At 68.4% G+C, this 43,424-nt stretch carries 40 protein-coding genes, 1 tRNA gene and 3 pseudogenes; 25 read left to right on the top strand and 19 right to left on the bottom strand.

Features of this window, described 5'->3' with window-relative positions; translation table 11 throughout:
* The 3 genes and pseudogenes from Taqua_RS13535 to Taqua_RS09210 all read left to right on the top strand — a co-directional run.
* Nucleotides 1–132 (top strand): annotated as a pseudogene (locus tag Taqua_RS13535) (IS481 family transposase); the annotation flags it as partial.
* A pseudogene (locus Taqua_RS09215) lies at nt 129–1,031 on the top strand (solute carrier family 23 protein); the annotation flags it as partial. The pseudogenes Taqua_RS13535 and Taqua_RS09215, both read left to right, overlap by 4 nt.
* A 75-nt stretch (nt 1,032–1,106) precedes the next feature.
* The gene (locus Taqua_RS09210; protein WP_144326387.1) at nt 1,107–1,406 is read left to right on the top strand and encodes a flagellar basal body protein; all 300 of its coding nucleotides are present in this window, start codon (nt 1,107–1,109) and stop codon (nt 1,404–1,406) included.
* A gap of 186 nt (nt 1,407–1,592) precedes the next feature.
* Here the strand turns inward: Taqua_RS09210 and Taqua_RS09205 are convergent, their stop codons facing one another.
* The 8 genes from Taqua_RS09205 to alr form a co-directional block, all read right to left on the bottom strand.
* The gene (locus Taqua_RS09205) at nt 1,593–3,269 is read right to left on the bottom strand and encodes a GMC family oxidoreductase (protein ID WP_144326386.1); all 1,677 of its coding nucleotides are present in this window, start codon (nt 3,267–3,269) and stop codon (nt 1,593–1,595) included.
* An 11-nt stretch (nt 3,270–3,280) separates the two neighbouring features.
* On the bottom strand, nt 3,281–3,607 hold the full coding sequence (locus Taqua_RS09200) for a hypothetical protein (RefSeq protein ID WP_144326385.1): 327 nt from the start codon (nt 3,605–3,607) through the stop codon (nt 3,281–3,283).
* 127 nt (nt 3,608–3,734) lie between these two features.
* Nucleotides 3,735–4,484: a sulfite exporter TauE/SafE family protein gene (locus tag Taqua_RS09195; RefSeq protein WP_144326384.1), complete on the bottom strand. Its 750-nt coding sequence runs from the start codon at nt 4,482–4,484 to the stop codon at nt 3,735–3,737.
* 66 nt (nt 4,485–4,550) lie between these two features.
* Complete coding sequence (locus Taqua_RS09190; protein WP_144326383.1) at nt 4,551–5,567, bottom strand: SLAC1 anion channel family protein; 1,017 nt, start codon at nt 5,565–5,567, stop codon at nt 4,551–4,553.
* 19 nt (nt 5,568–5,586) lie between these two features.
* Entirely contained in the window at nt 5,587–5,814 is a 228-nt protein-coding gene (locus Taqua_RS09185; RefSeq protein WP_068607687.1) for a YgaP family membrane protein, read from the bottom strand.
* Nucleotides 5,815–5,866: 52 nt separating this feature from the next.
* Nucleotides 5,867–9,160, bottom strand: coding sequence for an efflux RND transporter permease subunit (locus tag Taqua_RS09180; protein ID WP_144326382.1), 3,294 nt, complete (start codon nt 9,158–9,160; stop codon nt 5,867–5,869).
* A gap of 40 nt (nt 9,161–9,200) precedes the next feature.
* On the bottom strand, nt 9,201–10,304 hold the full coding sequence (locus Taqua_RS09175; RefSeq protein ID WP_144326381.1) for an efflux RND transporter periplasmic adaptor subunit: 1,104 nt from the start codon (nt 10,302–10,304) through the stop codon (nt 9,201–9,203).
* A 55-nt stretch (nt 10,305–10,359) separates the two neighbouring features.
* Entirely contained in the window at nt 10,360–11,526 is a 1,167-nt protein-coding gene (gene alr, locus Taqua_RS09170; protein WP_144326380.1) for an alanine racemase, read from the bottom strand.
* Between the two features lie 146 nt (nt 11,527–11,672).
* On the opposite strand from alr, the gene lplT reads away from it, so the two are divergent.
* Nucleotides 11,673–12,956, top strand: a complete 1,284-nt coding sequence (gene lplT, locus Taqua_RS09165; RefSeq protein WP_144326379.1) for a lysophospholipid transporter LplT — start codon at nt 11,673–11,675, stop codon at nt 12,954–12,956.
* Between the two features lie 30 nt (nt 12,957–12,986).
* Here lplT and Taqua_RS09160 read toward each other — a convergent pair whose 3' ends face one another.
* Nucleotides 12,987–14,366, bottom strand: a complete 1,380-nt coding sequence (locus Taqua_RS09160; protein ID WP_425472593.1) for an EAL domain-containing protein — start codon at nt 14,364–14,366, stop codon at nt 12,987–12,989.
* Between Taqua_RS09160 and Taqua_RS09155 the strand changes: the two genes are divergently transcribed.
* Complete coding sequence (locus Taqua_RS09155) at nt 14,248–14,814, top strand: OmpA family protein (protein ID WP_425472592.1); 567 nt, start codon at nt 14,248–14,250, stop codon at nt 14,812–14,814. The genes Taqua_RS09160 and Taqua_RS09155 overlap by 119 nt on opposite strands.
* A gap of 52 nt (nt 14,815–14,866) precedes the next feature.
* Here the strand turns inward: Taqua_RS09155 and lipA are convergent, their stop codons facing one another.
* From lipA to Taqua_RS09140, 3 genes are read right to left on the bottom strand one after another with little or no spacing between them, the layout of a single operon-like run.
* Nucleotides 14,867–15,835 (bottom strand): lipoyl synthase, encoded by a 969-nt coding sequence (lipA, locus tag Taqua_RS09150; RefSeq protein WP_246094672.1) that lies wholly within the window; start codon nt 15,833–15,835, stop codon nt 14,867–14,869.
* The gene (lipB, locus tag Taqua_RS09145) at nt 15,816–16,547 is read right to left on the bottom strand and encodes a lipoyl(octanoyl) transferase LipB (RefSeq protein WP_144326375.1); all 732 of its coding nucleotides are present in this window, start codon (nt 16,545–16,547) and stop codon (nt 15,816–15,818) included. The genes lipA and lipB overlap by 20 nt, the downstream gene beginning before the upstream one ends.
* Before the next feature lie 2 nt (nt 16,548–16,549).
* A complete protein-coding gene (locus tag Taqua_RS09140) occupies nt 16,550–16,816 on the bottom strand; it encodes a YbeD family protein (protein ID WP_144326374.1) in 267 nt (88 codons plus the stop codon).
* A 117-nt stretch (nt 16,817–16,933) separates the two neighbouring features.
* Here Taqua_RS09140 and Taqua_RS09135 point away from each other — a divergent pair, with 117 nt between their 5' ends.
* From Taqua_RS09135 to Taqua_RS09085, 11 genes are all read left to right on the top strand, one after another.
* On the top strand, nt 16,934–17,488 hold the full coding sequence (locus tag Taqua_RS09135; protein WP_144326373.1) for an ATP synthase subunit I: 555 nt from the start codon (nt 16,934–16,936) through the stop codon (nt 17,486–17,488).
* Nucleotides 17,489–17,524: 36 nt separating this feature from the next.
* Complete coding sequence (gene atpB, locus Taqua_RS09130) at nt 17,525–18,403, top strand: F0F1 ATP synthase subunit A (protein WP_144326372.1); 879 nt, start codon at nt 17,525–17,527, stop codon at nt 18,401–18,403.
* Between the two features lie 48 nt (nt 18,404–18,451).
* Entirely contained in the window at nt 18,452–18,697 is a 246-nt protein-coding gene (gene atpE / locus Taqua_RS09125; protein ID WP_132962276.1) for a F0F1 ATP synthase subunit C, read from the top strand.
* Nucleotides 18,698–18,813: 116 nt separating this feature from the next.
* Nucleotides 18,814–19,284, top strand: a complete 471-nt coding sequence (locus Taqua_RS09120; protein ID WP_144326371.1) for a F0F1 ATP synthase subunit B — start codon at nt 18,814–18,816, stop codon at nt 19,282–19,284.
* Nucleotides 19,285–19,322: 38 nt separating this feature from the next.
* Nucleotides 19,323–19,853, top strand: a complete 531-nt coding sequence (locus Taqua_RS09115) for a F0F1 ATP synthase subunit delta (RefSeq protein ID WP_144326370.1) — start codon at nt 19,323–19,325, stop codon at nt 19,851–19,853.
* A 48-nt stretch (nt 19,854–19,901) separates the two neighbouring features.
* Nucleotides 19,902–21,458 (top strand): F0F1 ATP synthase subunit alpha, encoded by a 1,557-nt coding sequence (gene atpA / locus Taqua_RS09110; RefSeq protein WP_144326369.1) that lies wholly within the window; start codon nt 19,902–19,904, stop codon nt 21,456–21,458.
* Between the two features lie 43 nt (nt 21,459–21,501).
* Nucleotides 21,502–22,371, top strand: a complete 870-nt coding sequence (atpG, locus tag Taqua_RS09105; RefSeq protein WP_144326368.1) for a F0F1 ATP synthase subunit gamma — start codon at nt 21,502–21,504, stop codon at nt 22,369–22,371.
* A gap of 47 nt (nt 22,372–22,418) precedes the next feature.
* Nucleotides 22,419–23,828 carry a F0F1 ATP synthase subunit beta gene (gene atpD, locus Taqua_RS09100; RefSeq protein ID WP_144326367.1) on the top strand — a complete coding sequence of 470 codons (1,410 nt, stop codon included), beginning with the start codon at nt 22,419–22,421 and terminating at the stop codon, nt 23,826–23,828.
* 93 nt (nt 23,829–23,921) lie between these two features.
* Complete coding sequence (locus tag Taqua_RS09095; protein ID WP_144326366.1) at nt 23,922–24,338, top strand: F0F1 ATP synthase subunit epsilon; 417 nt, start codon at nt 23,922–23,924, stop codon at nt 24,336–24,338.
* Between the two features lie 7 nt (nt 24,339–24,345).
* Nucleotides 24,346–25,371, top strand: a complete 1,026-nt coding sequence (locus Taqua_RS09090) for a YheT family hydrolase (protein WP_144326365.1) — start codon at nt 24,346–24,348, stop codon at nt 25,369–25,371.
* Between the two features lie 11 nt (nt 25,372–25,382).
* Complete coding sequence (locus tag Taqua_RS09085; protein WP_144326364.1) at nt 25,383–25,946, top strand: DUF2946 family protein; 564 nt, start codon at nt 25,383–25,385, stop codon at nt 25,944–25,946.
* Here the strand turns inward: Taqua_RS09085 and aroQ are convergent.
* The gene (gene aroQ / locus Taqua_RS09080; RefSeq protein WP_246094671.1) at nt 25,886–26,395 is read right to left on the bottom strand and encodes a type II 3-dehydroquinate dehydratase; all 510 of its coding nucleotides are present in this window, start codon (nt 26,393–26,395) and stop codon (nt 25,886–25,888) included. The two genes, Taqua_RS09085 and aroQ, sit on opposite strands and share 61 nt — an antisense overlap.
* A gap of 8 nt (nt 26,396–26,403) precedes the next feature.
* Nucleotides 26,404–26,913: a c-type cytochrome gene (locus Taqua_RS09075; protein WP_144326363.1), complete on the bottom strand. Its 510-nt coding sequence runs from the start codon at nt 26,911–26,913 to the stop codon at nt 26,404–26,406.
* Between the two features lie 222 nt (nt 26,914–27,135).
* On the opposite strand from Taqua_RS09075, the gene Taqua_RS09070 reads away from it, so the two are divergent.
* Nucleotides 27,136–27,211, top strand: a tRNA-Arg gene (locus tag Taqua_RS09070).
* Nucleotides 27,212–27,474: 263 nt separating this feature from the next.
* Here the strand turns inward: Taqua_RS09070 and Taqua_RS09065 are convergent.
* Complete coding sequence (locus Taqua_RS09065) at nt 27,475–27,696, bottom strand: helix-turn-helix domain-containing protein (RefSeq protein WP_144326362.1); 222 nt, start codon at nt 27,694–27,696, stop codon at nt 27,475–27,477.
* A gap of 157 nt (nt 27,697–27,853) precedes the next feature.
* On the opposite strand from Taqua_RS09065, the gene Taqua_RS09060 reads away from it, so the two are divergent.
* The 8 genes and pseudogenes from Taqua_RS09060 (at nt 27,854) to Taqua_RS09020 (ending at nt 38,868) form a co-directional block, all read left to right on the top strand.
* Complete coding sequence (locus Taqua_RS09060; RefSeq protein ID WP_144326361.1) at nt 27,854–28,090, top strand: hypothetical protein; 237 nt, start codon at nt 27,854–27,856, stop codon at nt 28,088–28,090.
* On the top strand, nt 28,083–29,384 hold the full coding sequence (locus Taqua_RS09055; RefSeq protein ID WP_144326360.1) for an Arm DNA-binding domain-containing protein: 1,302 nt from the start codon (nt 28,083–28,085) through the stop codon (nt 29,382–29,384). Before Taqua_RS09060 ends, Taqua_RS09055 begins: the two co-directional genes overlap by 8 nt.
* Nucleotides 29,371–30,360: an HD domain-containing protein gene (locus Taqua_RS09050; RefSeq protein WP_185969598.1), complete on the top strand. Its 990-nt coding sequence runs from the start codon at nt 29,371–29,373 to the stop codon at nt 30,358–30,360. The genes Taqua_RS09055 and Taqua_RS09050 overlap by 14 nt, the downstream gene beginning before the upstream one ends.
* A gap of 86 nt (nt 30,361–30,446) precedes the next feature.
* Nucleotides 30,447–31,076: a ParB N-terminal domain-containing protein gene (locus tag Taqua_RS13245; RefSeq protein ID WP_185969597.1), complete on the top strand. Its 630-nt coding sequence runs from the start codon at nt 30,447–30,449 to the stop codon at nt 31,074–31,076.
* Nucleotides 31,066–33,852: a hypothetical protein gene (locus Taqua_RS09035; protein ID WP_144326356.1), complete on the top strand. Its 2,787-nt coding sequence runs from the start codon at nt 31,066–31,068 to the stop codon at nt 33,850–33,852. The genes Taqua_RS13245 and Taqua_RS09035 overlap by 11 nt, the downstream gene beginning before the upstream one ends.
* Nucleotides 33,849–37,046, top strand: a complete 3,198-nt coding sequence (locus Taqua_RS09030; protein ID WP_144326355.1) for a site-specific integrase — start codon at nt 33,849–33,851, stop codon at nt 37,044–37,046. Before Taqua_RS09035 ends, Taqua_RS09030 begins: the two co-directional genes overlap by 4 nt.
* Nucleotides 37,047–37,447: 401 nt before the next feature.
* Nucleotides 37,448–37,567, top strand: a pseudogene (locus Taqua_RS09025) (integrase core domain-containing protein); the annotation flags it as partial.
* Between the two features lie 62 nt (nt 37,568–37,629).
* Entirely contained in the window at nt 37,630–38,868 is a 1,239-nt protein-coding gene (locus tag Taqua_RS09020; protein ID WP_144326354.1) for an IS256 family transposase, read from the top strand.
* Nucleotides 38,869–39,661: 793 nt separating this feature from the next.
* Here the strand turns inward: Taqua_RS09020 and Taqua_RS09010 are convergent.
* Genes Taqua_RS09010 through phnC form a run of 4 tightly spaced genes read right to left on the bottom strand, consistent with a single transcriptional unit; the run spans nt 39,662 to nt 43,168 of the window.
* Nucleotides 39,662–40,642 carry a phosphonate dehydrogenase gene (locus Taqua_RS09010; protein WP_144326353.1) on the bottom strand — a complete coding sequence of 327 codons (981 nt, stop codon included), beginning with the start codon at nt 40,640–40,642 and terminating at the stop codon, nt 39,662–39,664.
* A gap of 17 nt (nt 40,643–40,659) precedes the next feature.
* Nucleotides 40,660–41,460, bottom strand: coding sequence for a phosphonate ABC transporter, permease protein PhnE (phnE, locus tag Taqua_RS09005; protein WP_144326352.1), 801 nt, complete (start codon nt 41,458–41,460; stop codon nt 40,660–40,662).
* Entirely contained in the window at nt 41,457–42,335 is an 879-nt protein-coding gene (gene phnD, locus Taqua_RS09000) for a phosphate/phosphite/phosphonate ABC transporter substrate-binding protein (protein WP_144326351.1), read from the bottom strand. Before phnD ends, phnE begins: the two co-directional genes overlap by 4 nt.
* Nucleotides 42,329–43,168 (bottom strand): phosphonate ABC transporter ATP-binding protein, encoded by an 840-nt coding sequence (gene phnC / locus Taqua_RS08995; RefSeq protein ID WP_144326350.1) that lies wholly within the window; start codon nt 43,166–43,168, stop codon nt 42,329–42,331. The genes phnD and phnC overlap by 7 nt, the downstream gene beginning before the upstream one ends.
* Nucleotides 43,169–43,424 lie beyond the last annotated feature (256 nt).

Raw genomic sequence — 43,424 nt, 5'->3', positions numbered from 1 at the left:
CTGTACAATCACCACATCCCCCAGAAAGCCCTGGGACATGTCCCGCCCATCGAGGCCATGAAAAGATGGTACAAAGAAAAACCGGAACTTTTCATAAAAGTGCCACGCAATCGTCCGGGACCTGACAGCTAGGCACCGGTTGGATCGAGCGCCTGATGCCGCCGGTGGTGACCGGTTCGGTGGTGGCGGTCATCGGCTTGAACCTGGCGCACATCCCGGTCAAAAACATGGCGCCGACGCCGTTTGACGCCTGGATGCAGGTGGTGACCTTCGTCTGCGTGGGGCTGGTGGCGGTGTTCACGCGCGGCATGGTGCAGCGGCTGCTGATCCTGATGGGGCTGATCGTGGCCAGCGTCGTCTACGCGGTGCTGGCCAACGGCCTGGGGCTGGGCAAGCCGCTGGACCTGTCGGGCGTGGCGCAGGCGGCGTGGTTTGGCCTGCCGCAGTTCAGCGCCCCGGTGTTCAGCGCGCACGCGATGGTGCTCATCGCTCCGGTGGCCATCATCCTGGTGGCGGAAAACCTCGGACATATCAAGGCCGTGACGGCGATGACCGGGCGCGACCTGGACCGCTACATGGGCCGCGCCTTCATGGGCGATGGCGTGGCGACGATGGTGGCTGGCAGCGTCGGCGGCACCGGGGTGACGACCTACGCCGAAAATATCGGTGTCATGGCGGCCACCAAGATCTACTCGACGGCGATTTTCGTCGTCGCCGGGCTGATGGCCATCTTGCTGGGCTTCAGCCCCAAGTTTGGCGCGCTGATCCAGACCATCCCGCTGGCGGTGATGGGGGGTGTGTCGATTGTGGTGTTCGGGTTGATCGCCGTGGCCGGGGCCAAGATCTGGGTCGACAACCAGGTGGATTTTTCCGATAACAAAAACCTGCTGGTGGCCGCCATCACGCTGGTGCTGGGCACCGGCGACTTCACGCTGAAGTTTGGCGACTTTGCGCTGGGTGGCATCGGCACCGCGACGTTTGGCGCGATTGCGCTGTACGCGCTGCTGAACCGCGGCGCCGCGGCGCGCTGAAGCGTCAAGCGCGCGGGCGCCGCCGTTGGTCGGTTGGCGCCCGCGCGGGCGCGTGGCGCGCGCTACACTGGCCACGTGAACACCGTTGCCAACATCGCCGTGTCAGGCATGGCGGCCGCGCAGCTGCGGCTGGATGCCGCGGCGTCCAACATCGCCAACCTGCCCACCGAAGGTTACCGCCGCGTGCAGGCGCGCGCCGAGGCCGACGCCAGCGGTGGCGTGCGCGCCCGCACCGAGCGCGTGCCCGAGCCGGGCAGCGACGTCGCCGCCGACTTGGTCGAGCAACGCATGGCGGCTGGGGCGTTTGCGGCCAACCTGCAGGTGTTCAAAGCCGCCGACCGCATGCTGGGGCGGCTGTTGGATGCCGACGCGTGAGGGGCGGCCAGCGCCACGCCGCCCCAACGACCCCGCCACAAAAACAACGCCGACCACATGGGGCCGGCGCTGCAGATGTTTGTCTCCTCGGAGCCCTCGATGACCGGGCTTGGCCCGGGTCGAGTGATGCCATTCTAGGGGCGCCGTGCCACCGCCGGTCTCGGGATTTACCCTGATCGGCATCGGTCAGGTCTGCGTCAGGATCCAGCGGGCGGCTTTTTCCGCGATCATCAGCGTGGGACTGTTGGTGTTGCCGCTGGTGATCGTCGGCATGATGCCGGCGTCCACCACCCGCAGGCCTGCGATGCGCCCACCGCGTGCATCGCGCACGCGCAGCTGCGGGTCGGTCACGGCCATCGGGTCGCCGTCGGGCCCCATCGCGGTGGTGCCCACCGGGTGGAAGATGGTGGTGGCGATGTCGCCGGCCAGCCGCGCCAGCTCGTCGTCGGTCTGGTACTGCGGGCCGGGTTTGTACTCGTCCGGTTGGTACGGGGCCAGCGCGGGTTGCGCGACGATGCGTCGCGTCAGCCGCAGGCTGGCCGCGGCGACACGGCGGTCGTCCTCGGTCGAGAGGTAGTTGGGCGCGATGGCCGGCGCGTCCTCCCAGCGCGGCGAACGGATGCGCACCGTGCCGCGGCTGCTGGGGTTGAGGTTGCAGACGCTGGCGGTGAAGGCGTCGAAGCGGTGCAGCGGCTCGCCAAACGCATCCAGGCTGAGCGGCTGCACGTGGTACTCCAGGTTGGGCCAGCGCTGCTGCGCGTCGCTGCGCGTGAACGCGCCTAGCTGGCTGGGCGCCATGCTCATCGGCCCGCTGCGCGTCAGCAGGTACTGCAAGCCGATGCGCAGCTTGCCCCATGGGCTGTTGGCCAGCGTGTTGAGCGTGGTGGTGCCGCGCACGCGGTACACGGCACGGATTTGCAGATGGTCCTGCAGGTTGGCCCCGACACCTGGCAGGTCGGCCACGACCGGGATGCCCAGCGGCTGCAGCCACGCCGCCGGTCCGATGCCGGAGCGCTGCAGGATGGCCGGCGAGCCGATCGCGCCCGCCGCCAGGGTGACCTCGCGCGCCGCCTGCACGACGACGCGTTGCCCGCGCACGACCACGTCGACGCCGCAGCAGCGCAGCGGCGCGCCCGGGCCGCCCTCGAACACCAACCGCGTCACCTGGGCATCGGTCCACACGGTCAGGTTGGGTCGGCGGCGCACCGGATGCAAAAACGCCTTGGCGGCGTTCCAGCGCCAACCGGCACGCTGGTTGACCTCGAAGTAGCCAACCCCTTCGTTGTTGCCGCGGTTGAAGTCGTCGGTGGCCGGGATGCCGGCCTGTTGGGCGGCGCGCGCAAACGCGTCCAGTATGTCCCAGCGCAGCCGCTGGCGCTCGACGCGCCACTCGCCGGTGCTGCCGCTGCGGCGGTGCCCGTGCAGCGTGGCCAGCGTCGGGTCATCGTGGGCGTCCAGCCGCCAGTGATCCTCGTGCGCGACGAAGTCGGGCAGACACTGCGCCCAGCTCCACGCTGGCTCACCGGTGTGCGCGGCCCAGCCATCGTAGTCACGCGCCTGGCCGCGCATATAAATCATGCCGTTGATGCTGGAGCAGCCCCCCAGCACCTTGCCGCGCGGGTAACGCAGCCGGCGGCCATTCAAACCGGCGTCCGGCTCCGTCTGGTACAACCAATCGGTGCGTGGGTTGCCGATGCAGTACAGGTAGCCGACCGGGATGTGGATCCACAGGTAGTCGTCACGCCCGCCGGCTTCGAGCAGCAGCACGCGCCGCGCCGGGTCGGCGCTGAGGCGGTTGGCCAGCAGGCAGCCCGCCGTGCCTGCCCCGACGATGATGTGGTCGAAAGTCGCGGCGTCCGCCATGGAGACATCCATCACCAGTTTTTTGGCAGCTTCGCGGGGGGGTGGTAAGGTTGGGCGGGGCCGGCGACGCGGAAGTCATGGTCCCACGGCGTGAATTCGTGCCGCAAACGCTCGAGCTCGCCCAACTGCAGCATCAGGTCGTGCTTGATGGTCATCAGCGTCGACGCGGTGGTGAAATCGAAGCCGCGCCGCTGCCCGTCGCGGGTGTCGAGGAACAGCCCGTTGACGTAGTCAAGCATCGCCTGCGGCTGGTCGCGCAACTGCTCCAGTCGCTGGCGGATGTGGGGGTAGGCGATTTTGTCGAGCCGTCCTTCCAGGACATCGGGCATGCGTTGCATGGTGGTGAGGCTCCTCGCGAGGCGCAATTCACATGACGATAACACGGCAAACCCAGCGGGGGGAGGGTGGAAGCCCGTCCCCAATGCCAAATGGCGGCTTGGTGCGCATCGGTCAAGGTGCCGCCCGTCAGCCGCGCACGAAAAACAGCACCGACATCACCACCCCGGTGCCCACCACCACGGCGCGCACTGCGGTGGCGGGCAGGCGCCGTGCTGCCCGGGCGCCCAGCCAGCCGCCGGCGGTGGCCGCCACCATCATCAGCAGCGCGGGCGCCCACGCCACCACACCCGCCAGCACAAAGGTTGCCACCGACAGCAGCGACAGCAGCAGGGAGTTGATGTTTTTCAGCGCGTTGGCGCGCTGGATGTCGGTCTCGCCGGTGGCGGCGTACAGTGCCATCAGCACAATGCCCAGCCCGCCATTGAAATAGCCCCCGTACACCGCCACCAGCAGCAACCCCAGGGCGCGTGCCGCCGGGGGGGCTGGTCGGCCACGGCCCAGCCGGCGCACCAGCCATGGCCCGAACGCAAACACCAGTGTGGCCGCCAGCAGCAGCCAAGGCACGATGGCGCGAAAGGTGGCCGCCGGCGTGACCAGCAGCAGCAACGCCCCCAACACGCCACCGGCGGCGGCCAGCGCCCCCTCGCGCCACAGGCGCGCGCGTGGCAGCGCGGCCAGCTCGGCGCGGTAGCCCAGTGCGCTGCCCAGGTAGCCCGGGCTGACGGCCACGGCGCTGGTGGCGTTGGCCGCGATCGGCGGCACACCCACGAACACCAGCGCCGGAAAGGTGAGAAAGCTGCCGCCGCCCGCCACCGCGTTGAGGGCGCCAGCGGCCACGGCGGCGGTGGCCAGCAAGGCCGCGTCAACGATGTTCATGGCCGCGCATCGTAGCAGCGCGCCCGCGCGGGCCGCGTCGCCGCCGGGTCAGCGCGGGCAGGTGCTTCAAGGTACGGCCACCACCGGCGCCACCGGCTCCGGGGCCAGCAGCGTGCCGTTGCGCAGACCCTTGATCGTGGCCAGCGTCAGCGCGGCGATGATCACGGACACCAGCGCCAGCAGCCCCAGCGCCGCGAGTTGCAGCCCCGGGTGCGCCAGCGCCAACGCCAGCTTGAAGGTCAGACTGGTGAACGCCGCCAGCGGGAACGACACGGCCCAGAACGGCAGCGCGAACGGCTGCGCGAAGTAGCGCCGCGCCTGCGTGCCGACCCACAGCAGCATGAACAGGCCCACGCCCCAGACGGCGGCCGCCACGCCCGGCGGCCAGCCAAAGCGCAGCGCGCACAGCCCCACAACCGCCGCCGGCGCCAGCGAGATGAACCACGTTGGATGCAGTCGCGGCGGCATCGGCCCGTGCGCCAGCCGCCGCACCACCAGCAGCGTGAACACCACCGGCCAGAAGAACACCCCGATGCCGAAGTGCGCCGCCGACCACAGGGCGTGCTCGAAGCCGACGCCGGCCAGCGGCGCGACGACGTTGCCGACCACCGGGATGTAGAGCACCGGGGTGACGCCGTTCCACAGCGACTGCGCATCTGGGGCGTGCGCCACGGTGGGGGCCAGCCACCGCCCCAGCGCCCAGACAGTGACGCCGAGCTGGCCGATCGAGCCGATCCACCACAGCGCCTGCGCCAGCGGCCGCGCCAGGTCCACCGCCTGCAGCCAGGTCGCCAGCAGGAGCAGCGCCACCGGCATCGCGGCGACGAAGGCGTGGCGCACCGGATGGCGCAGATCCTCGGCGACGGCCTCGGGATGGCGCTGCCAGCGGCGCAGTGAACCCGCAAGCAACACCACGAACACCGTCGCGGCCAGCGCACCGATGACCAGCGCCGCCCCCTCGGCCCAGGGGCCGAGCACGGGGCCGGCGGCGTGCCAGGCCAGCGCCAGGCCGCTGAGGCCCATCACCAGCGTGAACCAGCCGGGATGCAGGAACTTCAGTGGGGTGGGATGGGCACCGTTCATCGCGGCCTCCGCCTCGGCCTCAGCAGGCCTTGCAGGGGATGGCGGCCTCGGGCACGCCCAGCTTCTTCAGGATGATGGCCAGCGGGCAGAAGTTGGTGAAGCCGAACTGGAACAGGTTCAGCCCGACGAAGGCCGTGAAGGCCAGGAACCACTCGCTGACGAACAGCGGGCTGGCGGGCGCGCCCAGCGCCACCGACAGGAACACGAACAGGCCCGCGATCACACGGATCCAGCGCTCGACGGTCATGATGCTCTCCTCACTGGCAAGGGTTGGGACAGGGTTGCAGGAAAAACGGGATTCAGGCGGGGCGCGGCGCGCCCGGTGCCTCGTGGCGGCGCCGGTACACGGCGTAGTACAGCACCGGGATGACCACCAGCGTCAGCAAGGTGGAGACGGCGATGCCGAAGATCAAGGACACGGCCAGGCCGTTGAAGATCGGGTCGTCCAGGATGAAGAACGCCCCGAGCATCGCCGCCAGCGCCGTCAGCGCGATGGGTTGCGCACGCACCGCGGCCGACTGCACCACCGCCTCATCAAACGGCATGCCTTTGGCCGTCTCCTGCTCGATGAAGTCCACCAGCAGGATCGAGTTGCGCACGATGATGCCGGCCAGCGCGATCATGCCGATCATGCTGGTGGCGGTGAACTGCGCGCCCAGCAGCGCGTGCCCTGGCATGATGCCGATCATCGTCAGCGGAATCGGCGCCATGATGATCAGCGGCGTCAGGTAGCTGCGGAACTGCGCCACCACCAGCAGGTAGATCAGCACCAGCCCGACCGCGTAGGCCGCGCCCATGTCGCGGAAGGTCTCGTAGGTGACCTGCCACTCGCCGTCCCACTTGATCGCGTACTCGCGCCACGGGTCGGCCGGCTGGCGGATCCAGTACTCGCCCAGGCCCCCGGTGTCGGGCAGCGCGGCCTCGGCCAGCCGGCCGCGGATCGCAAACATCCCGTACAGCGGCGAGTCGGTCTTGCCGGCCATGTCGCCCAGCACATAGACCACCGGCAGCAGGTCCTTGGTGAAGCGCGGCGGGTCGATGACGCCGCGCTCCACGCGCACCAGCTCCGACAGCGGCACCATGCGGCCGTCGGCGGCCTTGAGCGGCAGCGCCAGCAGCGCCTCCAGCCCGACCTGGCGCTCGCGCGGCAGCTGCAGCCGCACCGGCACCGCGAACTTGGCGTGGCCGTCGTGCAGGTAGGCCGCGTCGCTGCCCGACAGCGCCGTGTACACCGTCTGCGCGATCACCTGCGCCGGGATGCCCAGGCTCTCGGCCCGCGCGCGCTCGATGCGCAGGAAGACGCGCGGCGCTTCCTCCTTCAGCGTGGTGTCGATGCCGACGATGTCGGGCGTGTCGGCGAACGCTTTGGCCACGCGGCGGGCGAGTTCGGCGCGGCCGGCCTCGTCCGGGCCGTAGACCTCGGCGACGATCGGCGACAGCACCGGCGGCCCCGGCGGCACCTCCACCACCTTGATGCGCCCGCCGTGCGCTTGCGCGATGGTTTCCAGCCCCGGGCGCAGGCGCTGCGCGATGGCGTGGCTCTGTTCCTTGCGGTGCTTGGCGTCGATCAGGTTGACCTGCAGGTCGCCCTGCTCGGCGTCGGCACGCAGGTAATACTGCCGCACCAGTCCGTTGAAGGTGATGGGGCTGGCGGTGCCGGCGTAGCCCTGCACGTGCGTGACCTCCGGCTGCTGCGCCAGGAACGCCGTCATGTCCTGCAGCGCGGCGGCGGTGTCTTCCAGCGCCGTGCCGGCGGGCATTTCCAGCACCACCTGGAACTCGCTCTTGTTGTCGAACGGCAGCATCTTGAGGATCACCGCCTGCACCACCGCCAGCCCGACCGACAGGAACAGGCCCGCCAGCACGCCCAGCGCCAGCAGCCAGCGGTGGCGGGCGCTTGCCAGGAACGGCGTCAGCACGCGCGTAAACAGGGTCTGCAGTCCGCGCGTCAACTTGGACGGCCCGTGCGCCGCGTGGCCGGCGCCGTGTTTGCCCATCAGCTTGTGCGCCAGCCACGGCGTCACGGTGAAAGCGATGGCCAGCGAGATCGCCATGCCCATGCTGGCGTTGATCGGGATCGGGCTCATGTACGGGCCCATCAGGCCGGTGACGAAGGCCATCGGCAGCAGCGCCGCGATCACCGTCAGCGTCGCCAGGATGGTCGGCCCGCCGACCTCGTCCACCGCGCGCGGGATGATCTCCCGCAACGACGCCTCGGGCGTGAGCTGGCGGTGGCGGTGGATGTTTTCCACCACGACGATGGCGTCGTCGACCAGGATGCCGATCGAGAAGATCAGCGCGAACAGCGACACGCGGTTGAGCGTGAAGCCCCACGCCCACGAGGCGAACAGCGTGGCCGTCAGCGTCAGGATCACCGCCACGCCGACGATGACCGCCTCGCGCCGGCCCAGCGCCAGCCCGACCAGCACGATCACGCTGCCGGTGGCGAAGATCAGCTTGCTGATCAGCTTGTTGGCCTTGTCGGCGGCGGTGGCGCCGTAGTCGCGGCTGATCGTCACCTCCACGCCCTCGGGGATCAGCGTGTTGTGCAGGCGCTCCAGCTGCTGCGTCGCGGCGCGCGCCACGTCCACGGCGTTCTCGCCCGGCTTCTTGGTCACGATGACCGTGACGGCGGGGTAGGCCTGGCCGGGCTGCGCGCCCTGCGGCAGCGTCGCGGCCGGCCCCGGCGTGTGCCAGACGTAGCGGCGCGGCAGCTGCGCACCTTCCTCGATGCCCGCCACCTCGCGCAGGTACACCGGGCGGCCCTGGTGCACGCCGACCACGATGTCGCCGACGTCCTGCACGCTTTTCAGGAACTCGCCGGTTTCCACCGTCAGCAGGCCCGGCTCGCCGGGCTGCTGGCGCGGCTGCGCCACGGTGCCGGACGGCATGGCCTGGTTGGCGGCGGCGATCGCCTGGTGGATGGCCTGCAGCGGCACGCCGCGCGCGCGCAGCCGCTCCGGCTCGATCCAGACGTGGATGGCGCGCCCGGGGCCGCCGATGGTCTGCACCTCGCGCGTGCCGGGCACGCGCTTGAGCTCGGTCTCGATGGCGTGCGCGACGCGCTCGATTTCCCACGCGCTCGTGCCCGCGGGGCTCCAGAGCGTGGCGGCCAGCACCGGCACGTCGTCGATGCCCTTGGGCTTGACGATCGGCGGCAGCACGCCCAGGCCCTGCGGCAGCCAGTCCTGGTTGGCGTTGAGCACGTCGTACAGGCGCACCAGCGCCTCGGTGCGCGGCACGCCGACCTTGAACTGCACCGTCAGCACCGCCACGCCGGGGCGCGAGACGCTGTAGGTGTGCTCGATGCCTTGGATCTGCGACAGCACGTGCTCGGCGGGCTGCGCCACCATCTTTTCCACGTCCGCGGCGGAGGCGCCGGGGAATGGGATCAGCACGTTGGCCATCGTGACGTTGATCTGCGGCTCCTCCTCGCGCGGCGTGACCAGCACCGCAAAGAGGCCCAGCAGCAGCGCCACCAGCGCCAGCAGCGGCGTGATGGCGTTGGCCTGGAAGGCGCGCGCGATCACGCCGGAGATGCCCAGCCGTTCGGTCTGGGTACCGGTGGGGGTAGTTTGGGGTTCGGCGTTCATCGGCCGTTCTCCTGCGTGCGGGGAGGGGGACGATGGCCGATCACTGCGCCGGCTGCGCACCGCGCAGCCCCGCGCGCACCGGATCGAGCGCCACGCGCTCGCCCGGCTGCAGGCCCGACAGGATCTCGACCCCGGCCTCGCCGTGGTCGGCACCGGTGCGCACCGCACGCAGCACGAAGCCCGCGGGCGCCCCGGCCGGTGCCGCCACATAGGCTGCGGTCAGCTCGCCCCGGCGCAGCAGGGCGCTGGCCGGCACCACCAGCCGCTCGTCGCTGCCGGCGGCAAAACGCACCTTGACCGCCTGACCGGGCAGCACACCCTGTGCATCGGCGGCCGCGAGCGGCAGGCGCCACTCCACTGTCTGCGCCACGGGATCGGCGGCCGGCAGGCGGCTGCGGCCGCTGGGCTGCACCCAGCGCCCATCGGGCAGGCGCACCTCGACGCGCTGGGCGCGCTCCGCCAGCGCCGACTGCGACGCCGGCACATACACGGTGGCGCGCAGTGGCTGCGGCGCGTAGACCGTCAGCACCGGGCGGCCCGGCGCGGCCAGGTCGCCGGCCTCGGCATGCGTGGCCAGCACGAAGCCGTCGAACGGCGCGGTCAACCGCGTGAAGCCCTGCGCCAGCGTGGCCTGCGACTGCGCGGCCTTGGCCTGCTGCAGCGCGGCGCGTGCGGCGGCGGCCTGGGCCTCGGCGGTGTCCAGCGCCGCCTGTGACACGAAGCCTTGCGCGCGCAGCTCGCGCGTGCGCTTGGCGTGGGCCTCGGCGTTGCGCAGCTCGGCTTCGACCTGTGCCACCGCGCCGCCGGCGCGCTGCACGCCGGCCGTGGTCTCGCGGTCGTCGATCACCGCCAGCACCTGCCCGGCGCGCACGCGGTCACCGGCCTTGACGTGCAGCTGCACGATGCGGCCGCTGGCCTGGGCCGCCAGCGTGGCCTGCTGTTGCGCTTCGATGGTGGCGTCCAGCAACAGCGCCTGGCCGACCGGGCGGCGGGTGGCTTCGGCCACCGGCACGCGTGGGCCGGCCGTCTCGGGCTGGGCCCAGGTCAGGGGGGGCAGCGCGCCGCCGAGCAGCGCGGTGGCAACGGCCGCGCCGAGCCAGCGCCGGCGGGCCAGCAGGGGGAGGGGCGTCGTGCGTCGATCCATGGCTTGATCCTCCATTGGACGCGAGTATAGCGCCATACCCCCAGGAGTACAAGGGCTACGGCGTGTCGGCCTCGTCGACGGCGAACGGCACGCGCGCCGCCACCGCGCACAGCAGCTCGTAGGCGATGGTGCCGGCGGCCTGCGCCACCTCGTCCACCGGCAGCACCGCGCCGCTGCCGCTGCGGCCCCACAGCACCACTTCGTCGCCGAGGTGGCACGGGCCGCCGGCGGCCTCCACCGGGGTCAGGTCCACCGCCAACATATCCATACTGACGCGCCCGACCAAGTGGGTGCGCACGCCGCGCACCAGCACCGGCGCGCCGGGGGCTTGCGACAGGCTGGCGTGGCGCGGGTAGCCGTCGGCGTAGCCGCAGGCGACGATGCCGACGCGCAGGTCGCGCGGTGCGGTGAAGGCGGAGCCATAGCCGACCGTCTCGCCGGCGGCCACCGGCTGGATGGCGATCAGCCGGCTGGCCAGCGTCATCGTCGGCTGCAGGTCCAAGTCGGCGGCGGCGTGCGCCGGGTGGTCCGGCGCGCTGCCGTAGAGGGCGATGCCGGCGCGCACCCAGTCCGCGGCCAGCGCCCCGCCGCCGTCGCCCAGGCGCAGCCGCAGCGCGTGGCGCAGCGTGGCGGCGCTGTTGCACAGGCTGCGCTCGCCGGGCAGGTCGCGCGTGGCGCGCACGAACGCCTCCACCTGGTGCAGCACGCCCTCGCGGCCACGGCGCAGACCGTCGGCATCGGAAAAGTGGGTCATCAAGCTCACTTCGGCCACCTGCGGCAAGGCGTGCAGCCGCGTCCAGGCGGCCCGAAACGCCGCCGGCCGAAAGCCGAGCCGGTTCATGCCGGAATTCATTTTGAGAAACACCCGGTGCGGCTGGTGCGTTTTGTGCTGGCTGAGCCAGTCGATCTGCTCGTCGCAGTGCACCACGTGCCACAGGTTCAGGCGCGAGCACAGCTCCAGGTCGCGCGGCTCGAAGCACCCTTCCAGCAGCAGGATCGGGCCGCGCCAGCCCAGCGCACGCAGCCGCTCGGCTTCGGCCAGGTCCAGCAGCGCAAAGCCATCGGCGCCGCGCAGCGCGGGGTAGGCCCGCTCGATGCCGTGGCCGTAGGCATTGGCTTTGACCACCGCCCACACACGCGCGTCGCCGGCGGCGGCGCGGCAGCGTTGCAGGTTGTGGCGCAGGGCGTCGAGGTGGATCGTGGCTTGGATCGGACGTGGCATGGCGGCAGGGTAGGTTCGACGGACAGCGGCGCGGAAGGGGTGGGCGACGTGCTATAAACCGCGCACCCCGCGCCACGGGGAACTTTCGCACAAAGCGGGCCGCTGCGGTGGTCCACGACGACCCCAGGACACGAAGTTTTGCCACCATGAAGCGCGGCTTCTACACCATCATGGCAGCGCAGTTTTGCAGCTCGTTGGCCGACAACGCGCTGTTTGTCGTGGCGGTGGAGCTGCTGCGCAGCCGCGCTGCCCCCGAGTGGCAGGCGGCGGCGTTGGTGCCGATGTTCGCCCTTTTTTATGTGTTGCTGGCGCCGTGGGTGGGGGCGTTTGCCGACTCCCGTCCCAAAGGGCAGGTCATGTTCATCAGCAACGCCATCAAGGTGGTGGGCTGCTTGCTGATGCTGACACCGGTGCACCCGCTGCTGGCGTACAGCCTGGTGGGCCTGGGCGCGGCAGCGTACTCTCCGGCCAAGTACGGCATCCTGACCGAGCTGCTGCCGCCGTCGCAGCTGGTCAAGGCCAACGGCTGGATCGAGGGGCTGACGATCGCGTCGATCATCCTCGGCGTCGTGCTGGGCGGCCAGCTCGTGTCGCCACGGGTCGCGGCGTGGCTCGGTGGCCACGAGGCGGCTTGGCTGGGCGCGCTGCTGCCCGGCGCGGCCGAGGTGGCCATCGTTGGCCTGGTGGGCGTGTACGCGCTGGCGGCGGCGTTCAACCTGCGTATCCCGCGCACCACCGCGCCGCTGCGCCACCTGCCGTCCAACCCGTTGGCGCTGCTGCCCGATTTTTGGCGTTGCAACCTGCGGCTGTGGCGCGACCATCTGGGCCAAATCTCGCTGGCCACGACGACGCTGTTTTGGGGCGTCAGCGGCAACCTGCGCTACATCGTGCTGGCCTGGGCCGCCGCGGCCTTGGGCTACAACACCACGCAGGCGTCCAGCCTGGTCGGGGTGGTGGCGGTCGGCACCGCGGCTGGCGCCATCGTGGCGTCGGTGCGCATGCGCATCGACCAGGCCCCCCGCGTGATGCCGCTGGGCATCGCGATGGGGCTGCTGGTGGTCGGCATGGTCGCCATCCGCGACGTGTGGGTGGCTGCCCCGTTTTTGGTGCTGCTGGGGGCGCTGGGCGGCTTTCTGGTGGTGCCGATGAACGCGTTGCTGCAGCACCGCGGCCACAACCTGATGGGGGCGGGCCGCTCGATCGCGGTGCAGAACTTCAACGAGCAAGCCTGCATCCTGGGCCTGGGCTTTATGTACAGCGCCGCCACCGGGGCGGGCTTGTCGGCGTTTGGCGCCATCACCGCGTTCGGGTTGCTGGTGGCGGTGGTGATGGCGCTGATCCAGCGCTGGCACGCCCGCAACCTGCGCCGCTACCCGCACGAGCTGCGGCGTCTGTTCGAAATCGCCCGGCGCGACGATTTGCACGGGTGAGCACCACCCGGCGGCGCAGGCGCCGCGGTGTCAGATGCCGGGGCCAGTGGCACCGTCGAAGCCCAGCTGCGCCAGCAACGGCAGGTCGTCGCGGCTTTCGACGCCCAACGCAATGACCGTGATGCCCAGCGCGTGCGCCATGCTGCACAACCCCCGCAGCAGCTCCTGGTTGCCGGGGTTGTTGCGCAGGCCGCGCACCAAGCTGGGGTGAACCTTGAGGTAGTCCAGCCCCAGCGTGGCCAGCTGCTCGCTGTTGGCAAAGCGCTGCCCGAAGTGTTCGATGCCCACGCGGCAGCCCAGCGCCTTGAGGCTGCGCACCAGGTCGCGGAACGCGTCGAACTGGCGGTACACCCCGTACTCCGGGACTTCGAACAGCAGCCGCCGGCACAGGTCGGGGTACTGCTGCAGCAGCTGCACCAACTGGTTGCGAAAACCGAAATCGGCGATCGTTTCGGCCGACAGGTTCACCGCCACATCGCCTTCGACCTGGCGCAGGTGCTCGATGGCCAGCCGCACCACACCGAGGTCGATCGGCGCGGTCAGGTTGAGGTTGGCGGCCATCGGCATGAAGTCCCCGGCGCTGAGCATCGACCCCGTGGCGTCCATGCGCAGGCGGATGACGCCTTCCTGGTGCAACGGGCGCTGCGCGTCGTTGCGCACCACCGGGTAAAACGCCAGGCTCAAGCGCCCGCCTTGCACCGCTTCGGTCAGCAGCGTGCGCCAGCGCTCGGCCGGCAACGTCAGCGCGGGTGAGGCGGCTTGGTCCGTCGCGTACCAGTGGTTGGGGCCACGCGCCTGGGCCTGGGCCAGCGCTTGGTCCGCGCGCGCCAGCACGTCGCCCGGCGGTTCGTGGCGGGTGTAATTCACCGCCGCCAGATGGAACAGATCCGGCACCTCGGCCAGCCACGAAGGCGCCCACTCGCGCATCAGGCGTTCGTGCACGGCACGGGCGCGCGCGTCGGCGTTGGCCTCGCCCGGGCACAGCAGCCCGAACTCGCCGCCCTTGAGGCGGCCGACGCGCTGCTCGGTATCGCCGCTGTCGCAACAGGCCGCCAACGTCTTGGCCAGCCCCTGCAGAAGCGCGTCCGCGCGCTGACGGCCCAGGCGCGCGTTGAGCTCGTTGAGGTAAGTTAGCCGCACCACCACCAGCGTGCCGTGCGAGCCGTATTCTTCGCTCGACAGCACCTCGCGCAGCTGCGCCATGAAGTGGTCGCGGTTGGCGGCGCCGGTGATGGGATCGTGGTTGACGCGCTGGCGCAGCGCCTCGAGCCGCTGCGCTTCCTCGGCGAACATGGTCTGCAGCCGGCGCACCATGTCGTTCATCGCCCGCGCCACGGCTTGCAACTCCGGTGTGCGTGGCTCGTCCACCGTGATGAAGCGCCGTTGCGCGATGGCCTGCGCCTGCGCCACCACGTCGTGCAAGGGGCGCAGAATCAACCGCAGGGCCAACGTGCCCAGCGCCCCCACGACGACGGCGCCGCCGGCCCCGGCAGCGCCGCAAAAGTTCACGTTCCAATCGGATGCGCTGTTCGACTTCGACCAAGCGGTGTTGCGCGCCGATGGCAAGGCCAAGCTCGACGAGCTGGTGACCAAGATCAAAGCCACCAACCTCGAGGTGGCGATTGCGGTGGGCCATACCGACAGCGTTGGCTCCGAGGCGTACAACGAGCGCTTGTCGCTGCGCCGCGCCGAGGCCGTCAAGGCTTACCTGGTCAGCAAAGGCATTCCCGCCGACAAGGTGCGCACCGAGGGGCGAGGCGAGCGTGAACCAGTGGCGGACAACGCCACGCCCGAGGGGCGCGCCAAGAACCGCCGCGTCGAGGTCACCATCATCGAGACGCGCCCGCGCACGCCGTGACCCGGGGTCCGGTCGGTCGCGGCGCTTGCGCGGCCGCGGGCCTGGCCGGCGTTCAGCCGGCCACCCCAGCGGCGTGGGCCTGCAGGTCCGCGTGGTAGCTGCTGCGCACCAGCGGCCCCACCGCCGCGTGGGTGAAGCCCATGGCGTAGGCCTCGCGCTCGAACATCGCGAAGGTGGCCGGCTCCACATAGCGGCGCACCGGCAGGTGGTGTTGGCTGGGCGCTAGGTACTGGCCGATCGTCAGCATGTCCACGCCGTGCGCGCGCAGGTCGCGCATCACCTGCAGGATTTCGTCGTCCGTCTCGCCCAGGCCCACCATCAGCCCGCTCTTGGTGGGGATGTTGGGAAAGCGCTGCTTGAACTTGCGCAACAGGTTCAGGCTGAAGGCGTAGTCCGAGCCGGGGCGGGCCTGTTTGTACAGGCGTGGCACCGTCTCCAGGTTGTGGTTCATCACATCGGGCGGCGCAGCGCTGAGGATGTCCAACGCGCGGTCGTCGCGGCCACGGAAGTCCGGCGTCAGGATCTCGATGCGCGTGCCAGGCGAGCGCTGCCGGATGCGCTCGATGCAGGCGACAAAGTGGGCCGCGCCACCGTCGCGCAGGTCGTCGCGGTCCACGCTGGTGATGACCACGTATTTCAGCTTGAGCGCGGCGATCGTGTTGGCCAGGTTGTCCGGCTCGTCGGGGTCCAGCGGGTCGGGGCGGCCGTGGCCGACGTCGCAAAACGGGCAGCGCCGCGTGCATTTGTCGCCCATGATCATGAAGGTGGCCGTGCCCTTGCCAAAACACTCACCGATGTTGGGGCAGGAAGCTTCCTCGCAGACCGTGACCAGCTTGTTGGCACGCAGGATGTCTTTGATTTCGTAAAAGCGTGAGCTGGGACTGCCGGCCTTGACGCGGATCCATTCGGGCTTGCGCAGCAGCGGTGCGGGTTCGACCTTGATCGGGATGCGCGCGGTCTTGGTGGCGCTCTTTTGCTTGATGGTCGGGTCGTAGACGGTGTCAGCGGCGTTCGGGTTCATCGGCATTCCTGGGGGGCGGCGCCCGGTTGGGGCGCGGCGGGTCGCACGGCGCGAGCAGCGCACACAGGTGGGTGGCCAGCGCCTCGCGCACTGCGGCCGGGTCGGCGGCCACGCCGATGGTAGCAAGGTCCACGGTGCGCAGCCCCGCGTAACCGCAAGGGTTGATGCGCGCGAAGGGGCTCAGGTCCATCGCCACGTTGAGCGCCACGCCGTGGTAGGTGCAGTGGCGGTGCACCTTGATGCCCAGCGCGGCGATCTTGCCCAGCCCAGCAAACGGGTCGCCGCCGGGCCGTGGTCCGCTCAGTGCCGCGTGGTCGTGTGGCGCGTCCAGCCGCACGTAGATGCCGGGGGCGCCCGCCACCCGGTGGCCGGTGACCCCCCAGTCGGCCAGCGTGCGCAGCACGGCCTCCTCTAGCCGGTGCACGTAGGTTTTAACGTACAGGCCGGCGCGGCGCAGATCCAGCAGCGGGTAGGCGATCACCTGCCCGGGGCCGTGGTAGGTGACCTGCCCGCCGCGGTTGGTGGCCACCACGGGGATGTCGCCCGGCGCCAGCACGTGCTCGGGGCGGCCGGCCAACCCCTGGGTGTACACCGGCGGGTGCTCGCACAGCCACAGCTCGTCTGGCGTGGTGTCGATGCGCGCCTCCGTGAAGGCGCGCATCGCCTCGTAGGTGGGCAGGTACGGCACCCGCCCCAAGCGTTCGATGCGCATCGTCACAGCACCACGCTGACCATTGGGTGGGTGGTCAGGGTGCGGTACAGCTCGTCGAGCTGCTCGCGTGAGTGCACCTGCACCGTCAGCGTCAGACCCACATAGCGTCCCGCACGGCTGGTGCGCACCTCGATGCTGGCGGTGTCGAAGCCGGGGTCGAAGGCGCGCGCGACGTGCGCCATCGCGTCGATGAACCCGTCGGCGTGCGCGCCCATCACCTTGATGGGGAAGCGGCAAGGAAAGGTCAGCAGCTCAGCGGCGGTGGTCATGGGGGCTTTTCCGGTACTGGGGTTTGTCCGTATAATAAAGAGCTTTTGTCAGCGTGGCGTCGCCGGTGGCGATCGCACCTCAAAGCAGTCAGGCGTATGTCAACGGAGCACGCGACAATGGCTTCCCAGTCCGCCGTCGCCTGTGCGTCGGCTTCTTCGGCGCCCAAGGCAACGCGTTGGCGCGCATGGGATGACGATGCAGATGAGGGCGACGCTGCCGATTTCAAGTCGCTGAGTCGCGCCGAGGCCGAGCGCTGGCGCCAGCGCCACGCGACGCCGCTGGTGCGGCGGGCGCTCATGTGGCAGCTGGGCTTGTGGGGGCTGGTGGCGCTGCTGGCGGCGCTGGCGCAGTGGCTGTGGTGGCCGCAGCACACCGGCTTGGCGCTGTCGGCGGCGTACGGCGGCTTGTGTGTCGTGTTGCCCGCGGCGCTGATGGCGTGGGGCATGGCCGGTGGGTTGCGTGCGCGCTGGCGTGCGCCGCGCGTGCGGCCGCCGCGTCAGGCCTTGGGTGCCTGGCTGGTGTGGGAAGGCGTCAAGTTGTTGCTGGCGCTGGCCCTGCTGGTGGCGGCGCCGCGACTGGTGCCGGATGTGAACTGGCTGGCCCTGCTGGTGGGGCTGGTGGTGGTGCTCAAAGGCTATGCGCTGGCCTTGTGGTCGGCGGGTGGCCGCTAAAACGATCGACGTCAATTTGGATTTGGATGGACGCAAATGGCAGCAGAAGGACACGGACCGACCGCCGGTGAGTACATCCGGCATCACCTGACGCACCTGACCAACCACAAGCAGGACTTCATCGTCGACTTTTCGGTCATCAACATCGACTCGGTGATCTTTTCGGTGGCGATGGGGCTGCTGGGGGTGTTTTTGCTGTGGCTGGGCGCGCGCCGTGCCACGGCCGGCGTGCCGGGTCGCTTCCAGGCGGCGGTCGAAATCCTGGTCGAGCTGGTGGAAACCCAGGCCAAGGGTGTGATCCACAACGCGCAAAGCCGCAAGGTCATCGCGCCCATGGCGCTGACGGTGTTCGTGTGGATTTTCTTCATGAACGCGATGGACCTGCTGCCGGTGGACCTGCTGCCGAAGATTTGGGAAGGTATCTACGCCGCGATGGGGCACGACCCGCACCACGCCTACCTGCGTGTGGTGCCGACGGCCGACCTGTCGACGACGCTGGGGCTGTCGGTGTCGGTGCTGCTGATGTGCCTGTACTACAACGTCAAGATCAAGGGCTTGGGCGGCTGGGCGCACGAGCTCGTCACGGCCCCGTTTGGCACCAGCCGCAACCCGCTGTGGGCGCTGCTGCTGGGGGTGGTGAACTTCCTGATGCAAATGATCGAGTTCGTGGCGAAGACGGTTTCCCACGGCATGCGGTTGTTTGGCAACATGTTCGCGGGCGAGCTGGTCTTCATGCTGATTGCGCTGCTCGGTGGCTACGCCGCGCTGTCGCTCACGGGCGGCCTGCTGTTCGTTGGACACCTGATCGCGGGCACGGTGTGGGCCATCTTCCACATCCTCGTGATCACCCTGCAGGCGTTCATCTTCATGATGCTGGCGCTGATCTACCTGGGTCAGGCGCACGACGCCCACTGACAACCTTTTCCCCAACCTTCCTCTCAAGTAACCAAAGGAAATCACACCATGGAAAACATCCTCGGTCTCGTTGCTCTGGCTTGCGGCATCATCGTCGGTCTGGGCGCCATCGGTGCGTCGATCGGCATCGCCCTGATGGGTGGCAAGTTCCTCGAGTCGTCCGCGCGCCAGCCCGAGCTGATGAACGACCTGCAGACCAAGATGTTCATTCTGGCGGGTCTGATCGACGCGGCGTTCCTGATCGGTGTGGCCATCGCGCTGCTGTTCGCGTTCGCCAACCCGTTCGCGCTCTGATCGCCCCGACGTGAGGAAGGGTGCGCCCGCCCCTCGAGGCGGCGGGCGCACGCCGCGTCACCCGGCATTCCCCGACGCTGCCCCGTCTACGCACATCCCGTCCGAAAGGCGTTGCGATGAACATCAATGCAACCCTCTTTGCGCAGGCCATCGTCTTCGCGATCCTGGTGTGGTTCACGATGAAGTTCGTGTGGCCGCCCATCGCCAAGGCGCTGGATGAGCGTGCGCAAAAGATTTCCGAAGGCTTGGCCGCCGCCGAAAAAGCTCGCACCGAGCTGGCCGTGGCCAACAAGCGCATCGAAGATACGCTGGCGCAATCGCGCAACGAAGCCGCGGCGCGGCTGGCCGACGCCGAGCGTCGCGCCCACGCGCTGATCGAAGAAGCCAAGGCGCGTGCGGCCGAAGAAGCGGCCAAGATCGTTGCGGCGGCCAAGGCCGAAGCCGAACAGCAGGCCGTGCAGGCGCGCGAAGCGCTGCGCGAGCAAGTGGCGGTGCTGGCCGTCAAAGGCGCCGAGCAGATCCTGCGCCGCGAGGTCGATGCCCGTGCCCACGCCGAGCTGCTGCAGCGGCTCAAGACCGAACTGTGATGCGCCCCGCGCGTCCACCGCGCCCCTGAGGTTGAACCATGGCAGAACTCGCCACCATTGCACGACCCTACGCCGAGGCGCTGTTCAAGGCCGCCGGTGACCAGGCGGCCGCTGCGGCCCAATGGCTCGATGCGCTGGCCGCCGTGGCCGCGCACGAGCAGCTGCTGGCGTTCGCCGCCGACCCCAAGGTGAGCGCGCAGCAGGTGTACGACGTCATCACCGGCGTGCTCAAAAAGCCGCTGCCCGAGCAAGGCCAAAACTTTCTGCGCGTCGTCATCGACAACGACCGCCTGGTGGCGCTGCCGGAAATCGCGCGGCAGTTCCGCGCGCTGCTCAACGCGCGCCAGGGCGTGGCCGATGCCCTGGTGCAAAGTGCTTACCCGATCGAAGGTGCGCAGCTCGACGAGCTCAAGGCCGTGCTGGAGAAGCGTTTTGGCCGCCAGCTGCGGCTGCAGGTGCAGGTGCGCCCCGAGCTGATCGGCGGCGTGCGCGTGGTGGTGGGCGACGAGGTGTTGGACACGTCGGTCAAGGCCCGTCTGGAACAAATGCGTGTGGCGCTGACGGCCTGAACAGGCCCGAGCAACGCCGCCGGACAACATTGCGCAAAGGAACGCGTCATGCAACTCAATCCCGCCGAAATTTCCGAACTGATCAAGTCGCGCATCGAGGGCCTGGTCCCCAGCGCCGACGTGCGCAACCAAGGCACCGTGGTGTCGGTGACCGATGGGATCGTGCGCATCCACGGCCTGTCCGATGCGATGCAGGGCGAAATGCTGGAATTCCCGGCCGGCAAAGACGGCCAACCCACCTACGGCTTGGCGCTGAACCTGGAGCGCGACTCGGTCGGCGCCGTGATCCTGGGTGAGTACGAGCACATCTCCGAAGGCGACACGGTCAAGTGCACCGGCCGCATCCTGGAAGTGCCGGTGGGCCCCGAGCTGATCGGCCGCGTGGTCGACGCGCTGGGCCGCCCGATCGACGGCAAGGGGCCGATCAACGCCAAGCTCACCGACGTGGTCGAGAAAGTCGCCCCGGGCGTGATCGCGCGCAAGAGCGTGGACCAGCCGGTGCAGACCGGTCTGAAGGCCATCGACTCGATGGTGCCGATCGGCCGCGGCCAGCGCGAGCTGATCATCGGTGACCGTCAGACCGGCAAGACCGCGGTGGCCATCGACACCATCATCAACCAAAAGGGCCAGAACATGGTCTGTATCTACGTCGCCATCGGTCAGAAGGCGTCGTCGATCAAGAGCGTGGTGCGGGCCCTGGAGCAACACGGTGCGATGGAGTACACCATCGTCGTGGCCGCGTCGGCGTCCGAGTCGGCGGCGATGCAGTTCCTGGCGCCGTACTCCGGCTGCACGATGGGTGAATACTTCCGCGACCGCGGCCAAGACGCGCTGATCATTTACGACGACCTGTCCAAGCAGGCCGTGGCGTACCGTCAGGTGTCGCTGCTGCTGCGTCGTCCGCCGGGGCGCGAGGCCTACCCGGGCGACATTTTCTACCTGCACTCGCGTCTGCTGGAGCGCGCCGCGCGCGTCAACGCGGACTACGTCGAGAAGTTCACCAACGGCGCCGTCAAGGGCAAGACCGGTTCGCTGACCGCGCTGCCGATCATCGAGACGCAAGCTGGCGACGTGTCGGCGTTCGTGCCCACCAACGTGATCTCGATCACCGACGGCCAGATCTTCCTCGAAACCAACCTGTTCAACTCGGGCATCCGCCCCGCGATCAACGCCGGTATCTCGGTGTCGCGCGTCGGGGGGGCGGCGCAGACCAAGCTGATCAAGAGCCTGTCGGGCGGTATCCGTACCGACTTGGCGCAGTACCGCGAACTGGCGGCGTTTGCGCAGTTCGCCTCCGACCTGGACGCGGCCACCAAGAAGCAGCTCGACCGCGGTGCACGTGTGACCGAGCTGCTCAAGCAGCCGCAGTACAGCCCGCTGCCCATCAGCCTGATGGCCGCCTCGCTGTACGCCGCCAACAAGGGCTACCTGGACGACATCGACGTCAAGAAGGTGCTGCCGTTCGAGGCTGGCTTGCACGCGTACCTCAAGGACAAGCACGCCGCGCTGCTGGACAAGCTGGAGACGCAAAAGGCGATGGACAAGGACGCCGAGGCCGAGCTCGACGCCGCCATCCGCGCCTTCAAGCAGACCGGCACGTGGTGAGCACCGCCGTCCACGAAGCCCCCCGCAGGCAATAGGAGCAGCGATGGCAGCAGGCAAGGAAATACGCGGCAAGATCAAGTCGGTGGAAAACACCAAAAAGATCACCAAAGCCATGGAAATGGTGGCCGCCTCCAAGATGCGCAAGGCGCAGGAGCGCATGCGGCAGGCGCGTCCGTACGCGGACAAGGTGCGCCAGATCGCCGGCAACCTGAGCCGCGCCAACCCGGAGTACGTGCACCCGTTCATGGTCGAACATGCCGACGCCCCCGTGGCCGGCATGATCGTGGTCACCACCGACAAGGGCCTGTGCGGCGGCCTCAACACCAACCTGCTGCGCGCGGTGACCAACCAGCTGCGCGAGCTGCAGTCGCAGGGCAAGACGGCGCAGGTGGTGGCCATTGGCAACAAGGGGCTGGGGTTTCTCAACCGCATTGGCGCCAAGGTGGTGTCGCACGTCACCGGTCTGGGCGACACGCCGCACCTGGAGCGCCTGATCGGCCCGGTCAAGGTGCTGCTGGATGCCTACGCCGAAGGCAAGCTCAGCGCGGTGTACCTGTGCTACACGCGCTTCATCAACACGATGAAGCAAGAACCCGTGGTGCAGCAGTTGCTGCCACTGTCGGCCAAGGAGCTCGACAGCGGCGCGCCGGGCTACGACTGGGACTACATCTACGAACCCGACGCGCCCACGGTGATCGACGAGCTGCTGGTGCGCTACGTGGAGGCACTGGTGTACCAGGCGGTGGCCGAGAACATGGCCTCGGAGCAGTCGGCGCGTATGGTGGCGATGAAGGCCGCCACCGACAACGCCGGCAACCTGATCAACGAGCTCAAGCTGGTCTACAACAAGACGCGGCAGGCCAGCATCACCAAGGAACTGTCCGAAATCGTCGCCGGTGCGGCGGCGGTGTGACGCCACCCCGGTTCCCGTCATCTTCGCAATCGAACAAGGTTTGAATCATGGCTCAAGTTCAAGGCAAGATCGTTCAGTGCATCGGCGCCGTGGTGGACGTGGAGTTCCCGCGTGACCAGATGCCCAAGGTGTACGACGCCCTCAAGATGGAAGGCTCGCCGCTGACGCTGGAGGTGCAGCAGCAGCTCGGCGACGGTGTGGTGCGCACCATCGCGCTGGGCTCCTCCGACGGCCTGCGCCGTGGCATGACGGTGTACAACACCGGCGCGCCGATCACGGTGCCGGTCGGCAAGGCCACGCTGGGCCGCATCATGGACGTGCTGGGCAACCCCATCGACGAGCGCGGCCCGATCGACCAGTCGCTGACCAGCTCGATCCACCGCAAGGCCCCGGCCTACGACGAGCTGTCGCCGTCGACCGAGCTGCTCGAGACCGGCATCAAGGTGATCGACCTGATCTGCCCGTTCGCCAAGGGCGGCAAGGTCGGTCTGTTCGGCGGTGCCGGCGTCGGCAAGACCGTCAACATGATGGAGCTGATCAACAACATCGCCAAGGCGCACTCGGGCCTGTCGGTGTTTGCGGGCGTGGGTGAGCGCACGCGTGAAGGCAACGACTTCTACCACGAGATGATGGAGTCCAAGGTGGTCGTCGCCGACAACCTGTCGGAGTCCAAAGTGGCGATGGTGTACGGCCAGATGAACGAGCCGCCGGGCAACCGTCTGCGCGTGGCGCTGACCGGTCTGACGATCGCCGAATCGTTCCGTGATGAAGGCCGCGACGTGCTGTTCTTCGTCGACAACATCTACCGCTACACGCTGGCCGGTACCGAAGTGTCGGCGCTGCTGGGCCGTATGCCGTCGGCGGTGGGTTACCAGCCGACGCTGGCCGAAGAAATGGGCAAGCTGCAAGAGCGCATCACCTCGACCAAGGTGGGCTCGATCACCTCGATCCAGGCCGTCTACGTGCCCGCGGACGACCTGACCGACCCGTCGCCGGCCACCACCTTCGCGCACTTGGACGCCACCGTGGTGTTGAGCCGTGACATCGCCGCGCTGGGTATTTACCCGGCGGTGGACCCGCTGGATTCGACCAGCCGTCAGGTCGACCCCAACATCGTTGGCGAAGAGCACTACAACACGACCCGCGCCGTGCAGGCGGTGCTGCAGCGCTACAAGGAACTGCGCGACATCATCGCGATCCTGGGCATGGACGAACTGTCGCCGGAAGACAAGCTGATCGTGGCCCGCGCGCGCAAGATCCAGCGCTTCCTGTCGCAGCCGTTCCACGTGGCCGAGGTGTTCACCGGCCAGCCCGGCAAGTACGTGCCGCTGAAGGAAACCATCCGCGGCTTCAAGATGATCGTCAACGGCGAGTGCGACCATCTGCCCGAGCAGGCGTTTTATATGGTCGGCACCATCGACGACGCCTTCGAGAAGGCCAAGAAGCTGGCCGCCTGAGGCGACCACCCTACGGGGCGATCGCAGGGGCGGTGAGACGCGCGGCCATGCCGCGCACCGCCGCCCCGTTGGACGAGAGACGAAGGAGTCGCGATGCAAACGATACAGGTCGAAGTGGTCAGCGCCGAAGAGTCGATCTTCAGCGGTCCAGCCCGGTTCGTGGCCCTGCCGGGCGAAGCGGGCGAGCTGGGCATTCTGCCCGGCCACGTGCCGCTGATCACGCGCATCAAGCCCGGCGCGGTGCGCATCGAGAAGGCCGACGGCGAAGAGGAGTTCGTCTTCGTCGCCGGCGGCATCCTGGAGGTGCAGCCCAAGGTGGTTACGGTGTTGTCCGACACCGCGATCCGTGGCAAGGACCTCGACGAGGCCAAGGCCAACGAAGCGCGCAAAGCCGCCGAAGAGGCGCTGAAAAACGCCAAGAGCGACATTGATTTGGCCAAGGCGCAGTCGGAGCTGGCCATCATGGCGGCGCAGATCGCGGCGCTGCGTCGCTTCCGGCAAAAACGCTGACGTGGCCATGGTGCTGCCCCCGGCACCATGCCTACCCGATGAATGGCCACGCCCGCCGGCGTGGCAACGTGGCGGCCACCGGCAAACGGTGGCCGCGGCTTTTTGGGCGCGCCGCACACCGGCGCCCCTGCCGGCGTGGCAGCACCAGCGTTGGACCACGCCGGATGGCGATTTTGTCGATGCCGACACGCTGCTGCCGCCGGTGCCGCAGGGCCTGGTCGTGCTCTTTCACGGCCTGGAGGGTTCGTCACGCAGCCATTACGCGCAGGCGCTGGCGTGGGTGGCGCTGCAGCGGGGCTGGGGTGTGGTGGTGCCGCACTTTCGGGGCTGCTCCGGCGAACCCAACCGGGCGCCGCGCGCCTACCACAGCGGCGACCACGCCGAAATCGACTGGATGCTGGCCCGCGCCGCCGCGCTGGCGCCGGCGTTGCCGTTGTGGGCGGTGGGTGTTTCGCTGGGCGGCAACGCGTTGCTGCGCTGGCTTGAGGAGCAGGGCGCACACGCGGGTGCGCGGGTGCAGGCTGCCGCGGCGGTGTCGGCGCCGCTGGACCTGATGGCGGCCGGGGCGGCCATCGACCGCGGTTTGAACCGGTGGCTGTACGCGCGGCACTTTTTGCGTACGATGCGTGCCAAGGCCCGTGCCTTGGCACGCCGACACCCTGGGGTGATGGAGGTGCGCCGCGCCGTGACAGCGCACACGCTGCGCGAATTCGACGACGCCTTCACGGCACCGTTGCACGGCTTTGCCGGTGTGGACGATTATTGGCAGCGCGCTTCCAGCAAGCCCCAGTTGCCGCGTATCCAGGTACCGACGCTGGTGCTCAACGCGCGCAACGACCCCTTCGTGCCAGCGTCAAGCCTGCCACGCGCGGGGGAGGTCGGGCCGTGGGTACGGCTGTGGCAACCCACGCACGGCGGGCACGCGGGGTTTGCCCAGCGCCGCCACCCTGGTGACGTGCGTGGCCAGGTCTGGAGCGTGTGGGAGCATGTGCTGCGCTGGCTGCAAGCGGCCAGCGGCGCCGGTGAACGATGAGGGTGACCGAGATGGACGACATCGTCAAAGCCGCCATGGCCAAATGGCCCAACGTGCCGCATTGCTACGGCTGGCTAGGGTTGGACGAACGGGGACGCTGGTGGATGCGCGACGCCGCTGCGCAGGCTGCGGGGCCTTTTGCCGGACCCGGCGCCCACGCGGCCAGCCGCGGCAGCGAGCTGCGACACGCCGGCCTGATCGCGTTCATCGGCCGCAACTACACCTGCGATGACGAAGGGCAGTGGTATTTCCAGAACGGGCCGCAGCGGGTCTATGTGGAGCTGGCGTGCACGCCGTGGGTCTGGCGGCTGCAGCCCGACGGGGGCGTCGTCAGCCACACCGGACAGCCCACCGATGCGCAAGAGGCCCTGGTGGATGAGCGTGGCTGGCTGTACCTGGTCACGCCGTTGGGCGTCGGGGTGGTGCACAGCCAGGATGTCGCGCAGGCGGCACAGCTGCTGGAGCAGCACCGCTGGCCGCTGGTCGACGTGCGCAGCGCGACGCTGCCCGAGCGTTACGGCTTCGTGCCCAGCCCGGCGGCGCGGCGCGCCAGCGCGTCCAACGCCATCAGGTAGCCGTCCGGGCCAAAGCCGATGATGCTGCCGGCGGCCACCGGCGCGATCCACGAGTGGTGGCGAAACGACTCGCGCGCGTGCACGTTGGAGATATGCACCTCGATGACGGGCAGTGGCTCGACGCCCTTGATGGCGTCGTGCAGCGCGATCGAGGTGTGGGTGTACGCGCCAGGGTTGAACACGACGCCGAGGGCCTGCCCCTGCCGATGCAGCGCTCCCCACGCGTGAATCTGGTCGATCAGCGCGCCCTCGTGGTTGCTCTGGAAACACTCGACCTGCAAGCCCAGCGCGGCGCCGTGTTGGCGGCAGCGTTGTTCCAAGTCGGCCAACGTCAGCGCGCCGTAGATACCCGGCTCACGCGTGCCGAGCAAGTTGAGGTTGGGGCCGTTGAGCACCAACACCCGCGCCGATGCGGGGGCGGGTGCCGCCGTCACAAGGTCGTTGGCCACGGCAGGGGTTACTTTTTCTCGTCAGCCGGGGCCTGCGGCTCGGGGAAGTTGGCGCCCGCCGCATTGGCCATGTAGGCCACCGCGCGCGCGATTTCCAGGTCACGAATCGCGCCGCCGCCTTGCGCGCCCATGGCGCCTTTGCCCTTCAGCGCCGACTGCACCAGCGTGTCAAAACCCTGTGCGATGCGCGGTGCCCATGCGGCCTTGTCGCCGAGCTTGGGCGCACCCACCAGCCCTGCGGCGTGGCAGGCTGCACATTGAGCCTTGAACACGTCTTCGCCAGCGGCCAGTGGACGGTTGGCGTCACGCAGCTCGACGCTGCCGACCTTTTGGATACGCTGCGCCACCGCCAACTCCGGGTTGGCCACGCCGGCCTGGGGCTTGGGGCTACGCGTCACGTAGGCCACCAGGCCCATGATCAAGACCACCGGGACGACGAAGGCGAAAATCGCCGTCCACCACAGTTGTTTGGGGGTGTGGATCGGGCCGGTGTGGCTGTCGTGGGCGTGGTCGCTCATGCTGTCCCTTCGAAGCGGCATCTGCGAAGGCGCACGCACTGCGCATGCGCCACCTTGGTGAAAACAGACGAATTATAAGAGGCGATAACCCGTACCCGGCGCGCGGCTGCTAGAATCGGCGTCCTCGCGCGGCTGTAGCTCAGTGGATAGAGTGTCGGCCTCCGAAGCCTGTGGTCGTCCAGGCAACGCACGAAAATTTGACGACAGGTCTCAGTGCCCAACGCGGCTGTAGCTCAGTGGATAGAGTGTCGGCCTCCGAAGCCGAAGGTCGTGGGTTCGATCCCCGCCAGCCGCGCCAAATCAAGCACTTATGAGATCCCGGGATGATGTCATGCCCGAGTTTTAGACCATTGATGACGGCTTCGACGCCGATTCTGCCGCCGATCTCATCGGTCGACCGATGGTCATCTCCTCAAAAGCGACCTTGCCATGGCCCATCCGTGGCCCAGCCGTAGCCCATGGCGGCTCGATTCGCTTCCCTTCGTGACCATCGGTCTCGTGGCCCATTGAGACTGTTCCGTCGGCAACCAGCGACGTCCAGCGCGGCGCACGCCGACGAAGTCAATCGGCTTGACTGGCGTTCCCGGGCACGTGCTCGAACAGATCCCCCACGGACACGTTGAACAGGGTGCACAGGCGATCGATGGCATCCAGATCAACGCGGGTCGCTCGCTCGTAGTACAGCAACGTGACGGTGTTTCGGTTTAGGCCCGTCTGACGTGCGACATCACTGATCTTGAGCTTGCGCTCGCCCATCAAGCGCGAGAGATGGCAGCGGATCATGTTTGTCTCTGTAGAAAAGTTTCATGCAGGATAGCACAACGCTGTTGCAAACGCCAAAATCCATGCTATAATGCGATCCAGGATAGCAAAACATCATTCACGATGTCGTTTGGCTATCCTGTGCATGAACCCTGTTTCGTCAAAGGAGGCTTGAACGATGAGTTGTACCTATCTCACGACTGACGAGCTGGCCCGGCGGATCAAGTACGACCCGCGCACGATACGCAACCGGCTCAAAGACAGCGTCTTGCTGGAGGGGCGGCACTACATCCGACCTTTCGGCGGGCGCAAGACGCTCTACATCTGGGAGCACATCGAGGCCGACATGGCCAAGGCGTCACAGAACGATGCCTTCGCGATTCCGCTGCTGGGGGGAGGTGCCATCCATGGCTAGTATCCGCGTCTTGCCCACCAAGGGCACGCTATTCATGGACTTTCGCGTGGGAGGTCGGCGCTATCGGGAATACACCGCACTGCCCGACACCCCCGCCAACCGCCGCCGTCTGCAAAAGGTTCTGGACCGCATCGAGGCCGAGATCGCCGCTGGCACCTTCGACTACGAGCGCATCTTCGGGCGGCCGGCGCCGGCGGCATCGGCCGCGTCCAAGGAGCTGTTGCCACCAGTGCCAGCCAGTGAGCTCGTGCCGGCGGCAGCCCCTGCCGCGTCGGCCGCCGCAGCGTCGGCAACACCGCGCTTTGCCGACTTTGCCGAGCAGTGGTTCGCCGAGGCCAGCGTCGCGTGGCGGCGCAGCTACGTCATCACACAGCGCGGCGTGCTGGATCGATACCTGCTGCCGCACTTCGGAGATCGGGCGGTCGGCAGCATCACCAAGGCCGATGTCCTGGCGTTTCGGGCAACACTCGCCAAAGTACCCGCCCGAGGCCGCCAGGGCACCTTGTCGCACCGACGCATCAACGCGATCATGAAACCGCTGCGCCAGATCCTCAACGAAGCCGCCGACCGATTCGAGTTTACCTCGGCCTTTCGCAACATCAAGCCGCTCAAGATCAAGCGCAGCGACGTCATGCCCTTCACACTGGAGGAGGTGCAGCGCATCTTGCGGGCGGTGCGCCCGGACTGGCGCAACTACTTCGTGGTGCGCTTCTTCACCGGCATGCGCACGGGCGAAGTGCACGGGCTCAAATGGCACCACGTCGACTTCGAGCGTCGCCTCATCCTGGTGCGCGAATCCTTCGTGCTGGGCGAAGACGACGAGCTCAAGACCGACGGCTCCATGCGCGACATCCAGATGAACCAAGTGGTCTACGAGGCGCTGGCCGCGCAGCGCCGCGCCAGCCGCGAAGACGCGCTGTACGTGTTTGCCAACCGCGCTGGGCGCCCCATCGACAACAAGAACTTCATGACGCGGGTGTGGTACCCGCTGCTGCGCCACCTCGATTTGGCGCCGCGGCGGCCCTACCAGATGCGCCACACCGCCGCCACGCTGTGGCTGGCCGCCGGCGAGTCGCCCGAGTGGATCGCGCGCCAGCTCGGGCACAGCAGCACCGAGATGCTGTTTCGCATCTACTCGCGCTTCGTGCCCAACCTCACACGGCGCGATGGCTCGGCCTTCGAGCGGTTGCTGTGCCAGCACCTCGGGCCAGTGGGCGTGGTCGGCGCGGGTGCCGCCGCCGTCGCCACCGATGTCGACCATGGTGCCTGGGAGGGCAGCCATGAGCGCGTATGAACCGCCGGCGCTGATGCCGGCGACGGCGTGCCCGGGCGTGGCGCGCCACGTACTGGTGCGGCTGTTGCGCCCGCGCGGCGTGCCCGATGGCGGCCGGCGCCGGCTGCGCGCCGAGGTCTGGGTGCCCGGGCAGGGCACGCGCACCCTGCACTGGAGCCAGCCGCTGCGCGCTGACACCCTCGCGCCGGGACGGCTGGCGCGCGCGGCCATCGTCGAAGCGGACCTCGCCGCTACCGCGCCCATCGAGGCGCTGCGCGTGTGGCCCGCGGCGCTGGCGGCCGACGTCGATCTGCTGCAGACCGTGCCCGATGCGTGGCTGGGCCCGCAGGCGGCGCACACCCGCGCCGCCTTTGCGCTCCTGTGGCAGCGCCTGAGCGAGCCGATGCGCGCCTGGTTCAACGCCCTGTTTTGGCGCCACCCGCAGCGCCTGTGGGCCTTTGTCCAGGCGCGCGCCTCGCTGCAGCACCACCACGCGCGCGCGCACGGTCTGCTGCAGCACAGCCTGGACTGTGCGCAGCGCGCGCTGCGGCTGGCCGCCGGCGACCCCAGCGTCGACGCCGAGGTGCTGATCATGGCCGCCTTGCTCCACGACCTGGGCAAGGCCGACGAATACCGGTGGGATGCGGCGCAGCGGCGCTGGCGGCTGACGCTGCGCGGCGAGCTGATCGGGCACCGCCTGAGCACCCTGCAGTGGATGACCGAAGCGCTGGCCGAGCTGCCCCTCGCATCGCGGCCGCAGGCGCTGCGCGAGATGGCGGTGCACCACGCCATCCATGCCTGCTGGGCCCCGGACTGGGTCGGGCTGCGCCGACCGCGCACTCCCGAGGCGCTGGTGCTGGGCAGCGTCGATGCCCTTTCCGGCCAAATCGACCTGATCGAGCAGTGTCGCGCCCGCGGCGCGCCGGCAGGACGCTACGTGCCGGCGCTGGGCACGCGGGTCTACTGGGGGCTGGGGGCGTCTGCGACGGCGACCTGAGCGCGCGGGCGGGCAGGGCGCGCCCACGCGCTGCGCCGTTTTGGGTAGCATGCGCGCGTGCGACCTTCCGCTTGCACCGCGCCGCCATGTCCCGTCGCCCCGCCACCGCCGCCTGCCCAACCACTCCCGCCGCGCCCGCCCCTGCCGCGTCAGCGGATACCGCATCGTGCGGCGCACCGCTGCCGTGGATCATCGCGGCTGACCACCCGTGGGCGGTGCAGCTGCAGCTGGCACGGGTGCCACTGGCGGCCATCGTGGCCGACGCCGAGGCGGACCTGCAGGGCGAGCCGGGCGCGGCGATCGTCGACTGGAACGCCTGGACGTTGCCGGCGGTGCAGCTGCTGGCGCTGCTGAGCCCCATCGTCGTGCGGCGCACCCGCGGCGGCCAGTGGCGGCTGCTGGCCGGAGCGCGCACCTGGGCCATGCTGTGGCAATGTCTGGGCCGCGACGCCGAGGTCGTGGTGCTGGTGCTGAGCTGCCCCCGATCCCAGGCACCCGCGGTGCGTGCCTTGCTGGCGGCGCTGGACGCCGTGGGGCAGCGGGCGCTGCACCGCTGGGCTGCGGGCCTCAACGCGCTGCGCGAGCGCTACGAGCGGCTGCCGAGCGCGCCGCTGCCGATGCTGCGTGATGCCCAACTCCAAACCCTGGCACAGGCGCTGGGCTGCACCACCGCGGCGCTGGCCAAAGCCCTGCGGAGTGAGCGCCATGAGCCATGAACCGCCGGCTTGGCGCGCGCTCATCGACGCCGCTGTCGCCGACGGCGCCGACGCTGCGGCGCTGCGCGCGCTGCTGCACGACGTGCGCGCGCACCCCGAACTCATCGGCCATGCCCGCATCTTCGCGTGCATGGCCGCGATCCTGCAGCAGGCCCAGCGCGGTGACTTCGGCGCGCTGCCCGCGCTGCCGCCCGAGCGCCTGCGCCAGTGGCTGGCGGCGGCACGCTGGGCCGCCGATTGGACCCGAGCCCACGCCGCCGACCTGCGGCAACACCCGCTGCTGGCGCCGCTGCTGCGCGGCGCTGCCGGTGCACGCGGCCACCCGCTCATGCGGCATGGCATCCGCGCCGCATCACTGGTCTCGGCGCTGTGGAACGAACACGAGCACGAACACGAGCGGCCGGGCAGCGCGGCGGCGCAGAGCCTGGCGCGCCTGCAAGGCCACCTGCTGCTGGGCAGCTTGGCGCTGCTGCGCGATCGCCACTCGTCGGCCGCGGCGCTCGACGCCCTGCCGAGCGCGACGCTGGCCAACGCGGCGCTGGTGGTGCGCGAGTGCAGCCTGGCCCGTGCCGAGCCCTTGCTCGCAGCCTTGCCGGTGGCGCAGGACACTGCCACCTTCTTGCAGACACTGGCCCAGGCCCGGCGTGAGGCCCTGCTGGCGCTGGCGGCTGCGCACAGCGCCGCGCCCGCGTCTGAGCAGCAGCGCCACCGTTGGGCGCTCTATCTGCGCTACCTCATCGCCTGGGCCCAGCGCTGCGCGGGTCGGGTGCGCCCGCGCGCGCGCCGCCGCCGCGGCGGCGGTCGCGGCCCGCGCCAGCCCGTGCACGGCTGGGTCGGCTTGATCGGGCCCGCGCTGCGGCGTCAAGCCCCGGAGCTGCTGCCACCGCAAGACGAAGACGAGGAGGCGCTGTGGTGGTACGACGACCTGCCGCGCGACGAGCGCGAGCTCGCCGACGTCATCGGCCAGGAGCAAGCGCTGGGGGCGTCGCCGCTGGAGACGGCCGAGCCGCTGTACGAGCTGCTCGATGCGCGCGCCTGCGGCGCACGCTTGTTTGCCGGCCGCTGGGGGCAGCCGACGCGGCAAAGCGCCGCACAGCGCTTCGGCTGGGACTGGCGCGTGCTCACACCGTGGGAGCTGCAGTGTCTGGGGCGGGCCGTGCGCGCGGCGCTCGACGCTGGCCAGCAGCGCGGCGCCGCCGGTGGTGCGCGCGCGCAGGCCGGCGCGCTCGTACTGGTCGCGCTGCTGCTGGGCCGCAGCCTGGAGCAAGCGCGCACGCTGCGCTGGCGTTGGGTGCACGCGCCCAGCGCCGAAGACGCCCTGGTTGCGGTCCTGCGCCAGGCGCTCATCGATGCGCCCACCCTGCTGTGCTGGGGCCCGCCGGGGCACGAGGCGGCGCCGCCCGAGCCGCTCGGATGCGTGCTGCCGGCGCTGCAGCCACGCTACCGCGTCCCGCTGCCCGAGGCGGTGCAGGCCTGGGGCGAGCCGGTGGCCGCAGCGGTGTTTCTGCCCGGCGCCACCCACTGGTGGGCGCTCGTGCTGCGCGCCAGCGGCGCGCCCGAGCGCGCGCGGCCGCACAGCCACGCCAAGCTGGTGTTCAGCGCCCACCCGAGCACGCTCGACGCCCAAGCGCAGGCGCTGCTGCAGGCCATCGGTGAGCCGCGCATCACGCCGCAGCGCATCGCGCAGACGATGCCAGCGATCCTGCTGCACGTCACGGGTGACGCCAGCTGCGTGTGGCTGACGCTGGCGCAGACGCAGCACGCCGGCGAGCCCCGCCTGCACTACACCCAGCACACGCTGGCGCACATCGCCCAGGCCTGGACGCAGGGCTGCGCACGGCTGGCGCCGTGGCTGGCCGCCCTGGGGCCGCCGCAGCCAGCAAACGCACCGCACCCAAGCGCCGTGCTGCCACCCACACCCGCAGCGGCAAAGGCAGAGTCAGAGGCAGCGCCCGCCTGGCCCAGCTGGCGCGCGGGGGCGCGCTTCGTGCTGCAAGAAGCGTGGCTGCAGGCGCTCGTGCGCGACACCCAGCGGCGCCTGGCGACCAAGGTGCGCAGCTGGGCGCAGCTGCGCGAGTACCACGAGACCTGGGTGTTCTACACCGTACTGCTGCAGCTGCTGTGCACCGGCATGCGCGCGCAGCGCGACCTGCTCGGGCCGTGGCAGGCCTGGCGGCAGATGAGCGACGCGGCCGGCTCGCAACTGTGCGCGCTCAGCGACAAGGCCCCAGCCTGGCACGACCGCACGCGCGTGGTGTGGCTGCCGGCGGCGCTGACGGCGCACTTCGCCCAGCACCGCCGCCACCTGCAGGGGCTGCAGCAGCGCCTGGCCGAGTACGGCGTGCTGTGGCCGCTGGATGAGGCCAACGGGCTGGCCGTCTTCGACGGCGATGCCCAACAGCCCGCCCTCAGCAGTGTCGGCGCCTACTGGATGGGGCAGCAGCTGGCGCGCCGCCTGCACACCGTCTCGGCCGCCGCGACCGCGCCGAGCGCATCCTCAGCCGCGCTCGCGCCCGGTGCCGACGATCTGGTGCCGCCCAACTTCGCGCGTGCGCGGCTGCGCTCGCGGCTGCTCGGTGCTGGCATGCGCGCCGAGGTGATCGACGCCTACCTCGGCCACGCGCGTCAGGGCGAGTGGCCCTGGGGGCCGCTGAGCACCTTCGACTGGCGCGGCGCCCTCGCCGATCTCTGCGTCGCCATCGAGCACGACCTCCAGTCCCTGGGCATCGTGCCCCTGGTCAGTGCCCTGGCCGCACCCACCCGCTCACCGGCATGAAACCCGTGGCCGACATCGAGGCCCTGTGGGCGCGCCTGGCGCACGGTCAAAGCGCGCAGGCCACCGCGTCGCTGGCCGCGCTGCGCGCCGTGCTGCGCGAGCACGCCGACAATCCCCATGCGCAGTGGTTGTGCGAGGGCGTCGGCCCGATGGCCGACGCCAGCAGCGCCAGCGCGCTGTGCGAGGCGCTGGTGCAACACTGTCTGAATCAGCCCGACGCGGCAGCGCCGTCGGCGCGTGCGCGCCACCACGCGGGGCTGCAGCGCGCCGCGCAGTGGCTGCGCTGGGTCTACCAGCTCGTGCGGGCGCTGCGCGCGGCCGCGCGCGCCGCCGTCGTCGAGCCGCCGGCGCCAACGCTGCTGCTGGCCGCCGTGCACCCACCCGAGAGCCCCTTCGCCGGGCAGGCGCTGCAGCGGCTGCAGCGCGCCGAGCGCTGGCGTGCTGCCTTGCTCGAGGCCTTGCGCCGGCCCGCATCGGTCTCGAGCGCCCCGCGGTGGCTGGCGGCGATGCTGCTCAGCGCGACCCTGCTCGGCGGCTTGCTTCAGCGGCGCGCCCTGCAGGTGCTGCGCGCGTGCCTGTGCGCGAACGCGGCGCTGCCGCGCACCGGCTTGGGCGTGCCCTACCTCGACATCGAGCACCCCGCGCGCGGCGCGCAGCGCGCGCGACTGCAGCGCTGGCTGTTCGATCCGGTCAGCGCCTGGCTGCTCGAGCACCGCCCGGGTGGTGACATCGTCGCGCCGTCGTCGCTGCCGGCGCAGTGGCGCCGTCTGCTGGGCAGTGCCCACGCGCCGCGCGACCTCGACGACCTCATCGAAGGCGCCAGCGTCCTGTGGCTGCGCTGGGGCACGGCGCTGGACGTGCAGCTCATGCGCGGACACTACCCCACCCACGATATCGAGCCGCGGCTGTGGCAGCAATTGAGCGCGTCGCTGGGGGCTGACGAGCAGCCGCGCGCGGCCGCACGGCTCATCGCGCCTGCCGACGACGAGGAGGACGAGGCCACCGCCGAGGAGGCCCAGCCTTGGGCGGCGGACGCCGCGCTGCTGTACCCGTGGCTGGACGGCCTGTGCACCATCGCCGCTGCCGACGGCCCCTGGCCGACCGAAGAGTCGGCGTGGCAGCAGCGGCTGCAGGCCGCAGGCACCGCGCTGCCCGACACCCAAGCGGTGCTGCTGCGCTGGCTGGCGGCGCTGGCGGTGCGGCGCGCCCAGCAAAGCCCGTCGGTGCAACGGCGCATCGCGCACCAGGTGCACACCCTGCTGCCGGCATGGGTGGCGGTGCTCGGCCAGCTGGGCAGCGCCGAAGCAGCCGACGCCGGCGCCGAGCCAGACGGCGGCGATGAGCCGCCGCTGCCCGACCCCACCCAGTGGTCGCACGAGGAGCTCGACAGCGCCGAGCAGCTGCTGCTGGCGTCGGCCAGCGCACGGCGCCAGCGCACGCTGCGCCTTGCCTGGGCGGGGCTGCGCCGCAGTATCGAGCGCACCGTCGCCGGCCGCAGCCGAGCGCGCGAGCGCGTGCCCGACGGCGTCGATGCGCGGCCGCTGCCGGCCGGCGTCTTGATGCGGGCGCTGCAGACCCTGCAGCGTCAAGCGCTGCTGCAGCGCGACCCGCAGAGTCCGCCGGCGTTGTGGGAGATGGCCTGGCTCAGCGCGGTGCTGGCGTTTCGCACCGGCATGCGCCGCGCCGAGATCCTGGGCCTGCGGCTGCTCGACATCTCTCCCGAGCCGGACCTGACGATCGTCGTGCGCCCCACCGCCCAGCGGCGGCTCAAGACCGCGCATGCGCAGCGCATCATCCCCGCTGGCGCGCTGCTGCTGCCCGCCGAGCGCCAGCGCTTGCTGGCCTGGGTGCACCAGCGCTGGGCCCAGATTGGCGCCGATCCCCGCGCTGCGTTCGCACCCGCTCGGGCGCAAGTGCCGCTGTTCGACCTCGACCTCGGCCGCACCCGCGCCTCGGCCGAGCGCACCGCCGAGCGAATCATCGAGGCGCTGGCCGACGCTCTTGCCGGCGCGCACATCCACCACTTGCGCCACGCCTTCGCCACCTGGACCTACCTGGCCTTGCGCGCCGTGGAGCTGCCGCGCATCATCGATGTCTTCGCTGGCGACCCCGACACGCAAGCCCTGCTGCGCCGCGGCGCCGAGCTGCACCGCGCCTTGCTCGGGGGACCATCGGGCAGCGCGCGCCAAGCGGCCTTCGCCGTGGCGCGGCTGCTCGGACACACCTCGCCGCTGGTGTCGCTCGAGCACTACATCCACGCCCAGGCCATCGTCACCTGGGCGCTGGCGGTGCGCGAGTGCGAGCGCTTGGCGCAGCTCGGCGACCGCGACGGCGTGGCGCAGCGGGCGCTGCGGGCGTGCGCTGTCACCAGCGCCCCCGCTGCGACCGAGGCCGCCGGCAGTGTGGCGGCCGCACCCGCATCGATCGGGTCGGCTGCTGCCGCCGTGCCCGCGCACTGGCCCTTGCCCGGCGCCTACGCCGTGCTCGGCCAGTTGCAGGCGACCCAGGGCGATGCCGTCGCTTGCGTGGATCGCGTGCGCGCGCACCTGCCCGCTTTGGAGCTGAGCGAGCCGCAGGCCCACGCACTGCTGCAGCGCGCCGCCGAACTGGCGCACTGCCTCAGACGTGACGACGATCCTGCCTTCCGCTGGCCCACCGGCGTGCGCCGCGCTTGGGTGCGCGACGGGCCGCACGGCCCCTACCTCGCGCTGCCGAGCCTGCGCGCGCCGGCTTGGCTGCAGCAGTGGCAGCGGCGCTGGCCGCGTAATGCCGACATCCGCGCTCTGGCGCTGCCCGCCTTGCGCATTCATCTGCTGCGCACCACTCCGCGCCGGCGCGACGTCGCTTTCTGGGGGGCGGAGCAAGCAAGCGCCCTGCAGACCTATGTTCGGCTGCTGGTGGGGCTGGGCCTGCACGACGATGGGCTGCGCGTGGTGCTGCGCCGCGCCGATGGCAGCACCGACTTGCCGCCCTGGGTGCACGGGGCCGTGCCCGAGCCCGCGCTGCGCCAAGTGCTGCAGCGGCTGCCGCGCGTCGGCCTCGCGGTCAAGGATGCGGGCCGCGCCGGTGCCTTTGCGCGCTGGCTGGGGCTGGAGTGGAGCGCGGGCCGCAACGCCCGGCCCGACACGCTGACCACCGCATTGATCTTGCTCGGGCTGCTCAGCGCGGGCGAGGCGCCGCTGGCGTGGTCGTGAATGCGCCCCTGATGGGTTGGCGCGTCGGTATCCGTGACCTGCCCGCGCGAGCCGCATCACGGTATACGAGAGAAGTCTGTCAATCCAGGAGAACGACGGACATAAAAAAGAGCCGCTTCAGCGACGAACCAATCATGGGCTTTTGGCGACAGGCCAAAGCCCACCTGGACGTTCACGCCCTCGAGAGCATCGTCGGGGGCAAGCGCCAGCCCCACAGGCGCGGCGCCATCCGACAGATGATCAAGCCGTATCGCCTCTCGCAGCGGCACGCCTGCCTCCCTGTGGGGCTATCCCGAGACAGCTGCTGCTACCCGCCGCAGCCCAGCGAGCTCAATGCCATGCTTGTTGGACAGATTCGGCAAACGGCCTGGATACGTCGCCGATTCGGCTACCGGCGCATCCTGATTGAGCCGGGCAAGCCGATGCAGAACGGCTACAAAGAGTGCTTCAACGGCAGGTTCAGAGATGAATGCCTCGACGAGCAGTGGGTTGAATCGTTGTCACAGGCCCGGGCGTGCATTGCGCGCGAGGGTGTCAGGATTTTTGTGTGAGGGGCCTACCATGACGATGTTCAGGAGCCCCCATGCCACGCAAGAAGACCACCCCCGCCGCGAAGCCGGACGCCATTCTTCCCGACGAGCTGCTTGAGAAGCTGATCCCCGGACCGATGGACGCCGCCGGCGTCGAGGCCGTGTTCCAGAAGCTGAAGAAGGCCGTGATCGAGCGCGCCTTGGGGGCTGAGCTGGGCGTGCACTTGGCCAGCCCCGAGGGCGGCCGCGGGAACCATCGCAACGGCCGCAGCGGCAAGACCGTGCTGACCGACGGCGGGCCGCTGCGGATTGAGGTGCCCCGCGACCGGGCCGGCAGCTTCGAACCGCAGCTGATCCCGAAGCATGAGCGCCGGTTTGCCGGCTTTGACGACCGGATCATCTCGATGTATGCCCGCGGCATGTCGGTGCGCGAGATTCAGGGCCATCTGGCCGAGATGTACGCCATCGAGGTGTCACCGGAGTTCATCAGCGCCGTCACCGACGCGGTGATGGCCGAGGTGGGGGCCTGGCAGGCCCGGCCGCTGGAGCCGATGTACCCGGTGGTGTTCTTCGATGCCCTGCGGGTGAAGATCCGCGAGGACGGCGTGGTGCGCAACAAGGCGGTGTATCTGGCCTTGGGCGTGCTGCCGGACGGGACCCGCGACATTCTGGGGCTTTGGATCGAGAACACCGAAGGCGCGAAGTTCTGGATGAAGGTGTTCAACGATCTCAAGACCCGCGGGGTCACGGACCTGCTGATCGGCGTGGCCGACGGCCTGAAGGGCCTGCCGGAGGCACTGGAGGCGGTGTTTCCGGCCACGACCCTGCAGACCTGCATCGTGCACCTGATCCGCAACAGCCTCGACTATGCGAGCTGGAAGGACCGTAAGGCGCTGGCCGCGGCGATCAAGCCGATCTACACCGCACCGAGCGCGGAAGCCGCCGAGCGCGCGCTGGACGCGTTCGAGGCAGGGCCGTGGGGCCAGCGCTTCCCGACCGTGGTCGCGGCCTGGCGGCGGGCGTGGAGCCGGGTGATCCCGTTCTTCGCGTTCCCGCCCGAAGTGCGGCGGATCATCTACACCACCAACGCCATCGAGAGCGTGCATTCGCGGCTGCGCAAGATCATCAAGAGCCGCGGGCACTTCCCAAGCGACGAGGCGGCCACCAAGCTGATCTGGCTGGCCTTGCGCAACATCACCGCGGACTGGAAGCGGGCGAGCAAGGAGTGGAAATCGGCGATGAACCAGTTCGCGATACTATACGGCGACCGCTTCACCCTCGCACCACGCTGAACGACACGAGGACAGATTCAGAAACCGCCCCACACACAAAAAACAGGACATCCCCGCTTGGCTTGCTGGCAAATCCTGATGCTTCAGGTAGTGCTGATACCAGCCTTTCAATGCGTTCTTGGTTGGGTACCCCAACTGGCGAATCGTGGCTCTGACACGCAAGCCAAGCTTGATGTAAAGCGCAACTGCACGAATCCTGTCTGCGTATGAGTACATGAACTACCTCCCCTGGTAGTCCAAGTTTTTGTCCGCATCCCCGGCGGGTCAGTTCTGCGTGGAAATCAACAGCCTAGATTCATTGAGATGCATCAAAGCAGTCTATCGGCGACAACGCACCTCGTCGTCTGCGTGAACTCTAAGGCAGACCCTAAAGGGGCGAGGGAGACACTTTCGGCGGTGCATCTCAACACTCTGCGCAGTGCGGTTGTATTAGACCTAGGGTTCAGCCGTGCAGTCCAAGAACTCGCAAAGCAGCGTCACCTCTACTACGAGCCGAATGTAATGACCTCAGCTGAAACGTCCTGGGTTGAAACCACTATCAGAGGCCAAGAACGATCAGTGTTGTAGCCTGACCCCTCGAAGTATCTGGTGTTTGCCATGCGCCCATTTGGGCTTACCCCATGAGCTGCGCCGTGCAGAGAACATCATCGCTAAACCACTTCGATGATGACTCAAGTCATTTCCCCTTGGCGAGCAGGATGGCATCACACGGGCAGGTTGCACCCAGCCATAGGACATAGGCTCTGAAGCCGCGCCCATTTCAGCTGGCGTGCAAACCGCCGAGCAACCATACCTATGCTGCCGCGCTGGCCTCGACAGCAACATCACTCAAACTCTCGCCCCTGAGTGAGCGGACTAGGTTCTCAGCAGCCCGCATTTCAATTTCGAACCGTACGCGTCTCACAGCCGAGCCGATGTGGGGAGTGAGTACTGTTCTGGGGTTGTTGATCAATCCCGGATGAATTTCGCGAGGTCTGTCTGGAAGTAGCCAATCTTCCATCTCATAGACGTCAGCGGCGTACGCGCCAAGTTGCTCATTAGCCAAGGCATCGACAACCGCCCTTTCGTCGACCACAGACCCCCTACCCACGTTTACAAGGATCTGGCCCTTTTTCGATAGTTGAAGCACCCTGGAGTCAACCAGGTGGCGCGTATCGCTAACAAGAGGCACTGCCAGGAACACATAGTCCGATGTGCTGAAAGCCTCATCGAGCGTGACCAGTTCGACCTGATCTAGACGCACACTTGGGTCTACACCAAGCAGCCGCGCGCAGCCAAAGCCCGCGAGTCGCGCCAATATGGCCTGCCCAACTTTTCCGAGACCGATCACGCTGGCCACCGACCCATGAAGCCCGGTTCCGTATAGAACTGGCCTCCACCCAGAGTAGCCTGCTCTTGTAGCGGCGTCACCCTGAAGCACGTTCCTGCCAGCAGCAATAGCCAATCCGATGGCCAGCTCGGCTGTGGGCTCTGTGAGGAGGTCAGGAACAAAGGTGACGGTCACCCCGGCTTGTGCGCAAGCCCTCAGGTCAAAGTTGTCATACCCCTTCAGGGCGCAAGCGATGGTCTTGAGCCTGGGAGCGTGCAACAGGGTTCGCTGATCTACCCGGTCAGACATGAAAGCCATCATTGCGTCGGCATCCTTCAGATGACGGTGGAGCTCGGCCTCGCTCCACGGCTCAGGACCGGGATTCATCACCACTTCACCAACCTGCATAAGACGCGCCAGTACCTCTTCATGGATGGGCTGCGTCACCACAATTTTCGGCATCATTACCTTCCTCTCTCTTTCTATTTCAGATGTTTGCGAAGCGCCGACCCAATGCCGTCGACCACGAGCACGCATATGAGGATGAACAGCAAAATGGCGGAGACCTCGTCGTACTTGGTCAGGCGCAGAGCTGCCATGAGTTCGAAGCCAATGCCGCCCGCACCCACGATGCCCATCACTGCCGATGCGCGAAAGTGATATTCCCATCGGTAGATGGTGATGTCCGCCAACTGGGGCAAAACCTGCGGTAACACAGCATGGGTGATGACCTGAAAGCGGCTTGCGCCTACCGCAGCAGCTGCTTCAAGTGGCTTCGGATCCACGTGCTCAATGGCTTCCGCGTAAAACTTTGCGACCATTCCCGTGGAATGCAACGCCAGTGCGAGCACCCCAGGTAGAGCACCAAACCCTACGGCTGCCACGAACAGAATGCCAAGAATGATTTCTGGCACGGACCGGAATGCCGCCAGGATGACTCTGGCCACTCTTCCCACCAAAGGATTGGGGGTGGTGTTTGGAGCCGCCAGGAGCGCCAGCGGAAGTGAAAGCACGATAGTCAGTGCTGTGCCGGCAATCGACATCGCCAAGGTGTCCCTCAGCGGGATGACCCAGTGCTCCCAGCGGTCGAAGTTGGGAGGGACCATCTCAGATAAGAGCTGCTTGACAGCCGGGGCGCCTTCGATGAACCGCTGTGCATCGAAGAACCCCGTGACGTACAGGGCTACAAGGCAAACCAGAAGGACGAACGCTGTATTGAGCAGTCCAATGAACTGCTCCCGCTTGTCGCGACTGATGATGTTCTCGAATGCAGCCGAGGTCATTGCATACGGCCCAAATCAAGCTTCAGGATGGTTGCGGTATCCCTAATGACGTCATATGCAGCGTCATCAGTGGGGGCAAACGCCTGGACACGAAACGCCTTGAGCACCTCAGCATCCTTCATGTCCAGAAAGGAAGAGCGGATGGCAGCTTTGAGCTCAGGCTTGAGGTCCCCCTGCATGACGATCGGATAGTTTGGAATGGGAGCAGAAAGGTCAAGCTGAACAATCTTCGTGGCATCAATGCTTCCTCGAGCGATGAGGTTGTCCAGAATCGGCTTGGACAGAGCCCCGGCTGGAATCTGACCCGACTGCACCGCACGTGCGACCGCGTCATGTGCCCCAAGGTGAACTGGCCGATAGTCCTTCTCACCATCAAGCTTGTACTTCTTGAGCAGGTGTGCACGTGGTACAAGGTGGCTTGATGTGGACGCCTGGTCGCCAAATCCGAAGGGCTTGCCGCGCACGTCTTCAAGCGTTTTCACCGGCCCTCCGGCCGTTGCGATGAAGACCGACTGGTATGTGGGCGACCCACGTTCAACGCCCACCGCAAAGGGCTCAATCCCGGGCGCCTTAGATTTGGCCAAAACGTACGAGAACGGTCCAAAGTACGCTACCTCAATCCGACCGAACCGCATTGCCTCGATCATCGAGGAGTAATCGGTAGTCACCACAATCTCAACATCCTTCTTGAGCTGCTGTTCAAGATAGCGCTTAAGAGGCTGCGCGTTCTGGATGACGCTGGCAGCGTTCTCATCTGGAAGAAGGGCGACACGAAGCTTTGATGGATCCTTTCCCTGCGCATGAGCCCACAGAGGAAGGAGTGCAGCAAAAGAAGCTGCGCTGACAACAAGAAAGAAGTTACGGCGATTCAGCATGGCAAGAGCTCCTTGGTTTGACTGGATTGAAGAGTTCGGGGGCTATCAGTGGACGCACTCGTGTTGGAAGCGTTGGACTGCTTTGCATAGAGGTTCCGCACAACATCAGGACTCAGCTGCTCTGCCCTACCCTCGAATACAACAGCTCCCTGGCGGAGCCCAATGATTCGGTCTGCAAACGAGCGCGCGAGCTCCACCTGGTGAAGACTCACGATTGCGGTGAGGTGGTCCTTTTTGCAGATCTCATGCAACAAGGTGAGCACGCTATGTGCGGTTGCCGGGTCCAGGCTGGCAACAGGCTCATCGGCCAGCAGGATTCGTGGCTTCTGTATTAGCGCCCTAGCTATGCCTACGCGCTGCTGCTGCCCCCCAGACAAGGCATCAGCCCGGGAGAGCGCCTTTTCGAGCAGCCCGACACGCTCAATCACTGTGAGCGCCTCCAGCTTGTCCTTCTTGCTCCACGGCCATAGCGAAGCGAATGCACCCCTGTCACCGAGCTTTCCCATCAGAACATTCCTGAGGACCGACTGACGTCCAATCAGATGATGCTGCTGGAAAACCATCCCACAGCGCTTGCGGTGCTCTCTCAGCGTCTTTGCGTTGACTACCCCACCTGCCAGGCCAGGTATCGATACCTCGCCTTTTGTGGGCAGCACCAGTCCATTGATGCTTCGTAACAAGGTGGACTTCCCTGCGCCCGAGGCGCCGAGAAGCACCAAAAACTCTCCCTGCTTCACATCCAGACTCGTCGGGTGCAAGGCCACGGTCGAGTCACCGTAGCGGACGGAAACTCCCTTGAGACTCAGAACGTCTCGGTCCTTCTCCAACTTCATGTTGTTACCTTTGCAAGTTTCTGCCTGCGAGCAGCGCGAGAGCCCTTATGACGCACATTTGCCGCAGAAAGAAATTCGATACAGCTAGGCATGCGTGCAGTTTATTCGTGGAATGTGTCATCAATATGACGGCGCGCGTCAAGCTACTTGTCGCCTCTGTCACGCAGCAATCGGCTGAATGTCTCCTCGGCTCACAGCCGTTGTGACCACAGAGTCGCGTTCAGGGTTGAGGGTAACGGCCCGGATGTGCGACCAG

It is taken from the genome of Tepidimonas aquatica, from assembly GCF_007556585.1.
In the GTDB taxonomy this organism is placed as follows: domain Bacteria; phylum Pseudomonadota; class Gammaproteobacteria; order Burkholderiales; family Burkholderiaceae_C; genus Tepidimonas; species Tepidimonas aquatica.
Note: the sequence above shows the minus strand (reverse complement) of the source record. Positions and strands in the feature narration are given on the sequence as shown.

What these genes read in the sequence shown, in the direction of transcription:
- alr (WP_144326380.1), bottom strand. Translation starts at nt 11,526, where the DNA reads ATGCCACGTCCGATCCAAGCCACGATCCACCTCGACGCCCTGCGCCAC.
- lplT (WP_144326379.1), top strand. Translation starts at nt 11,673, where the DNA reads ATGAAGCGCGGCTTCTACACCATCATGGCAGCGCAGTTTTGCAGCTCG.
- atpE (WP_132962276.1), top strand. Translation starts at nt 18,452, where the DNA reads ATGGAAAACATCCTCGGTCTCGTTGCTCTGGCTTGCGGCATCATCGTC.
- Taqua_RS09075 (WP_144326363.1), bottom strand. Translation starts at nt 26,913, where the DNA reads ATGAGCGACCACGCCCACGACAGCCACACCGGCCCGATCCACACCCCC.
- Taqua_RS09035 (WP_144326356.1), top strand. Translation starts at nt 31,066, where the DNA reads ATGAGCCATGAACCGCCGGCTTGGCGCGCGCTCATCGACGCCGCTGTC.
- Taqua_RS09010 (WP_144326353.1), bottom strand. Translation starts at nt 40,642, where the DNA reads ATGATGCCGAAAATTGTGGTGACGCAGCCCATCCATGAAGAGGTACTG.
- Taqua_RS09135 (WP_144326373.1), top strand. Translation starts at nt 16,934, where the DNA reads ATGGCTTCCCAGTCCGCCGTCGCCTGTGCGTCGGCTTCTTCGGCGCCC.
- Taqua_RS09205 (WP_144326386.1), bottom strand. Translation starts at nt 3,269, where the DNA reads ATGGCGGACGCCGCGACTTTCGACCACATCATCGTCGGGGCAGGCACG.
- Taqua_RS09120 (WP_144326371.1), top strand. Translation starts at nt 18,814, where the DNA reads ATGAACATCAATGCAACCCTCTTTGCGCAGGCCATCGTCTTCGCGATC.
- Taqua_RS09085 (WP_144326364.1), top strand. Translation starts at nt 25,383, where the DNA reads ATGGACGACATCGTCAAAGCCGCCATGGCCAAATGGCCCAACGTGCCG.
- Taqua_RS09115 (WP_144326370.1), top strand. Translation starts at nt 19,323, where the DNA reads ATGGCAGAACTCGCCACCATTGCACGACCCTACGCCGAGGCGCTGTTC.
- atpA (WP_144326369.1), top strand. Translation starts at nt 19,902, where the DNA reads ATGCAACTCAATCCCGCCGAAATTTCCGAACTGATCAAGTCGCGCATC.
- Taqua_RS09090 (WP_144326365.1), top strand. Translation starts at nt 24,346, where the DNA reads ATGGTGCTGCCCCCGGCACCATGCCTACCCGATGAATGGCCACGCCCG.
- Taqua_RS09195 (WP_144326384.1), bottom strand. Translation starts at nt 4,484, where the DNA reads ATGAACATCGTTGACGCGGCCTTGCTGGCCACCGCCGCCGTGGCCGCT.
- Taqua_RS09020 (WP_144326354.1), top strand. Translation starts at nt 37,630, where the DNA reads ATGCCACGCAAGAAGACCACCCCCGCCGCGAAGCCGGACGCCATTCTT.
- Taqua_RS09190 (WP_144326383.1), bottom strand. Translation starts at nt 5,567, where the DNA reads ATGAACGGTGCCCATCCCACCCCACTGAAGTTCCTGCATCCCGGCTGG.
- Taqua_RS09175 (WP_144326381.1), bottom strand. Translation starts at nt 10,304, where the DNA reads ATGGATCGACGCACGACGCCCCTCCCCCTGCTGGCCCGCCGGCGCTGG.
- phnE (WP_144326352.1), bottom strand. Translation starts at nt 41,460, where the DNA reads ATGACCTCGGCTGCATTCGAGAACATCATCAGTCGCGACAAGCGGGAG.
- Taqua_RS09095 (WP_144326366.1), top strand. Translation starts at nt 23,922, where the DNA reads ATGCAAACGATACAGGTCGAAGTGGTCAGCGCCGAAGAGTCGATCTTC.
- atpB (WP_144326372.1), top strand. Translation starts at nt 17,525, where the DNA reads ATGGCAGCAGAAGGACACGGACCGACCGCCGGTGAGTACATCCGGCAT.
- lipA (WP_246094672.1), bottom strand. Translation starts at nt 15,835, where the DNA reads ATGAACCCGAACGCCGCTGACACCGTCTACGACCCGACCATCAAGCAA.
- Taqua_RS09185 (WP_068607687.1), bottom strand. Translation starts at nt 5,814, where the DNA reads ATGACCGTCGAGCGCTGGATCCGTGTGATCGCGGGCCTGTTCGTGTTC.
- Taqua_RS09155 (WP_425472592.1), top strand. Translation starts at nt 14,248, where the DNA reads ATGGTCTGCAGCCGGCGCACCATGTCGTTCATCGCCCGCGCCACGGCT.
- Taqua_RS09055 (WP_144326360.1), top strand. Translation starts at nt 28,083, where the DNA reads ATGGCTAGTATCCGCGTCTTGCCCACCAAGGGCACGCTATTCATGGAC.
- Taqua_RS09140 (WP_144326374.1), bottom strand. Translation starts at nt 16,816, where the DNA reads ATGACCACCGCCGCTGAGCTGCTGACCTTTCCTTGCCGCTTCCCCATC.
- Taqua_RS13245 (WP_185969597.1), top strand. Translation starts at nt 30,447, where the DNA reads ATGTCCCGTCGCCCCGCCACCGCCGCCTGCCCAACCACTCCCGCCGCG.
- Taqua_RS09065 (WP_144326362.1), bottom strand. Translation starts at nt 27,696, where the DNA reads ATGATCCGCTGCCATCTCTCGCGCTTGATGGGCGAGCGCAAGCTCAAG.
- Taqua_RS09050 (WP_185969598.1), top strand. Translation starts at nt 29,371, where the DNA reads ATGAGCGCGTATGAACCGCCGGCGCTGATGCCGGCGACGGCGTGCCCG.
- atpD (WP_144326367.1), top strand. Translation starts at nt 22,419, where the DNA reads ATGGCTCAAGTTCAAGGCAAGATCGTTCAGTGCATCGGCGCCGTGGTG.
- Taqua_RS09180 (WP_144326382.1), bottom strand. Translation starts at nt 9,160, where the DNA reads ATGAACGCCGAACCCCAAACTACCCCCACCGGTACCCAGACCGAACGG.
- Taqua_RS09200 (WP_144326385.1), bottom strand. Translation starts at nt 3,607, where the DNA reads ATGCAACGCATGCCCGATGTCCTGGAAGGACGGCTCGACAAAATCGCC.
- lipB (WP_144326375.1), bottom strand. Translation starts at nt 16,547, where the DNA reads ATGCGCATCGAACGCTTGGGGCGGGTGCCGTACCTGCCCACCTACGAG.
- phnD (WP_144326351.1), bottom strand. Translation starts at nt 42,335, where the DNA reads ATGCTGAATCGCCGTAACTTCTTTCTTGTTGTCAGCGCAGCTTCTTTT.
- Taqua_RS09030 (WP_144326355.1), top strand. Translation starts at nt 33,849, where the DNA reads ATGAAACCCGTGGCCGACATCGAGGCCCTGTGGGCGCGCCTGGCGCAC.
- phnC (WP_144326350.1), bottom strand. Translation starts at nt 43,168, where the DNA reads ATGAAGTTGGAGAAGGACCGAGACGTTCTGAGTCTCAAGGGAGTTTCC.
- atpG (WP_144326368.1), top strand. Translation starts at nt 21,502, where the DNA reads ATGGCAGCAGGCAAGGAAATACGCGGCAAGATCAAGTCGGTGGAAAAC.
- Taqua_RS09060 (WP_144326361.1), top strand. Translation starts at nt 27,854, where the DNA reads ATGAGTTGTACCTATCTCACGACTGACGAGCTGGCCCGGCGGATCAAG.